Source organism: Flavonifractor sp. An91, assembly GCF_002159225.1.
Taxonomy (GTDB): Bacteria; Bacillota; Clostridia; order Oscillospirales; family Oscillospiraceae; genus Flavonifractor; species Flavonifractor avicola.
The window spans coordinates 1-42,639 of sequence record NZ_NFHA01000026.1 but is presented as its reverse complement, the minus strand read 5'-3'; the positions used below and the strand labels follow the sequence as shown (position 1 = coordinate 42,639).

Sequence of the window (42,639 nt, the reverse complement as noted above, 5' to 3'; positions counted from 1 at the left end):
CCCCTGGAGATCTACACCGACAAGGACGGCGGCGTCATCTTTAAAAAATACTCCCTCATGGGCGGGCTGGGGGACTTTGCCGGCCATATGTGCGAGACCCTGAACAAGACCACCGGCGAGATCGCCGTCATCACCGACCGGGACAGCTGCATCGCCGTGGCCGGCAGCGGACGGCGGGATCTGGCCGACAAGCAGATCTCTCCCGCCCTGGAGCAGATCATGGAGGGCCGCCAGATCTACCAGCATAAGGAGGGCTCCGCTCCCGTCCCCGTGTGCGAGGGCAACGACACCTATCTGGTGTCCTGCGCCGCCCCCATCCTCTCGGAAGGGGATGTGCTGGGCTGCGTACTCTTTGCCGGTACCGAGGGAGCTCTCCACGACAGCGAGACCCAGTACAAGCTGGTTCAGACCATCGCCGGCTTCCTGGGCCGCCACATGGAGCCCTGATCCTTGTAACAGACCGCCTCCTTTGCTATACTGTGGGCAAAGGAGGCGGTCTTTATGCGTCTGTTTCTGGGCGTGGAGCTGCCAACCGTCTGGCGCGAAGCGCTGGACCGGGGGGCCGCCGCGCTGAAGAAGGCCGGGGTGCGGGCCAACTTCACCCGGCGGGACAACTATCATCTCACACTGGTCTTTCTGGGGGAGACCGACCGGGCGGAAGCGGCTGCCGCCGCCCTGGACCAGGTGGACGCACCCCCCTTTGCCCTCCGCTCCGCCTCTCCCGGCTGTTTTTCCAAAAAGGGCGGGGATATCTGGTGGCTGGGGGTGGAGCCCCTCCCCGGCCTGATGACCGCCCAGCGGCAGCTGGAGGCCGCCCTGAGAGACGCCGATTTTTCCCCGGAACGGCGGCCCTATCGCCCCCACATCACCCTGGCCCGGAAGGTGCGCTCTCCCGCCGGGCTGGAGCCCCTCACCGTCCCCGGACTTTTCCCCACTCTGGAAACGGAGGTAAACCGGCTCACCCTCTTCTCCTCGGAGCGGGTGGACGGCGTGCTGCGCTACTTGCCTCTGTACCGGGCGGCCCTTTGATATGTAGCGGGCGGAGGCCGCCCGCGCTCAGGCACAGAACCGATGGTTGCCGATCTGGAGGATGAGAGGCCGGCTCCAGATCCAGCTGCTGGTGGCGGTGGCGGGGTTGAAATAATAGATGGCCCCGCCGCTGGGGTCCACCCCGTTAAGGGCGTCCCGGGCCGCCCGCACCGCCGACTGAGCCACCGGCTCATTAAACTGGCCGTCCACCATGCAGGTGAATGCCCCCGGCTGGTACACCACCCCGGCAATGGTGTTGGGGAAGGAGGGGTGCTCCACCCGGTTGAGGATCACCGCCCCCACCGCCACCTGGCCGCTGTAGGGCTCCCCCCGGGCTTCCGCCGAGATCACCCGGGCCAGCAGATCCACGCTGGTATCCTGGGCAGGTGTGCCCCCGCCCGACATTCCCAGGGCCTTCAGGGTGGCAGGCCCCACGATGCCGTCGGCGGTCAGGCCGTTTTTCCGCTGAAAATACTTGACCGCCTGGGTGGTCTGGCTGCCGAATACCCCGTCTACCGCCCCGTCGTAGTAGCCCCAGTTCTTCAGTTTTGTCTGGATCACCCGCACCTGCTCCCCGCTGGAGCCCTGCCGGTAGGTGGCCGCCTGGGCCTGCTGGGCAAAGGCGATGAGGGAAATGTTGACCGCGAACACCAGAGCCAGTGCCGCGACGCGCCTGCGTCTGTTCATACCTACCCCTCCAATCTCACTGGAGGTAGTGTACGGCGGCGGCGGGCCGGTTATGTACGCCAATCCCTTCCTGCCTGCATAGGGCCAGTGGTTTTTGGAAATACTGGTACAAAACAGGAAAGGATGTGGGCAGGTGGTACAGGGCGTATCCCGGCAGGTCATTGTGGTGAAATCCCCCGACCCCCGATTTTTTGAACAGGCCATTTTTATCGTGAAGGAGGACGCCTTCGGCAAGGGGGCCTCCGCCGAGGCGGTGCTCCAGGAGGCCCGCCGGGCGGCCGACGGCTACCTCAAGCGCTCCTCCGGCTGGCGGCGGGTGTGCCGGAAGATCCCCGCCCCGGTGTATGCCGCCGGCGGCGCCCTGGGGGCCACCGCGTGCTGGATCCTGGCCCTTCTGCTGTAAACACGGCAGGCGCGAAACGCGCCTGCTTTTTTTCAGGCCAAAAGTGTGGTAGAATGGGTTTACATTGCGGCGCAGTAACGCCGCTCCCGGGAGGACAGCATGAAAAAACTGCTTTTTGTATGTCACGGCAACATTTGCCGCAGCCCTATGGCTGAGTTTGTCATGAAGGATCTGGTCAAAAAGGCAGGGCTGGAGGATCAGTTCACCATTGCCTCCGCCGCCACCAGCGCCGAGGAAATCGGAAATCCGGTCTATCCCCCCGCCCGGCGGAAGCTGGCCGAACACGGCATCAGCTGCTCCGGCCACGCCGCCCGCCAGCTGACGGCGGCAGACTACGGCCGGTGGGACCTGTTCCTGGGCATGGACAGCGCCAACCTGCGGAATATGCGCCGGCTCTTTGGCGGCGACCCGGATGGCAAGGTCAAGGCCCTGCTGTCCTATATTGGGGAGGACCGGGACATCTCCGACCCCTGGTACTCCGGTGACTTTGAGGCCACCTGGCGGGACGTATACGCAGGCTGCTCCGCCCTGCTGGCCGATCTGACCCAGGAGCAGCTGCCCAAGCTGGTGGTGGTGCTGGGCACCACCGCCTGCGGCAAGAGCGGCCTGGGGGTGGAACTGGCCAAGCGCTTTGGCGGTGAGATCGTTTCCGCCGACTCCCGGCAGGTGTACACCGGCCTGGACCTGGGCACCGGCAAGGTGACCGAGGAGGAGATGGACGGCGTGCCCCACCATATGCTGGACGTGGTGGCCCCCAACCAGCCCTACTCGGTGGCCGACTTCCAGGTGGGTGCCTACGCCGCCATCGACGACATCATCGCCCGGGGCAAGGTGCCCTTCCTAGTGGGGGGCTCCGGGCTGTACGTCCGGGCTGTGACCGAGGGCTTTGCCTTCACCGACGCCACCCCCGACCCTGCTCTGCGGGCCGAGCTGGAGGGCAAGACCGCTGCGGAGCTGTACGCCATCCTGCGGGAAAAGACGGGGGTCACCCTGGCCAACGGGGAGGAGAACAACCACCAGCGGTTGGTGCGCTCGGTGGAGAAGGCTCTGGCCGACGGCTGGGAGGCCCCGCAGGCCCATCCCCGCTATTGCTGCCTGCTGTTGGGGGTAAACTTCCCCCGGGAAACAGTATGTCATCGCATCGACGACCGGCTCCAGGTCCGCATTGACGCGGGCATGATCGAGGAGGTGGCCGGTCTGCGGGAAGCTGGAGCCACCGACGAGTTCCTGGAAGGCCTGGGGCTGGAGTATCGCTACATTCTCCGCTACCTGAAGGGGGAGATCCCCTCTCTGGACGCTCTGAAGGACGAGCTGGGGCGGGCCATCAAGCGCTTTGCCAAGCGGCAGGTCCAGTGGTTTAACCGGGATAAGGACGTGCTGTGGCTGGACATGGAGGGGGATTTCCTCACCCAGGCCACCCAGGCGGTGGAGCGGTTTTTGAAGGGCCAGTAAAAAGAACCTGTCATAACGCAAATACAGTGTACAGTATTTCTGTCTAAATAGACATATAGAGCCACTAACGCCCCCATTTCATTCTCTTCTTTGAAAAATACATAAAAGCACTTTCGCACTGACACCACATGGAATGTCAGTGCGAAAGTGCTTTTGTACGCTCTTATGCGGATTATGGGGGTAGCTGTGGTCAAAATTATTTTTCTTCACTTTCTGTTATGATCCTTATTCCTCGTTGACCGGCGGTCTAAAACACTGTATAGCATTGAGTGCGATCCCCCATTATAGCAGGCAATAATAATCAGAAAGAGGTTAGTCCCATGTTTTACTAATCGTTTCTATTTTATGCACTTCCCCTTTATGTGTTACAATACTCTGATTGCGCTCACAGTTTACCGTGTCTCCTATCTTTACCTGCTCATAGTCACTTTCACTGCACGATAGAGTAAATTGTTCGCCGGTTGCTTCTTGAATCACAATATAATGGTCATCCCTGGACTCAGACTTATCTATAATTGTGACTTCTCCTGCCATTGGATAGTAACTTTTTTGCACATAGTAAACCCGATATGCAGCATAGCTTCCACCGACCACGGCCACAACTACAACCAATAGTGCGGCTACCAAAAGAATCTTTTTATGGCTTTTCATTGCAATTCCTCCTTCATTAAACTAGGACCTGGCACTTTTCTCCCTAATACATTGTTATATACAAGTATTATACCATGTGCCACTCATATTTGCAAAAGGAGCTTATTATGAAAAAGTTATTGTCATTTTTACTGTCTCTCGCTCTTTGTGTTTCCCTTGGCATCCCAGCCTTTGCAACCGATAATACGACCAATAGTAATATCATTCCAGATAGCGAAGTCCAACGCTACGCATTGCACTTTATGACCACTTCACAAAACAACGAGGCCATAACCATTGATAATTTTATACATCTATATGATTCTAGTGATCAACTCACCGGCTACTATGTAACCTTTACCGATAATGGGACTGCTGCCGGATATGTATTACTGAGTCTAATTTCCGGCGAAGATCCCATTGTGGAATTTGCTTTTGAGGGATCTGGGCCGCTGACTACCAATTCTGCTTTGAATGAACTTATTCCAATCACCAACAGCCTTACCAGTAACTCCGAGCACGACGCCAAAATCCTTTATACCGGAGCAGGTCAGCTTTATGTTCAGAACCAATGGGGTTCTCTGTACTCCGTTTATGATCAAAGCGATCTCCACGCGGCCAACAGTATTTCTTCGGGTAGTGAAGTCAATATTTATAATGGTATTATTGACTGGTCCGAAGCCAACATTAAAGATGGCTCTACATTCATGATAAAGAAATTTGGCGCAGGCGATGATTACTGGTTGATGTCTCAATTTTCCTCAGGTGGCGTTTGCACCCCTACCGCTGCAACCAATGTACTCTGGTATTGGGGTAAACAGCGTGGCTGCTCCAGTGTTATGAACAGAGTTTCTTCCGAAAGTTCGGACTCTAATAAAGCAAAAGCTATTTTTGACATTTTGTTTGAAACCATGGTAACCAGCACTGAACATGGGACTCTCGATGTCAATATAATAGACGGATACGCTTCTTTCTTCCGCGAGCCATCTGGCAAAGGAACTTGGTCATATAAGATGCTCTCCGATGGTTCTTCTTATAGTACTTACCAAATAGCTCTCAAAGATCATTGTCCAATTCATCTTGTGCTCCATACCAACGATAGTATCTTTGATAAGGGTGAAGGACATTGTGTAATGAATTTCGGTTATGCCGAAAGCAACACTGGCGCCAAATACCTGTTTGTTATGGATGGTTGGAATACGAATGGTCGTTTTGTGAAATTTGACTACTATCCCTACTTCTTTGGGTACAAAATTTGGGTTGCATAACATATTTCTTCCGCCGGAAACCCTCAAATGCGCCCTCCTGTTTCCTACCTTTATTTTACAAAATAAACGGCTGCAGCCGGAAAATTAGGTGGAATAAACTGGGGGTGAACTTCCCCCGGGAAACAGTATGTCAGCGCATCGACGACCGGCTCCAGGCCCGCATTGATGCGGGCATGATCGAGGAGGTGGCCGGTCTGCGGGAAGCCGGGGCCACCGACGAGTTCCTGGAGGGTCTGGGGCTGGAGTACCGCTATATCCTTCGCTACCTGAAGGGGGAGATCCCCTCTCTGGACGCTCTGAAGGACGAGCTGGGCCGGGCCATCAAGCGCTTTGCCAAACGGCAGGTCCAGTGGTTCAGCCGGGATAAGGACGTGCTGTGGCTGGACATGGAGGGGGACTTCCTCACCCAGGCCACCCAGGCGGTGGAACAGTTTTTGAAAGAGCCTTAAACGCAAAAGCCGCTGCGGAAACTTCCGCAGCGGCTTTTTTACGTTTGACTGTTATCCCTCGGGCAGGGGCACCCGGCGGTGCTCCACCGGCCCCCAGGCGGGCAGGGGCAGGCCCTGCATGGCCCCGAACACCCGGCTCTTCAAACCGGGGTACTGCTGGTCCAGGGTGTGGATCAGCTCCTTGACCTCCTGCCGCTTGGTGTAGCCGTCGGCGGGGCAGGGATTGAACACCACCGGCAGGTGGTTGCGCTGGGCGGCGTTGCGGATAAGCCCCTCCCCGCAGTAGAGCATGGGCCGGATCTGGCTGATGCCCATCCGGTCCAGCCAGGTCACCGGCTGGAAACAGGACAGCCGTCCCTCGTAGAACAGGGACAGGAAGAAGGTCTCCACCGCGTCGTCAAAGTGGTGGCCCAGGGCGATCTTGCTGATGCCCCGCTCCTTGATGGCGTTGTGGAGGGCGCCCCGCCGCATTTTGGCGCACATGGAGCAGGGATTTTTCTCCTTCCGCAGGTCGAAGATAATGTGGTGGATCTCGGAGGGCAGCAGAGTGAAGGGCACGCCAATCTGCTCACAGTAGGCGGCCACCGGGGCAAAGTCCATCCCCTCTCCCCCGTCCACATGACCCATATCCAGGGTGTAGGCCTCCACGGTGAAGGGCTTGGGATAGAACTCCCGCAGCCGGGCCAGAGCGGTGAGCAGCACCAGAGAATCCTTGCCGCCGGACACCCCTACGGCAATGCGGTCTCCGGCCTGAATCATGTCGTAATCCTCCACACAGCGGCGGACATAGCTCAAAATCTTGTTCATAGGCACCTCAAAAAATTGAAAATCGAAATGGAGCATTCAAGAGAAAGCAAGAGATATCACGCGATTTCAAGAGCATACACTTTTTCTATTTAAAAAAATCGGAAAACGTGTTGACACTCCGTGGCCAAGGTATTATAATACAAAACGCTCCAATCGTAAAGATTGGGGCCTGTATTCTGTTTAGACATATTTTTTAAGATATCATCAAAATTGGAGGTTTCACCATGTCCACTTTTATGGCCAACAAGGGGAACATCGTCCGCAAGTGGTATATCCTCGATGCGGCTGGTAAGCCCCTGGGCAAGACTGCCGCTACCGCGGCCAACCTGCTGCGCGGCAAGCACAAGCCCGAGTATACTCCTCACGCTGACTGCGGCGACTTCGTCGTGGTCGTCAACGCCGAGAAGGCCGTTCTGACCGGCAAGAAGCTGGAGCAGAAGTACTACCGCACCCACTCCGGTTGGGTGGGCGGCCTGAAGGAGACCCCCTACCGCCTGCTGATGCAGCAGAAGCCCGAGCTGGCCATGCGTGTGGCCATCCGCGGCATGATGCCCCGCAACATCATCACCAAGGATTCTCTGTCCCGCCTGCACATCTACCGCGGCGCCGAGCATCCCCACAACGCCCAGAAGCCCGAAGCCTGGGCGGCCAACTAAGCAGGAGGTACAAAGGAATGTATAAGAGCAAGAAGCCTTATCTGTATGGCACCGGCCGCCGGAAGTCCTCCGTGGCCCGCGTGCATCTGTTCCCCAACGGCACTGGTGCTATCACCATCAACGGCCGTGATATCGACGATTACTTCGGCCTGGAGACCCTGAAGCTGATCGTGCGTCAGCCTCTGGCCACCACCGACACCCTGGGCAAGGTGGACATCGAGACCACCGTTACCGGCGGCGGCGTGACCGGCCAGGCCGGCGCCATCCGTCACGGCATCGCCCGTGCCCTGCTGCAGGTCAACCCCGAGTACCGTGCTGCCCTGAAGGCTGCCGGCTTCCTGACCCGCGATCCTCGTATGAAGGAGCGTAAGAAGTACGGCCTCAAGGCCGCCCGTCGTGCTCCGCAGTTCAGCAAGCGCTAAACTTTATCAAAAGTGGTCAAAAACCCCGGAACTACGCGGTTTCCGGGGTTTTTCCTTTTCAAATGGTTTGACGCAATTTGACAGAACGAAGCCTCTTTTAACCCGTTTTCTATGGGTTAAATGGTGGACAACCACCCCAAAAAGAGGGCTTATGGGTTAAAAAATAGGACAACCGAGACGCGATTTTGGGATGCCAAGGGGATGTTTATTTATACATCTCCAAGAGACCTTTTTCGTGAAAACGGTTTGTCTGAATTTGACCTAATTTGAACAAAAGAGAATAAATCTAATCGCCAAGCGCTCAGTATTTTCTACTGGGCGCTTTTTGCGTTTCCGGGGAATTTCATTCCGGGATAAGAAAAGGCCGTCACTTTCAATTTTTGAAGTGGCGGCTTTTTCTATTTCCAGAAGCCATAGAACAATTCAGAAATGAGGTGAAGTCATTGAACACGCAAATCATCGCCATCGCCAACCAGAAAGGCGGCGTTGGCAAGACAACCACCTGCGCGAACCTGGGGATTGGGCTGGCGCAGGCCGGAAAGAAAGTGCTGCTGATCGACGGGGACCCGCAAGGCAGCCTGACCATCAGCCTGGGCCACCCCCAGCCGGACAAGCTGCCCTTTACCCTGTCCGACGCGATGGGCCGTATCCTGATGGACGAGCCGCTGCGCCCCGGCGAGGGTATCCTGCATCACCCGGAGGGGGTTGACCTGATGCCCGCAGACATCCAGCTCTCCGGCATGGAGGTCTCCCTGGTGAACGCCATGAGCCGAGAGACCATCCTGCGGCAGTATCTGGACACGCTCAAGGGACAGTATTCCCATATCCTGATTGACTGCCAGCCATCCCTGGGTATGCTCACGGTCAACGCCCTGGCCGCCGCCAACAGGGTCATAATCCCCGTTCAGGCGGAGTACCTGCCCGCCAAGGGCCTGGAACAGCTGCTCCAGACCGTAAACAAGGTGAAGCGGCAGATCAACCCCAAGCTCCAGATCGACGGCATATTGCTGACGATGGTGGACAACCGCACCAACTTCGCCAAGGAGATTGCCGCCCTGCTGCGGGAGACCTATGGCAGCAAAATCAAGGTGTTCGGCACCGAGATTCCCCATTCTGTCCGGGCAAAGGAGATCAGCGCCGAGGGCAAAAGCATTTTTGCCCATGACCCTAATGGCAAGGTGGCCGAGGGCTATAAGAATCTGACCAAGGAGGTGATAAAACTTGAAAAGCAGCGCGAAAAAAGTAGAGCTGGCTCCATACGATGATTTGTTTTCCACCGAGGAAAGCCGCCAGGATGCCAAGCTGGAGAAGATACAGGAAATTCCGCTGTCTGAGCTGCACCCATTTAAGGGGCATCCCTTCAAAGTCAAGGATGACGAGGCCATGATGGAGACCGCCGACAGCGTTCGGCAGTATGGTGTTCTGGTTCCGGCGATCGCCCGCCCGGACCCGGAGGGCGGCTATGAGCTGGTTGCCGGTCACAGGCGGCACCGGGCCAGTGAGCTGGCCGAGAAAGAAACCATGCCTGTCATTGTCCGAGACCTGGACGATGATGCTGCCACTATCATCATGGTGGACAGCAACTTACAACGTGAAAGCCTGCTCCCCAGCGAAAGGGCCTTTGCTTACAAGATGAAGCTGGAGGCTATGAAACACCAAGGCGCACGGGGGGACTTAACTTCGTCCCAACTTGGGACGAAGTTGCGTGCAGATGAATTGTTGGCGCAGCAGGCTGGTTCGAGTAGGAACCAGGTGCAGCGCTATATCCGCCTGACGGAGCTGATTCCCGAACTGCTGGATATGGTCGATGAAAAGAAAATCGCCCTCAATCCGGCTTATGAGCTGTCCTTTCTCAAAAAAGAAGAACAGCGGGATTTGCTGGACGCGATGGACAGCGAACAGGCTACCCCCTCTCTCTCCCAGGCTCAGCGACTCAAGAAATACAGCCAGGAGGGACATCTGACCCTCGATATGATGCGCGTCATCATGGGTGAGGAAAAGAAAAGTGATCTCGACAAAGTGACTTTCACCTCCGACACCCTGCGGAAGTATTTCCCCAAAAGCTATACGCCCCAGCGGATGCAGGAAACCATTATCAAACTGCTGGAGGCGTGGCAGAAGAAGCGCCAGAGAGACCAGGAACGATGAAAGGAGCCGCCTATGAGGGATATTTCAGCCCGTGAGCTGAAAGGACACAATATCTTGGCCGTAGAGCGTTTTCAGGACAGCACCCGCTGGATGATCGAGTTTTCCGTTCAGCGCCCTTGTTCCTACGGCTGCCCCGGCGATGATATGCGGCTGTTTCTTACGGAGGACGGGTATCAGGCCGCCCTCGTAAGCCAGAAGCGTCGGGAAATCAAAATCAAGCGGTATGCCCGTGTGATCGAGGGCCATGTGCTCGACTTCAAACCGGACAAGCGCCGCCGCCACCCGTAAACTCATTATCACTACGAAAGGAAAGGAATGAATATGTGTACTGTCCAGAGCATCAAAGATGCCATCCGGGAAAGTTGCCAGTCCCAGTATGATATGGAATCCACCGACATTGACCGGGTTTTGCAGACCCTCCCGTTTTCGGAGCATGAGCCGATGTTCAGTCATCCGCCGAAGTACAAGCGTCCTTACCGGCCCTGGCAGAACAACAAAAACAGCTGAAAGCCACAGTCTTTTTCACGAAGGATTGTGGCTTTTTTCATGCCCTAAAATTAGAAAGGAGTGAAGTCAATGGCCGTTTTTCGCATTGAACGGACCAAAGATTATACCGTGATGAGCAATCATCACCTGCGGAACCACGAACTATCCCTCAAGGCAAAGGGGCTTCTTTCCATGATGTTATCCCTGCCTGATGACTGGAACTATACTACCCGTGGACTTGCGAAAATCTGCAAGGAGGGCGTTGATGCCATCGGCAGTGCGCTGCGGGAGTTGGAAACCGCCGGTTACATCGTGCGGAACCAGCTGCGGGACCAACAAGGCCGGATCAGCGACACCGAGTATGTGATTTATGAGAAACCCCAGCCCAGGCAGCCAGAAACGCCAAGGCCGGATACGGCTGTACCAGATACGGCTTCACCAGATACGGAAAACCCGTATCTGGATAAACCGGATACGGAAAAGCCCGCAGAATTAAATATAGAGAAACCAAATACTCAAAAACAAAATACTCATGGAGCAAGTACCGATTCCATTCCCTTCCGGGAAACAGCGGCAGCACAGCTGCCGGAACGGAAAGGAAGGGATGCGATGTCTGTCTCAGAGATAGAAAATTATCGGGAATTGATTCTGGAGAACATCGAGTATGACTATCTGTGCAGAGAGTTTTCGACCTACCGTGAGGACCTGGACGAGATTGTGGAGCTGATGGTGGAGACCGTTTGTGCCAAACGTAAAACCACTCGGATCGCTGGCAGCGACTTTCCCCATGAAGTCGTGCGCTCCCGGTTCTTGAAGCTGGATAGCGAGCATATCCGATTTGTCATGGACGGTATGCAGAAAAACACCACGGAGGTCCGCAATATGAAACAGTATTTGCTTGCAGTGCTGTTCAACGCGCCCACCACGATCAGCAATCACTACACCGTACAAGTCAATCACGATATGAACACAGGCGGCTGGTAAACAGCCGCTTTTCTGTTGCCCGGCAATACCGGGAGAAAGGATTTTGCCATGAAACGACCTCTTGCCTACATTACGGCTCCCTGGAGCAACAACCAGTATGAGAACGCCGAGAACGCTGCCACCTACTGCCGCCAGGTGTACGACGCCGGGTATTCGCCCATCTGCCCGGTTCTGTTCTTGTCCACCTTCCTCAAGGACGAGATTCCCCAGGAACACAAGGACGGGCTGGATATGGTGCGAGACTATCTGCGCCGGTCCCATGTGCTGGTGGTCTGCGGCCACGGCATCGACGAGACCGTGAAGAATGACATCGCCACCGCTGAGCGCCTGCGGATCACCGCTACCACCCTGGACGGTATCCTGACTGTGAAAGGCCAGGGACGCGGGAAAGGAGGTGCGCGCCATGCCTGAGCGTAAGACCGTGGGCCAGCTGATGGAGGAAATGCGGCTCAAGGCCGGGGCGCAGAACTACCACGGCCATGAGTACATGGATTTGGAGCGGTTTGCCGAGGACACCCGGCACATGATTATCTTCGATGTGCTGACCCACGATTCGCCGGTGGGCTGGAAAGGCGAACGGACCCGCCTGTTTCTGACGGAGGCCGGATACCAGAAAAGCCTGGAGAACCAGGAAAAGGGCCACATCAAGATTCTCAGCCATGCCAAGGTGCGCCAGGGACATCTGTACTATGACCGCTCCGATCAGCTGCGTTGAAAGGAGCCTGCCATGATGAAATACCTGCTGCGGCGGCTGGTGGTCCCGCCTTAGTATCAAGCGCCACCCCTGCAAAATCCGTGGAAAGGAGGCGATGACCTATGCAGGAGGAAGTGGAAAACAGGACTTTGACGCTGGTAGTCAGCGGAACAAAGTTTACCGGGCGGCTGTTTAAGGCCGCCATCACCAAGTACCTTGCCCACCGCAAGGAAAAGAAGCTGCAAAAGCAGAAAAGCCGGGATACCCCCGTGATTCCCCACGGCAAACAGACGGTGAAGCAGCTGATCGGCCAGAATCAGGGCGTTTCCAACATCGAGATCACCGACCCCTCCATCAAGGAGTTTGAAAAGATCGCCCGGAAATACGGCGTTGACTATGCGGTGAAGAAGGACCGCAGCAGCTCCCCGCCCAAGTACCTGATCTTTTTCAAAGGCCGCGATGCGGATGCCCTGACCGCTGCCTTTACCGAGTACACCGGCAAGAAGGTCAGAAAGGCGCAGAAAACAGAGCGTCCGTCCGTGCTGGCAAAGCTGAGCCAGTTCAAAGAGCTGGTGAAACACGCCGTTGTGGACCGGAACAAGCGGAAGGAGCTGGAACGATGAAGATGAAAAAGCAACTTGACATCAAAAAGCTCCTTTTGCTGAATATGCCCTATATCCTGATGGGGCTGTTCGCAACCAACTTCGGTGAAGGATGGCGGATGGCCGTGGGTGCGGACGCTTCGGCAAAAATGCTTTCGTTCTTCTCCACGCTGCCGGTGGCGCTGGCCAGCTGGTGGCCCAGCCTGCACCCTTTGGACCTGCTGGTGGGGCTGTGCTGCGGCGCTGGCCTGCGATTGGCCGTGTATCTCAAAAGCAAGAACGCCAAGAAGTACCGGCACGGTATGGAGTATGGCAGCGCCCGCTGGGGCACCCATGAGGACATCGCACCCTACATCGACCCGGTGTTCCAGAACAATGTGATTCTGACTAAAACCGAGAGCCTGACCATGAACAGCCGCCCCAAGGACCCCAAGACCGCCAGAAACAAAAATGTGCTGGTGATCGGTGGCTCCGGTTCCGGCAAGACCCGCTTCTGGCTGAAACCGAACCTGATGCAGATGCACAGCTCCTATGTGGTGACAGACCCAAAAGGCACCATCCTGGTGGAGTGCGGCAAAATGCTTCAGCGCGGCACACCCAAGCTGGGCAAGGACGGCAAGCCCATGAAGGATAAGCACGGCAAGGACATCTATGAGCCTTATCGGATCAAAGTCCTCAATACCATCAACTTCAAGAAGTCCATGCACTATAATCCCTTTGCCTACATCCACTCCGAAAAGGACATCTTGAAACTGGTCACGACGCTGATCGCCAACACCAAGGGCGAGGGCAAGGCCGGGGACGATTTTTGGGTTAAGGCCGAGACGCTTTTGTACTGCGCCCTCATTGGGTATATCCACTACGAGGCCCCGGTGGAGGAACAGAATTTCTCCACCCTCATCGAGTTCATCAACGCGATGGAGGTCCGGGAGGATGACGAGGAGTTCAAGAACCCCGTGGACCTGATGTTTGACGCGCTGGAGGCAGAGAAGCCCAACCACTTCGCCGTCCGTCAGTACAAAAAGTACAAGCTGGCTGCGGGCAAAACCGCAAAATCCATCCTGATTTCCTGCGGTGCGCGCCTTGCCGTGTTCGACATCGCGGAGCTGCGGGAGGTCACGGCCTACGACGAGCTGGAGCTGGATACCCTGGGAGACCGGAAAACCGCCTTGTTCTTGATTATGAGCGACACGGACGATAGCTTTAACTTCCTGATCTCCATGTGCTACACCCAGCTGTTCAATCTGCTCTGCGAAAAAGCGGACGATGTGTACGGCGGGCGGCTGCCGGTCCATGTGCGGTGCCTCATTGACGAGGCCGCCAATATTGGACAGATCCCTCGGCTGGAAAAGCTGGTTGCCACCATCCGAAGCCGTGAGATTTCCGCCTGCCTGGTGCTGCAAGCACAGTCCCAGCTCAAAGCTATCTACAAGGACAACGCCGATACCATCATCGGCAACATGGATACCTCCATCTTCCTGGGCGGCAAAGAGCCGACAACCCTCAAGGAGCTGGCCGCCGTGCTGGGCAAGGAGACCATCGACACCTACAACACCGGCGAGAGCCGGGGCCGCGAGACATCCCATTCTCTTAACTACCAAAAGCTCGGCAAAGATATGCCATACTTGTTGGTGAAGAGTTCAGCTGCCTTGAATTTGACATGAACAGGGACACGATCAGCTGAATTCGGAGAAAAATCGAATACAGGAGGTCGCTTATGGAACACTTACCGAAGAAAACCTGTCAAAACGGCATTAGCTATACACTGGTCGGTGATTACTACATTCCAGACTTACAGCTGCCGGAAGAAAACCGCCCCATTGGGATTTGGGGTCGTATGCACAAAGCCTATCTGGAGCAGTTCCATCCAATCCGGTATAATGACCTGATCTTGACCGGCAAACTCTGGACATATCTGAGCGATTTGAACGAGCAGGCACAGAACCAGCTGGATTGTATCATTACCCAGATGAAAGAAACGGAAGAAATCACTGAGGAATTGAAAGTCCAGGATCAGATGACATGGGTCAGGGCAATGAACAGCATCCGCAACCGGGCGGAGGAAATCATCCTCCGGGAGCTGATCTACGAGGAGGATGCTGTATGAGAATCTTGGAAGAATTCTGGTATGGAAATATTGAGCCAACCGAGTACGATACAACAGCCTGTAAAGAATACAATGAAATTCTCCGCTTGATTACCCGGAATGAAGAAAAACTTCTGGCTACCATGACGGATGAGCAGAAGGAATTGTTCTCACGGTACACAGATTGCGTCCGTGAACATCGAACCATAGCAGAGTGCCTGCTGTTCCAGAGCAGCTTTAAGCTAGGGGCCAAGATGATGGCTGAAGTAATGGAAGAATAATTGAACATAAACGGCAGCGTCCATCGGTCGTCAGAAATGATCGATGGGCGCTATTTCGTGTTGATTACTTCAGATCTGTTTCAAGATATTGGCTATAGGTATAGATATTATCAGTTCCAACCAGTTTAGTAAGAAAAGCTCTGAACACTGCATCTATTGGAACCGACACAAAGAAAAACAATCTTTTTTTGGGTCTTGAGCAACAAACATAAAATAGGTTTCTATTTCTTTCATAAGAAGCTTGCTTTCCTTCGGGAACATTAGAGTGTCCTGTTATCATCGGTGCATAGGTTTCAAATTGATATAGATTCCAACCTTTGCTGATAACAAAGACAATATTGTCATATTCTTCGCCTTTAACGCCATGTTCAGTGGAAAACATAGCATCAGGAAACAAAAAATCGATTGCTGCGGTAAATTGCAGGTAGTCCAATTCTAAAAATGACTGAATTGAAGCATTAGAAACATACACTGTGTCTGGCGCTTTCTGATATAGATGATACCATCCATCCAATTTTGGGGGAATAGGAATCAATTTGGTCCGCTTGATTAACTCAAATACATCAATTGCTCTTTTGGTGCGAGCATCTTCCAACTGCTGCTGTAGCTCTTTCCACTTGACTTTTTCGGATTTTTTCTTAATGGGAAAGCGCTTAATTCCGAGTGTATCAAAAAGCAACTGCATATTTGAATCTTTAAGTGCTTTATAGATTGGCTCAACAGTATCCATAAAAAACAGAAGGAACGGATCTTCTTTATCTCTCAGCCCGTCAGCTAAAATTTCTAAAAGTTGTTCGTACCCTTGCTGCGTAGCGAGGACCTTATGCGTTATCATTAGAACTTTTAGATCATCCTCTTCGGATGATTCACGCTTGATCTTCTCTGTGACATTACTTAGACGATTCTTTAATTCTTCCGCAGGTAATTCGCCTTTTAGATTGCGTTCTGTCCGGCGAGGGCCAGTATAATCGTCACAGGTGATTACAATCACTTCTCCGTCAAAATCATCTATTGCAGATGTTTGGGGTAAGTCAGGCCGCAAATCATTTAAAAGCCGAACAATCCGTGGTGCAGATCTGAAATTTGAGCCTTTCTTGATAATTGCGAGGTTCTCATTTTCAATTAGACCACAAGCCTTGTTGGATTGATAAATGGTTTGCCAGGCATCACCAAAAAAACCGAACTGAGGGCCTTTTTTCTCTGCAATAAAGAAGTTAATAAAGCGATCAATGATCGGTTTATAGGAATCTTGATACTCATCAATTAAAATCAAAGGATACTTGTCTGCGAATACACGCCGGAATTTTGCATTATCTAAAAGCCGACAAAAGAGCTTTAGAACGTCATCGTGGTATAAATATTGAATTCCATTTTCCTTGTAACGATGCCCCAAGGTATATGTAACTTCTTTGACCTTGAAAAAATCTCCTTCATCTGGCAAGAAGTCAGGATCGCTTGTGACAATATCAATGAGAAAGCTTTGATACTGTTTGATAGCGTTCCATGCAAAGGAGTGGATTGTCGATGGAAGAATAAATGAATTTTTTGATAGTCGTTCAGCAATCACATCCACCGCAGCATTTGTATATGTAATGCAAACTACAGTTTGTTTCTTTCGGCGATACTCCGTCCACTTATTTGCCTGAATCCATTCAATGGCTTTGTTCAGCGAATATGTCTTACCTGAGCCTGCACCAGCCTCCACACGAAAGCTAATCCCATTCTGAAGTGCTGAAATGATTTGTTCATCTACTTTATCGGCTTCAGCTTTTGCAAGGTCGTAGTTTGTCCTTTTGTATTCTTCACTCACGAACTTACACCTCCTTACTCAAGCACCCGTTGGTCATTGAGCCACACCAGCCCATCTTTGATATAGGCTGGAATAGCATAATCCTCACATTCACAAATGAGATTAAGAGCAAAATCTGTTTTACTCTTCCCTGAAAACTCAAGATCGTCTTCAGTAGGAGTATCCCCCAATTCATAATGTGCACGGTTGACATTCCGAATTGCTTCTTCCAAAGAATGTCCGCACAACCCGTTCTCTGTTGTTTGGAATTCAATGTGACATTTGCATCGAGTTTTATCAGCAGGAGACATCGATGTAATATCAGTTAGAGCGATTTGAGTATTATCATCCGCTGAAAGCCCTTTGTTCTTCCGGACCCACCATTTTAGAGTTTCATTAGATGTTGTTTCACCGCATGAAACCGGAACAGACTTATAATATATTCTCCCGTTCGCACCTTTTTGACCAGACACAGAGTCCAAATCAGTAAGAATAAGGCATGGGATACCCAAAAACTCAGCGAACGGAATAAATTTATAGGCATACGCACCGCCGATTTCAACCAAGGCATAATACTGAGCAGGTAGTTTATATTCCCGAGAATCAAAGTCCCCCGCTTTAGCGCATTTATCGATTATGTCGGGCAACAACAAACGTTCTGACGCCCCTTCAACAAAGATTGCTTTATCTGCAAAAAATAAATCACACTTGGTTAGAGTAAGATACTTTCGGATGAAATCAGTGTTAGAAGGATTCTCCTGAGCAAACGTATTTAGGTTCTTATAAATAACACCGGCCTTTGTTTTTTGCGCATATCGAATTTTAGAGAAAACCATTGTGTTCGCAATGTGAGCAGAATGCGAAGTTATCAAAGTTTGAATCCCTACAGAAGTAATTTTCGCAAGAAACGCTTCTAAGTACTCTGCAAAGGCGTGTTGCATCTGCGGATGCATATGAGACTCTGGTTCTTCGATAAAAAGCAACGGTATACAGGCGTCCCCACATTTTTCTACCTTTTTGGCGAATGCTGCAAGAAGAAATTCCATTTTGATTAAGTTTTTATATCCCAAACCATTATAGGTACTGGGGAGTCGCTCTTTGCTTGTTCCAGCAGTATAAGAAAGTTGTGTTTGATTCTTTATCTGGTCATCAATGCTTAGTTGGGTTGTAACTCCTAACTGTAGTTCTTCTCCATTGGGATAACCAAACCCAACTGCTTTACTAACCAGAGCACTTAGGATGCTATCGCTTTGTTGTTGCACATTTTTGTTGGCGTTTTCAACAATAGCTCGAAGTTCCTTAACTTTTTCAGAAACACTTGGATCTAATTCGTCTTCACTCATATCAAAGAAATCGGAGATAAGAGAAGACAAAGAATTGTCTTGGGTTCCGTCTTCACCAAGGCGGCGCTCTGCCTGAATAATGTGAAATGGAAACAATTGGGCCAACTCTGTCAGCTTTTTACTCTGCTTTTCTTCTGGTTTTTTTGGATTTATCGCATAAATCGTCATTTCAAAAAGCTTGTGGAAATTGCTTATAATAGCATTATGGACATCATCAGCAGGAGAAAAGCTCCCATTTTCATAATAGTTTGGCTCTAGAATTTTCCAAATACCTTTCTCGTCCGCTTTCAATTTGTATTCGGCACGAATCAACGCTGTAGTGGTATCCACATCTACATCAATGATAAACGGAGACAATGCGCCTAAGTTATCCTCCGGGTCATCCAGGGAATAGTCCACAAGGAACTCTATAGATATTGGTTCCAGCCGTTCACATAGATCTTCAAAAGCAATTTCCTTTGCCATGAACGAAGCAATATTAGCATATAGATTTTCTCTTTTTGACAACGGGTAATCATTGAAAGAAAACGGAGTTCCATCCAATACTTTACCGATGCACTCAAAGCACGAGGTTTTGGCAGTATTATTGCGTCCCACAATTAAGGTTGTTTTCGAATCAACTTCCAGTTCAGCATCAATAAGCAATCTGTAGTTTTTTATTTTTATCTTTGATAATCGCATGCCAATTTCCTTTCTGATAGCACAGGTATATGATGTAAGTGCTATCGGGATTGCCCTTTGTACACAAAAAGATTTTTACAAGCAAAAACGTCCAGGATAGTATATTTCCAAAGACTGCAATAGGTCATGACCATTCATAATTGTCACATTCGTAATACGAGCTTCATCACGTCCTTCAGGAGTAAAATCGGAAGTTGTAATTACCCAGGCCCTACTTGCATTTCGTGTGCGCATATAGCTATGGACACGCTGGATAGGTGTGGAGCCAATATTATTGCCCTGACGATACCTTTTACATTGGATTAATTCATATTCTCCGTGAATATTGGTAGCAAGGACATCAACACCTCTATCTCCAGAACGCCCAATGACTTCTGCATGCACAAAACCTCTCCGAACAAAATAGTCCGCAATCAATCTTTCAAAGTCATAAGGGTCCATTGTGCACAAATGCTCTCGACCATTAGTGTCATAATCGGTATTGACTGTATTACGAGCAAAAAATTTCCCCTGCTCGGGATCTTCTACAGCATAAACATTCAGCAGTTCTGGAATTAGTCTATTGGCGGTGTGCAATTGATTGATGATTTCTCGACTACCATTTTCCATGAAGGAAGAAAGGTGAATCACATACTCTTCAAAAGTAAAACCTTGTCCATTAGCTGTTAATTCTTCAATTACAACTGGAGCAAACTCACGAAGTCTAATTTCAGCATTCATCTCACGGTTCATCAGAGTATATGGAGATAGGCCAGTCAATCGATACTGTGCACCATTTCTTGTTGTAAACCGATCTAAGGTTCTTCTAATTTTGGTTTCATACATCGGATGAGCTAATCGCATCAATTCACATCTACGCAATTGAGACAAGAACTCCTGATTAAACTGAGTAATCACAAATGGATTGCCTTGATCTGTTGCAGCACTTGTAGCGGCTAAGAAAACGAGTTCGTCAATATCAGTTTCGCCCTCGTACCATCGGCGCTCGCTTTCTTGTAGCTTCAGGAAAATAAAGCATACATCATTTTTGAATGTCCAAGCAGCAGAAGCCAATGCCCGCATTGAAGGATCTGAAATTCCCGCAGAAATAGTTAGAAGTGGCTCAAAACCATGACGTCGCCCAAAATCCTTCAGCTTGTTAAGATCGCTGACCCAATCTCGTTGTTGCGGCCTGAAATATAACACCATAAATCCATGGTCATCAACAATCCGATTCGCTTCAATAAATAATCGTTCAATATCGATAAGAAATTGATTTTTACTATGCTTATCAACTCTGGAGGGAGCATTGCTAATCACGACTTCGTTGTGAAGTCTGTCATCATCGTCTTTTAACGAGTACCCCATAAGCGGATGGATTCTTTGGGCGTGCTCAAAGTATTGAGCGTTATCACCATATGGAGGATCTGTCAGAAGAAGATTGACTGTGTTGGGCAGAATAGTATGCAGAAAGCGTCTATAGTCCATAGAACTTACTTCTAACAAATTTGAGTCAAAGTCTTGCGCAGCGATATAATTTCTGCGTTCTTCCAGTTTCTCCAAAAATCTATGATATAAATTGGTCTCCTTTAGGCGATTTTCAGGGCAATGATTATCTTGACTCTTGCTACGATAGTCAGTGTATTTTCCGCAGTGTGCAATCGAAATAAAAGTATCTTCAAAGAAGGCACGTGTAGCATCCGGAAGTTCAGCAATGGCATCCTTAAGTGTCATCAATGCAATTTGCTGACGCTTGGAGAATAGATTTTGATATGCCGTATACTGTGGGGCTGTAAAATTCAATCGAGAATTCTCGATCAACTCTACATGGGGAAAGTTACAAGGCATAGCCTCCACTTGGAGGCGCACGGCTTCATCAAAATCATCATAATGTTTTTCTGTGCAGCCACAATGACATCTATATCGTCTATTTCTAAAAATTACATTTTCGCCATTTGCTCCAAGGCGTTCGTGTTGTGTTGGATGGTAGTACTCAAGCGGTTCACGGTCAAAGAATAAACCATCAAAAGACAACTCAGCTCCACAGTTTGGACATCTTGTTTTATAGATGGCGTTCATAGTAGGTTCTACCCGCTGCGCAATAAAACGCAAAGCTGCACAATATTCCTCGGAAGACGGAACACCACGAAACGGAGCAGTAGACATTTTATAGGCGTACGGCTCCCACTCATTAAATCGCACATGACGACCAGCATCAAGTGCAGCGTATGCAAATGTACCAGACCCGCCAAAAGGATCTACGACGAGCCCATTCTCATCCGTGAGATTCTTAATCAATGTTCTTGCAATAGTGCGGCTCTTTCTACCAATGAAAGGAAAAATCTGCTCCGATTGATCTCGAGGCTGCCTATTGAGAATTGTGCTTTGCAAGTGAATCATTCGCTGGCGCAGGTTTTCCTGTTCTGCGTAATCTAATAACCAATACATTACTTGCACCTCCATAACCCATCCTGGAACACGAAGAAATCATTGATGACATCGACAAAAGATTTATATTTTGTCGACAGAATTTGCAGGTATCCGCGTTCAAAAGATTCTTTGAGCATACCACAATCGTACAGATCTTGAGATGTTACCTCTTTACGTTCTGCAATGATTCTCTTTGCGCATTCAACCGCAAGCTTTTTTGCCTCGTCTATAGTTCCATTAAATTGTGGCGCTTCACTGATTGCTCTTTTCTGGAATACAACGATATAGTTACCATCAAGCGTGCCTTTAGGAGTCATAATTGTTTTAAAGGACTTTCTTGGTGTAGCACTTGGAATCTGACCACAATATGCCAAACCGTGTTCCTGCATCGTCTTGAGAATATCGCTCCACGATTTCAAATCAAACGAGTGATAAAACATTATGAAATATCCGTTTGTTTTCAGGGCAGGAGAAATGCGACTAAGAATTGCCTCGAAAATACGATTGAAATCGTCACCATCCTTATTTCGGCTTGGGGCATCAGAAACGACCAGTTCGTCTTCTAATGACTCGTCCGTAAATCCTTGCCATCCCATCACTTTGTACCAAAGCTGGTTATACTCGAGATACGGAACCTGATCTGTATAGGGAGGATCGGTCAAAATTAAATCAACAGATTCGTGTGGAAGTAGATCTATTGAAATGTTCTGTGCAGGCATATTCTTGAGAACTATATTTTTCTCATCAACAAAGCTTTTACATTTTTCGCTAAGATATGTTAAACCTTCCTTAAAAGCAGTCGCTTTTTGTTCTATTATCATGACAGCATTTCTTGAAGTAACATCCTTTTGGGGAAGCCAATATGGCATCTGACTGGATGCCTTTTTATCCGATAACTTAATCAAATTAATTGCCGACGAAACAAGCAATTCTAAAATATCGTAGCAATAACTGTTTTGATGCGAATGAAGAATACCGATTATTCGGTCAATTGCAACCAGATTTCTATTGCAGAAATAACTATACACTGTCGCATTAGGTTTAATAGCAATTCGGGAGTTAGGGATCAATGCCTGATCTTCAATATTTTGTTTATCGTTGTGTTTAAACATCTTATACTGCATGATAAATTCACTTGATGCAACTGCTTTTTTTCTGCCAGTTAACTTCCCTTTTTTTTGTAATTTATACCAATACATTGTCGGAACAAGTTCTGCACCATATCTATCAAAATGGCATCTCTCTAATATGCGATTTTCATTCTCTTCAACAAACATATATAGAGGATTGCACGCAGAACGAACTTCCTCGCAGAAAGAATCAATCTCAATTTCAACTTGGTTCAGGTCCCATCTCGACAGAGATGTTTTACACAGCTTATATGCGAGAAGATTGATATCTGTACCGATAGCTTTCCGTCCGAGCTTGCTTGCCTCAATGATGGTAGTACCAGAACCAAACATAGGATCATAAACACATCCGTTATCAGGACAAAACCGTTTGATTATTTCAGAGACAACATTATAAGGTTTACGTGCCATATAGTTGTGCATAAAGCCAGCGGGGTTATCAACGATTGGTTTGAGTTCTTTGATCACTAACAATTTCTCATTCACGTCATGGACGAACTCCTTAGGACGACAAATGAAAATGTATTCATCAACCTTGGATATCGAACTGCGACCTTGTTTTGAATGGCTAAGTTCTACTTTTTCAATTAGAACATCATATTGTTTTTCAGCCAATGTTTGCAGATCGGTAATGTCTACGATGGAATTATCGGAGTAACTAATCATTAACCAAGCCCCAGCTGTGGCACATTTTGTGATAAGCGTCTCAAATGCTCCTAAAGCTTTAGCTTTTTTACCAAAGTCTGATACCCGTCTGTCTTCTCTATATCTACCAATCGAAAGTTCATGCGTCTGGGGATTAATAGCCATTGCTGGATAATCGTATAAGCACAGTGTATTTAGCACGTGGTAGTATCTGGAATAATGCTCTTTGAAATAAGGGGGATCAGCGTATACCAGAGTGCTTTTGTTTAAAACAACAGAATCTAAGCATTCAGAAAAATCAAGGTTATGACAATCAAATGTTGTGTATTCTTTTTTGGAGCATAATCCGGATTTCCGGTACTCTTTCATTAATTCCTTACACTCTTCAATAATGTTGATTTTTCGTTTAGTAAGCAAATTATTGCATGTTGATTTGCTTTTCACTTTTAAGAACTGGGCAAAATGTGTTGTTGTAGAAGCTGCTGCGCTCATGACAGACATTAGGACGGTTAACAGAACATTTTTGGTATGTTCATCCATTACCTGTTCAATGGCGCTACGCAACGCATCAATTTGACAACATTGTGCAATGCCAAAGTAAGCATTAGCAAAGTAAGTTAAAAATAAGCAGGGAAAGTCGAGAGCAGGCTCATTCCCTGGAATTACATGTGAAACCAACTCTGTAAGTTCTTTCATTCGGGGATCGTCGCTATGAGGTTCAAATACAGATGGTGTTTTTTCGCAAAAGGTCTGATATAGCTTATAGTCTACGTTATCAACAAAAAAGGTTTTTTCTGCGAATAGAGCAGTTGATACTTTTTCTTGCAGAAGCATATATTTTTGTTCTACAACTGCCCAAAATGAAGCTTCTTCTAACTCGGAAAAATTACATCCGTTCAATATAGCCTGGTTAATGATATATGCGTAGTACTCAATGTCGTTGCTAATGACATTTTTATATGACTTAAGAGCATAGCCAACAGAACCTGTTCCTGCAAATAGATCAACAACGGTTTGAATTGACTTATTCTTAATTATTGGATCACATATATGAGAAATGATACGTGCTTTACTTCCCATATATTGAAGTGTAGAAATTTCGTTATATTGATTCATTCTATTCGCCTCAATGATTTTTTAAATTGTGGAGAGAAATTGGTAAATGTGAGTTATCTTAGCCGTTTCGCCGTTTCTCCATTGCCAATCCAATCAGCCGATCAGTCTGATCCGCCATAAACAACGGGATGTTCAGTACATCATCATCCAGTTTCAGATTATCCAGTGAGAACCGGACACGAAGTTTAACTTGATCCGGGAATAACTCTTTGAATTTCTTAAGGCTCCTGCTGGTGGTATTGGCTTCGGACTTGACCTCCACAGGGAAAATATCGTTTTCACGCTGAATCAGGAAATCTACTTCATAAGGAGGATTTGTCTGCGACCAGTACCGAGGAGTCACTTCAAACTGTGTAATTAAAGTCTGAAGTACAAAATTTTCGGTTAATGCACCTTTGAATTCGGTAAATAACCGATTACCCTCGCCAAAGGCAGTCGGTGCCAGCTGCGCCAGTCTGCGGAGCAGTCCCACATCTACCAGATAAATCTTAAAGGCAGAGAGGTCATCATAGGCAGCTACAGGCAGGCCGGGAGCAGTACTGCGGTAGATTTTATGCACCAGTCGGGCATCCACCAACCACTGCAAGGCATCCTCGTATTCACGGGCCCGTGCCCCTTCTTTGACTACCTTATAGATAAACTTTTTGTTTTCTCTTGCCAACTGGGACGGTATGGACTTCCATATCATCGAAATCTTGGGGAATTCGCTGATATTAGGGTGTTTGGCAAAGTCACGCTCATAAGCACCAATAATCCCAGACAGGGCTTCCTGCATGGCATCCACATCTCTTGCCTCCGTCCACATCTTGACGGATTCTGGCATACCACCGGTCACATAGTACATCTTCAGCTTTTCATACAGAGGATTAAAAAAGGCATCGGGAATCGGCTCAATGGTGTTTACTGTCTCCAGATAGTTTGCCAGGTTCTCATCCCCGTTGGCCAATAGAAATTCTGTAAAGGTCATAGGATCAATCTGCATGAAGTTAACTTTACCTACCGGAAAAGAAGAAGGTTTTGCTAAGGCAATTCCCAGAAGAGAACCGGCGCAGGCAATGTGATACTGCGGAGCATTCTCACAGAAATACTTCATGGAATTGATGACCTTGGGGCAGTCCTGTACCTCGTCAAAAATAATTAGGGTTTTTTCTGGTGTAATCTTCTGGCCACTTGCCAGCATCAAATTCTGCAAAATTCGGTCTACATCTTTCGTGGTTTCAAAGAATTGCTTGTACTCTTCGTTTTCATCAAAGTTGAAATAAGCAGTGTTGTCGTAGTAACGTTTGCCGAATTCTTTCAGAATCCAGGTCTTGCCGACTTGGCGCACACCTTTCAAAATTAAAGGTTTGCGATAGGGAGAATTCTTCCAGTTCAGCAGTTTCTTCAAAATCAATCGTTCCATATATACACCCCATCACACTTTTATGATAGATTCAGTGTTTTTTAATCACACTTTTATTATATGTCAAAACGGCAAAAAATACAAGCCAAATCACAAAATTATATGTGTTTCAAGGCAGCCTAATCACATTATTATTTGAAGCCTCGGTTTGATTACTTTGGAAATCAAAAGGCCTGGATTTTACATCAAAAGTAGAATCCAGGCCTTTGGGGAGTAACTATAGATTTGTAAAGGAGACGATTAATCTGATTACCGTCCCAAACAGATATGTTTTGGCTACACATTTTCTGCCATATTTGACTTACGACGTTTTCTAAAACATAGCAAGTCAAATGCTCAAATCGGCATCACTTCATTTAGTTTTATCTCCTCTTTCTTTTCTTAGCACTGTGATAGACTTGCGGCCGAGCCTTTCCCCTCATATTGTTGGGATTCTTCAGCAACCTGGACAGGCTCAGTATTCGCATAAACGCCGAGAAATCCTCGGAAGCAATCTTGTCGAAGGGAATCTGCATCTGGTCGCAAAACTCGTGGATTATCCGTTCCTCGTTACTGCCCAGCTGCATGGCACGGTCAAATTTTTCCTTGACCTCTGTGAAGGTCGGCTGTGGATCGGCGGTGGTGCGGTCGGTGACATGGGCCTGACGAATATCCTGAACGATACTGTCCAGATCGTCGTGGATTGTGTGGCTGAAAAAATCACTTTCCTGTACCTGTCCCAGCTCCAGCGTGCGGACATAAAGGTCATTCTCTCCCGGCGCATGGCTGCGGATCACTTCCTGCCGGGTGGCCTCCAGCACCAGATTCATCTGAGCAATCCGCATATCGGCGATTCGGTCAACGAAAATCTCAATATCCGTCATCAACCGCTGGAAGTTCTCATGTGTGGCAATCTCACACAGCAGCCGGTTGTTGATTTTTCCGCTGCTCAATAATGTAACCATATCATCACTCAAATGCAGGGCCTGAAGCTCTGTGTTTGGGTGATTTTTATTTTCCGACAACCCCATCAGGTAATCGGTGGACACCCCATAAAATTCCGCCAGCGTAGCGATAGCAAAGGGGCTGATGTCCTTATAATCGTCACTCTCATATTTGCTGAGAGCAGATTTGGAAAGCCCGGTCTGTTCAGCCAGCTGCTCCAGCGTTAAGTGCTTATCCACCACCCGCAAGTCTTTTAGCCGTTCCGGAATAGACAGTTTTGTGTGCATCTAAAATCCCCCTCTTATCAGGAAAATCCTTCCGTTTATGACCATTATACCATGATTCCATAAGCGTGGAAATATGCTGATTTCAAGCCATTTTCCATCGTTTTGGACATACGGGAGAGGGCCTGTTTTTCCGGTAAAATGAGTTTTGTCAGGAGACATAGAACCTTGAAAACTGAATGACCGGCTGCAAGGGGTATGACCTTTGGGGAAGTGACGCCAAGACAGGAGCGCACCAAGAAGGACAATACGCCGGGGAAAATCCGGGCAGGAGCAATTGCAGGCAAACCGGCGATTAACACATGGAAAATAAACTTTTAGGAGGTTGATTTTTATGAGGTTGAGTATCCGAGAAAAGAAAGTACTGTACGACTTTGCCTGTCCCAACCACCACAACACGGTGACAAGGCTCAAATGGCTCACCGCCCTGACCGTTGACCCGCAGGCCAAGCACCGGATGCTGGAGCTGGCCCGGAAGATGGAAACGGAGATGGCAGAACGCTGGTACACCGACTTTTATCATCAGCTCCGTGCTGAGATGGACGAGTATTACCGTGCCAAGCGCCGCCTGCGTTTGGTAAAGGAAAACACCGAGTATGAGGAGGATCTGTATGACGAAGCTGTCTAAGTATGAGAAAGAAACCATTATCAACTGGAACGAGGCGGAGGACACCGCCAGTATCTACACCTTCAACGCCGATCTGAAGCGCAGGCTGGCCGAGTTCAGCCGCAAGTATCCCCAGCTGTGCCAGTTGGAGCGCAGCACTACTGAGGGCAGCGTGACCTATGTGATGGACAAGTCCCGCCTGTCCATCCGTCTGGTGCCGCCGTACAGTGAGGAGCGACTGGCCGCTACCAGAGAATACGCCAAACAGCACGGATTTCAGGTCTTGCGGACGGACAAGGAGAGCGCCTGAAATCGGGTCAATTCACAGGAAAATGACGGGTCTACACCCGGTATTTTTGCGGTGAATTGGTATCGTGATACCCCAGTATCCCCCATGCCGGGAAATGCGACAAAAGGATCATTCAGAGCCAGAGGAGCTGACAGAAACCGCACAAGCGGTGGAAGTCGGCTTCTCCGGGCAGGAGTACAGAGGGCGGCAAGCCCTTTGTGCTGGGTACAGGGGTGCAGCGCCCTGTTTGGGCCAAGGGGCAAGGCCCATTGGCGGGTTGAGGGCAGCCGCCCCATCGGGTCAAGGGTGAAACGCCTTGCCCAGGGAGAGTTGATGCCTTGCGTCAATTCGTACTGGGTATTACCTGACGCAGAAATCCGCAGGTTTGGCGGCTTCGCCGCTGCTCCCCCTTCGGGAAAAATCAGCAGAGATTGGAGGGATGGAATTTGAAACTGACACGGCACAACGGACGATCCGGCAAGCATGGCACCTATAATCCCCGGCACAATGACCGCCGGTTTGATGTGGAAAACAGCGAACACATTGATGCCCAGCGAGCCAAGAAAAATGTGTACTGGGACTGCTACCGTGGTTTCACTACCCCAGAACTTCGGGAGAACCCGGAACAGCCGGATTTCAGCTTTGAAGAAATTGAGCGGATGTATTACTACGAGCATTATTCCGACCATGTGGATGCCCAAAATGCCCGGAACGAGAAAACACGACATACCGAGCGCAACCGCACGGTGGAAGATCTTTTGAAAAACAACAAGACCTGCCCTGAGGAAAGTATTTACCAGATTGGCACCATGGAAGAATCCGTTCCACCTGGTACGCTGGCACTCATTGTCAGCGAATTTTACGAGGAGTTTGAACGGCGCTTTGGTTCCCATATCCACATTCTGGACTGGGCGCTGCATCTGGATGAGGGTACACCCCACATCCATGAGCGCCATGTGTTTGACTGCAAAAACCGGTATGGAGAGCTGTGTCCCCAACAGGAAAAGGCGCTGGAGGAACTGGGGTTTGAATTGCCTGATCCGAGTAAGCCCAAGGGCAAACACAACAATCGAAAACAGACTTTTGATGCAGTATGCCGGACGCTGCTCTTTGACATCAGCCGCAAACATGGGGTGCATTTGGAGCAGGAGCCGTCCTATGGTGGGCGGGCGTATCTGGAGAAACAGGACTATATCCTGATGAAGCAAAAGGAGCAGTTGGCGGCGCAGGAACAAAAGCTGGAGGAGCTGACCCTAAAAATTGAAGATGTGGAAACACTGGTGGAGGAGGTTTCGGATATTGCCTATGACAAGGCGGTGGAGGTTGTCACCGATACTGTCCGGCTGGAAACCCATAAGGAGGACATCCGGTTGGTGGAAGAAACGAAAACCTGGGTACTCTCGCCGGAACGGAAAGCACCGCAAAAAGAGCGTGAGTATGCCGCTGCCCGGCTGGATGGAGTAATCTCCAAAATCAAAAATGCCATGCAGTCTGCGCTGACAAAAATCCAGAAGAAGCTGATGCAGCCGGAGGTCAAACAGGCTGGTAAACAGCAGATTCAGGAAAAAGCAAAAGAATCCATCTTGGATTTTCTGCACAAAGCAAAGCAGGACAACTCGCAGCGGGAGGAAAACCGGAAAAAGCAACAGCGAAAACAGAATATGGAGCGGTAAGGCATCTGATTTTGCAAACAAATTAGGCGCCTTTCCCTTGAGGAGGTGAGAAACATTGAACAGCGAATCGCAGAGTTTAGTGCCTGCTCCCCGGCAGGCTGAAAGTGATAAATTGACCGTTGATGAAGTGCGGGAAAGTCTTTCCACGACAGAAAAAGGACAACCGGCCAACACCATTGGAAATTGCCGTACGGTGTTTTGCGAAGATCCTCTTTTGCGGGGCGCAATCCGGCTAAATCTGCTGACCGACCGTGTGGATATTGTGCGGGATCTGGGCTGGCGCAGAAGCACCAGCGCCTTGACCGATACCGATGTCAAATATCTGCTCCTTTATTTTGAGCAGAACTATGGTTTGACCAGTGAAAAGAAGCTGATGGCGGCGCTCTCCATCGTGGCAAACGAAAACTGCTATCACCCTATCCAGGATGTGCTGAATAGCCTGGTTTGGGACGACATACCCCGGATACGCTCCTGCCTGCATCATTTTCTGGGGGCAGACGAGAGCAACTATGTGGAAGAAATGCTCAAACACTTCCTGCTGGGAGCCATCCGCCGGGTGTTCCATCCAGGTTCCAAGTATGAGGAACTGCTCTGTCTGGTGGGCGGCCAGGGAGCCGGAAAGTCCACCTTCTTTCGCTTCCTGGCTATACAGGACGAGTGGTTCTCTGATGACCTGAAAAAGCTGGATGACGACAAGGTGTTTGCCAAGCTGCAAGGCCACTGGATCATCGAGATGTCGGAGATGCTGGCCACCAGTAACGCCAAGAGCATCGAGGAGATCCGCTCCTTTATCAGCCGCCAAAAGGAAACCTACCGCACCCCCTACGAGACCCAGCCCAAAGACCGTCTGCGGCAGTGTGTGTTTGGTGGTTCCTCCAACACACTGGATTTCCTACCCCTTGACCGGGCTGGAAATCGCCGGTTCCTGCCGGTGATGATTTACCCGGAGAAAGCGGAGGTTCACATTTTGGAGGACGAAGCCGCTTCCAGAGAATATCTGTTGCAGGTGTGGGCGGAGGCTATGACCATTTACCGCTGCGGAGAGTATTCCATGAAGTTTTCAAAGGAGATTCAGAAGCAGCTGGTGGAGGTTCAAAAGGACTTCATGCCGGAGGATACCGAAGCCGGGCAGATTCAGGGGTTTCTGGAACACTACACCGGCAATGTGGTCTGCTCCAAGCAGCTGTTCAAGGAAGCGTTGGGACACGCCTTTGAGGAGCCAAAGCGCTGGCAGCTGCACAACATCAACGAGATCATGAACACGGTGGTGACGGGCTGGAAGCCTTTCTCCAATCCCAGGATGTTTGCTGGATATGGGCGGCAGCGTGGCTGGGAACGAGAGAGTTTCGGCAACGAACTGCCCGGCAACGAAGGTGGGTTTGTGGAGCTGAGCGAGGAAGAAGTCCGTCAGTTGGAGCTGCCAAAGGAGTGGATTACCTGATTTACGGGGCTTGTTGCCCGGTTGGTTGTCGGCTGGTTGCTGACTTTGTTGCCGTAAAAATGGGGGTATAGACACGGTGAATGCCTGTTAAAGCAAGGCTTTTTGGTGGGTAACTGTTCTCTGACAACGAAAGCAACGAGATTTCACAAGAAAATTTGAAAAGTAAGAAACGATGGCCAGACGATAGGTTACAGGTTTTTCGGAGTCCGTTGCCGGACTTCGTTGCCGATGCCCTTTGTCTGGCTTTTCTGATCTATGGAGGTAGCCTATGGAGAAAGCCCAAAAGCAAGAAAACAAGCAGAGCAAAAAAGTAAAATTTATCGTGATACGGGAGTTTTCAGGTGATAAAACCATGCAGGAAGCCTTTGAACAGCTCATTGAACGGCAAACCTGCGAACACTTTGAAGAATGGCTGGAACGCAAGGCAAGCTGAGGGATTTGGTTGAAGAAAAAACAGGGGCATGGTATAATATGTATATCGTGTCCCTGTTCATAGAAGGAGAACACTATGAGCAGGAAAAAACAAGTCAATCAGAAAATCACAGCCCTCTATTGCCGTATTTCTCTGGACGATGGCGGCGATAACGAGAGTATGAGTATCAGCAATCAAAAAATCATGCTTCGGGACTTTGCCGAAAAAAACGGGATGTTCCAGTATGAGTATTATGTGGACGACGGTTACACAGGCCGTAATTTTAATCGCCCAGCTTTTCAGCGTATGATTGCCGATATTGAGGCCGGTAAAATCGGTTGTGTCATTACCAAAGACCTGTCCAGACTGGGAAGAAATTATATCGAAGCCGGCAGCTATATTGAAATCTTCTTCCCCAAACACAATGTCCGTTATATCGCCATTACTGATGGTGTGGACAGTTTGACCCGTCAGGAAATGGACATCACGCCCTTCAAGAATATCCTGAATGATATGTATAGCCGGGATATTTCCAAGAAAGTGCTGGCGGGGCGTATCACCCGTTCCCGGCAGGGAAAGTTCTGTGGCGGACAGCCTCCCCTGGGGCTGATGCGTGACCCGGAGGATCGGGGGCATTTGATCCTTGACCCGGAGACTGCGCCGGTGATTCGCAAAATCTATGACCTGGCACTGGATGGCTGGGGCTGTATGCGGATTGCCAAGCAGCTGATGGAGGACAAGGTTCCTATCACCAGAGTAAAAGGAAATACCGCCTGTGATGTCAACTACTATGCGTGGGGCGGCGCAAGAATCAGCCATATCCTGCGTAACCCTTTTTATAAGGGCGCTCATCTGGTTTGCCGGACACACCAGAAAGGGATTCGCTCCAACACCTATGACATCATTCCCCGTGAGGACTGGGAAATCATTGAGGGCTGCCATGAAGCGATTGTGACACCGGAGGAATGGGAACAGGTGCAGGCAATCGTAGATCGCAGGCCACCTATTATGAAAGGAAATGCCTGCCCCTTCTACAACTTGTTCCATGGCATTATCTACTGCGCCACCTGTGGGAAATCTATGCAGGTGCGGTATGAGAAGGTTGGCAGAACTGGCAAAAACCGCTTTACCGGCGAGATGCGGGAACCGATTGACAAGGCGTATTATATCTGCCAGACCTACAACCGGTTGGGCAAAAATGCCTGCACCAGTCACAAAATCGAAGCCAGGGATTTATATAATCTCGTCCTGAAAGATATTCAGGAACTGGCAGCGATGGCACTCAAAGATGCAGATGCCTTTTATCAGCGGTTGAGCAGACGGATGGAGCGCCGGTATATGGCGGATGCTTCCGAGATGCAGAAAGAGCGTGAACGCCTGGAAGCCAGAAACCGAGAAATTGACGATATGTTCCTGAGCCTTTATACCGACAAGGCCAAAGGCGTGATCTCTGAGCAGCGGTTTATGAAGCTGACCGCCGCTATGGAGCAGGAGCAGGAAGAAAATCAGCGCCGTTTGCAGGAGCTGTTGCGAATGATTCAGCAGTCCGATGCTCAAGAAAGTGAAGTCTGCACCTTTATCCGGGAGATTCGACAGTATGCCACCATTCAGGAGTTGGATGAAACGGTGTTGAATCGCCTGATCAGCCGGATTCTGGTGGGTGAAGTCAAAAAGATAGACGGCCAGAAGATTCAGGAAGTCAGGATCGTTTATAATTTTGTCGGACAAATCGATATATAATTGTTTTGATTAAGACTAGACTCAGTAACATTAATTATTACAGCAGATGTAATAGAGTTGCTATATTGTTGTGCATTGGAAAATAGGACATTTGAATTAGCGCTAAATAAGGAATATTAATATGATAAAGTTATATAGATATTTTATGCCAAGAAAAGACATTTTTGCAGGTGTCTCAGATTTAAATATTAATTCTTCATATGATATCGAAAAATTTCGGGACATACTTCCAAAAAACTATGATAGCCAATATATAAGACGTCGAATTGAAACAGAGAAAAAGATGTACGATCTATTCAAGGCCAAAGGAGGCTGTCCCGAAAAAAGACATCCGTATTATTTAACTCTAGGTTGTTGCAATGAATGGTTTTTTAAGAAGAAACATTTTTTTGGTAGTGTTGTATTCGATCTTAAGGAATTTGATGAGAAAACCTTGTCTTTTACATATGGTGATTCCATACCAACATTTATGGACAGATTTTATGATGGTAAAGAATATCGTCGCAATATCTACACGTTGAAAGAAATACAGGGTATAATACAAAAATATGGCTATCCCCAACAATGGAACCCCCTTGCAGAGCATGGACCGGAAAATTATATTGAAGTTCAAGTGTGGAGTGAGCACCCTCTTATAGCATATCGACCGTGCTTCTATGCTAAAAACAGCGGGCTTGAAGAGCTTGTTCCGCTACTATCGATGCGTATGATGAAAGCTAAGAATATCCCTGAAACTGGACAACGAGATTACTGTGAATGTATTAAAATAGCAAAATCTAGTCCATGGTGGGATTGGTTCTGTGCGAATATAAGACAGGCAAACCCCAAGGTGTTTCAGGCTAATGTGATTCATGGTATTTCACACAGCTATAAATGCGCACTTATGGCGTTTGTCTTGGCTTCGTTTCAAAGGCTAGATGAAATTGATACCAAGACGCTTGTGTTAGCTGCACTTTATCATGACATCGGGCGAAGCTATTACGATAATGGCCGTTCACACGGTCAGATTGGTGCCGATATAGTTGTTCAATACATTAATTCTAATGAACGCATTCACTGGGGAAAATTAATTCATGCCATTCGTTTTCATGATGCACCAGAGATATTTTCTCAAGATAAAACATTACGTAACTTAAAAGATGTTGATACTTTAGACTATCTTCGCTTGGGCTTTGGTGAATATAATCCTGAATTTTTGCGAGAAGAAGAATCGAAAAAGTTGATTTTATTTTCTCTTGAGTTAAACATTTACACATTCATTGATGCAAATATGATCTTGAAATTAGTGAGCGAGGAGTAAAATAATGGAATTAAATATGCGCAACTATGTTGCTGGTGCAGATTATGGAGAAGTATATAGGCTTTTCACACACATGTCTGTTAATCCTATGATCATCAATAAACCGGATCACAATAGCATGACAGTATTTTCCAAGTGGTTTGATCGACACTTAGAAACAGACTATCATGACTTTATGATATTCACTACGTCTGAAGAGCAATTCGTTGGTTTTGCGTATTCTTACGAGTTTCAAGAGCTCAATGGCCATTGTCAATTTACAGTGGCTGTAAAGCCAGAATTTCAAATGACAGGCGTAGGGGGAATTATTTCAATCAAGTTTTTAAATTATCTTTTTGCACACTATAATTTGCGAAAGGTTTATATCCACATTTATGAACATAATGTTCATTCTCGCCAATGCGTAGAATCTTTTGGGTTTTGTCTAGAAGGAACATTGCAAGAGTATAGATTTTATAACGGCGAGTTTGAGAATGTATTGATTTATGCAGTCACAAGGGAGCGGTTTCACGCCATTATTAAGCAAATGAACTTTTTTAATAATGGCGTATAAACCATAATCTATATTGGAAGGAGGTAATTTGAATGAAAAAGTTCGATGTCTTTAAGGCACCCGCTCTTTGCCCTGCCGGTGAAGCCCCTATCAGCCGTGCGCCTATGTTCTTTGCATCCTGGAAGGATGAAGGCTACGGGAGATGGAGCAATTCTACTGCAAGTTGGAAAGATAGCGGAGGCTGGAGCAACTCTACCGCTAGCTGGAAAGATGGCGGCTACGGACAATGGAGCAACTCTACCTCAAGCTGGCGAGATAGCGGAGGTTGGAGCAACTCTACTGCGAGTTGGCGAGACAGCGGAGGCTGGAGCAATTCTGGCGGAAAGTGATACAATTTAATTGACGGAGCGACCCGTCGGATGGGGACTCCATTCGACGGGTCGCTCACTATTTATTATTAGGAGGAGATTAGCAGTGGGGGCAAATAATGCTTATCTTGCTTTGGGGTATGCCTGTAATGAAAAATGTAGGTGTTGCCCCCTAATACATAAAAATGATCGTGAAAAATTTATTCCTTTGGATCGCCTTCTGAAGGAAGCTGATCAGATAGTATCATACGGCGTACGCGATGTAACGTTGTCTGGAGGAGAGCCGACAATTCATCAAGACCTGTTTCAATTAATTACATACTTTCACACGAAAGGAATCAATGTGCATATCCTTTCTAACGGAGAGCGTTTTTCAGATAAATCATATGCAAATGAATTCTTAGAATTGCAAAAAAATGGTGTATTAACAGTTACTACTACATTTCACAGTTGGAATGCAGCAGAACACGAGTATCAAAATGGTTCACAGGGAAGTTTTTTGCGAAGTCTGCAGGGCCTCCAGTATTTAGATAGAAATGGTGTTCAGATTTCGGTAAAACATTGCATTACAGCAAATAATTATCGCCAACTTCCCCAATATATTCAGTTTGTAATAGGGGCTTTTTCTTCCCAGGCAGAAATCCAGCTCTGGGGAATTGATTTAAATGGCTTAGAGAGAAAATTTGCGCAGGCAAATTTTGTTGATTTTCAATTGGTGAAACCTTACATTGAAGAGGCCATCGATGTGTTTGAGTCATCGGGAAGAGCAAAAGATCAAATTCTTTCAATCAACAATCTTCCTCTATGTATGTGTGATTGCTATTATTGGAAATATTTTACTTCACCCAAAGCAGATTCTTATGTTGATCACAAAAAAGGCGGTGAAATCATGGAGGCGAATTCAGGACCGCTTTCTATACACTGCCAAAAGTGTCCCTTTTATAATAGTTGTATGGGCGCCTATTTTAGCGATTTTGAGATATTTGGTAATAATATTGTGTCCGTTCCAAAAGAGGAAGCTGAAATAAATCATTTTCAGAGAAGTTTCAAGTTTTATACAGAACAAGCTATAGAAAAGATGGTGTTTTCTCCGTATTTAAACCATGAACTACGTCGAAACGGCTACACGATAACAAATTATCTATCAGGAGAAACTATCCAAATTCGACTAAAGACAAAGGAAATTCTCCATTTGCAGAAAATGCTGTTTTATGGTGTTTCTCTCGATGAATTAATTTTGTGCTTAAATGAATTTGGCTTAAACGGAGTGACAGTAGTGGACGAATGGATGAGAAAGGGAGTGATTGAATAATGGATTACCAATATCTTTTGCCTTTTGAATGGAACGAATTTTCATTTTGTGGTGCTCATTGTTTTTTTACAGACAAATGGTCTTTTTTGTTGTCCCAAAATGGTTCATCAATAATATTACAGAATAGTCTCGTGCAGTCCATTGAAAACAAAAAATTGTCGGAAGATCTGGCGTTTAAACTTTATCAACGTGGATTTGGATTAGTATACGGACAGGAACGTTTTTCAAATTTCTGCCATGATATACGACCCACATTATTCATGATCGATTTTACAACCAAATGCAACTGTAATTGCATCTACTGCCTACGCCATTTTGAGGGAGTTGGAAATGATATTTCCGATGATATGTTGAAACAGATTACTCAGTATATAATTACATACTGTAAGCAAAACAATATTTATCATATTTCTTTTCAGCCATGGGGTGGGGAACCACTAATTATGCTGGATCAAATATTAAAGTGTAAGCAAATGTTTGAAAAAGCTCAAATCCGAGCTGATTTTAATATTCAAACGAACGGTTTGCTACTTAATCTAACAAATTATGAGAAATTGCGAAAGTCTCATATTGCCATTGGTGTGAGTCTAGATGGAATTGAAGCTGTGCATGATGCTCACCGGTTAGACACTTCTGGAAATACTACGCATAGCAGAGTTGTCAAAAATATAAGGGAAATACTTGCAAAATATCCTGATGCAAATATTGGGACATTGAGCGTTAACTCTGTCTATTCTTTTGATCATGTTGAAGAAAATATAGACTATTTAGTTAATGAAATTGGATTACACAGTATTAAGTTTAATTTGGTCCATCCTAGTGGTACAAAATCATTCGATTATTCAATGTTAATTTCGGAAAAATCATTAGAAAAATACGTGGATAAGCTATTCAACGCAGTGGTTCAACAAACTCGATGTGGCCGAAATTTCCGAGAAGCAAATATTACTGATAAACTGAGAAACCTTCTTGATCGTTCGAATAACAACATTTGCAATTCAATGGGGTGCCGCGGAGGCATTTCCTTTATTTCCTTTGATCAGAAAGGAAATATTTACCCTTGTGAGATGATTGGGCGACCTGAATTTTGCCTTGGAAATATCGAGAATCAGGGGGATAATCTTCTGGATCTGATTCATAGCGCCCAGGAGCATAATCATTATTATGCTCCGAAAAAAACAGAAACGTGTTCTGATTGTCCGTACCTGTATTTTTGTCGGGGAGGATGTAAAGCGAATTGCTTAGCATATGGCAAAGAACCTTTCCAGATCGATCACATCGAGTGCGCGTTGAACCGGAGTTTGTATCCCCGTCTGATTGAATTGATTCTCACAGAGCCTGAGTTAGTTGAAAGAATGTCAGGCCTTCACATACAAAGGAGGTAATTGGATGTGTTAGATCAATCCTTTTTTTATAAACGATTTTCCATTGGGTTGACCTTGGACACTAGTTTAAAAGAATTTAATGCATTCTTGGACAAATATTCGGATTATATTAATAATTTTTATTTTTCGCTGCCAATGGGTGATAAATTCCATGCAAGGACACAGGTTATAAAACAAATGCATGACCCTAAACTTGTAGATCGATTCTGGCAGCTTCTGGGTTGTATTCGTTCCCATAACATCAAGATGGAACTGGTACTAAATAATGGAAGGGTAAGCCGTGATGACGTCAAAAGATCTGCTCGGATGTTATATGATCACGGAGTCAATGTTGATTTGGTTGGAATAACGGATGATATTTATAATGATGTAAAATCCTTTTTCCCAACACAAAGGATTGTCTATAGTTTTAAAAATCATATCCATACGGAAAAAGAGTTTGCAGCCTTGACTCACCGGTATGATGAGATCGTATTAGGGCGTCAGAATATCCGAAATACATCCCTTTTTTCATTTATCAAGCAGCATTTGCACGCTGATGTAGTCCTTCTGCTTAATAACGGATGTTCACACGTTTGTGGTGGATGCACAACTTTGAAGAATTGCCATCGTGCTTATTATCAAGAAAAATTTCAGCATAGTCCGGAATATCTGTATGCGCTGCAAAGTCTCATGCCTTTTGAAATTCATACCGGGCTGCTGGATGTGTCTAATGTGCACTTATTCAAAATCAGTTCCCGCAATGCGTCTCTGAAATATATAAAAGATTGCCTGGATAGCTATCTGTTTTGTGAGGAGGATTCGTACATCAAGCAAAACATCGAAAATTATATGCTATGGTCCAGACTAGCTTGGCATACAGAGTATTTCAACGGTTTTTCATTGGAGCGTATCAGAGCAACAAAGGAAAAGATTTACCAAGGAATAAAATCGAGTGAATTCCCCTCCTATGTTCGAGTGATATTGGATTTACGCAATCAGTATCTGTTCCAGGGAGACCAGGTGCCGGATCTACCTGTATTGGAAGAAAAACTGAAAACATTTTTTGGCAGAATTCCCATGAAGGTAGAAGGGTACCTCATTGGCGTATCAAACTGTGCCAATCTATTAAGCCACATTTATATAAATCATATGAAGTCTCTTCTTAATACACTGAGCAGTACTGGGCGTAAAGTGTATTTTTCCGTTCCGCCTCTAACACAAAGCCAGCACTTCGCATTTGTAAATCTTTGGAATTGTTTGAAGGAATGTATCAAAGCAAAGTATCTTGATTGTTTAGTGGTTAATGATATTGACACAGAGTCTTTTTTCAAGAATTATTTTCAAGTTTCGATAGCTTTCGGAGAGAGGCTAACGAAAAGACATATCCAGACTGTAAAAAATGACTATCTGACAGGAAATGAACCAGGCTTTGGAAAAGACCTAATAGATGCATTTCTTCGGGAAGAATATGTCAAAAATGATATTTGTTTTATATTGTGCAATATGCCGGGTGGAGGTATGTGTATTAGCCCTTATGAATCTGTCCAGATTCATACTTTAGTTGGACTTGTAGAAAACTATGATGGAGCCTGTCCGCAGTCTCATGAAAAAACGTGCGATGGGAAATGCATGACCGCAATGAACACGATTCTGAAATCTGAATATGGAGATAAGTTGGTGATTTGCGCCAATTCGGTATGCGATGTTGTGAAAATCTCAGATAGTGTTCTGAAAACTGTTTTAGAAAATAGGGCTTGCGTTGTTATTCCATCAATTTGGAGGGAGTTGCTGTAGATGGAAAATTATCCGGATTACCCTGTACGCAAAGTTTTGAATCTGCTTGCATTGCTGCAAACTAGCGTTGAACTTTATGGCACGCAGGCTGCTTTTTGTAGAACACAAGAAAAGATTACATATCATCAGTTTGAGAGAGCAGTGCTGTGTGTTGCAGGTTCTCTGATACACGATCAGGGCCGTTTTATTCTAATTCATGCAGAAGATCCTTTTTTATTTGCAGCGGCTTATTTTGCAACTGTAATTACAGGGAATATTGCAGTACTGATAGATATGGAACATTGCCCATCTGGCGCAGTACTTCCTCCCATTGAATATACTCTGACCGATACGGACATTCTCAAACATCTGGATATCCCTCCCATTTCCTACAATAGCGTACCCCCTCAAAACTCAGAAACGGTTTGTACTATTATTTACAGTTCTGGTACCACTAGTGCATCAAAAGGAATCATGTTATCGCAAAAAAATCTTTGTTGCAATGTTATGAGTGGTTTGGAAAAATATCGTTTTTCCTGTGAGGATCGGTTGCTCCAATTAATTCCTTATTATCATGCTTTCGGTCTAGTGTGTGATTTGCTGGCTCCGTTGTTGTCTGGAAGTGCAATCTGCATACCGGACAGCAAAGCGCAGGCGCTATCCCAAATGGCATCTTTCAGACCGACGATGATGAATGTGCCTCCCGCTGTAGCAGAAGCGTTTTTGACTCTAGCTAGACGAACGAAAAATCTAGATATATTTACTGGCGGACAACTCCGCAAACTATTATGTGGAGGAGCAGGCCTTCGGGCAGAAACAACAAAAGCTTTACTGCAATGGAATATTAAAGCGTTAGGCTGCTATGGTGTAAGCGAATGTTCACCTTGTATTAGCGTTAACAGGGATAACTATTATAAAGCAGGTAGTGCTGGAATTCCGTTAAATTGCAATAAAGTCCGCATCGCTGAGGATGGTGAAATTATAATCCGCGGAGATAATGTAATGCTTGGGTACTATGGTGATCCAGAGTTAACTGCGCAAGTAATTGTAGACGGAGAATACCATACTGGCGATCTTGGATATTGGGATGAAGATGGATTCCTCTATGTCAGTGGAAGAAAAAATAATATAATTGTATTCGAAGATGGAACCAAATGTTTGCCCGAAAAATTAGAAGAAGTTATTTTAAAGCACCCTGGAGTGCAAGAGGTCATAGTTTTTGCAAGGAAGACAAGCAGCGGATTACGACTATGCTCCTTAGTTTATGTTCCAGAGATAGCGAGACAGGAAGAGATAAAAAAATATATTCTGAGCATCCCAACCTATCAGCCTTTTTTTAGCATTGAATTTACACAAAAGCCGTTACCAAAAACTAATACTGGAAAGGTGAAGAGAAATGTATGGAACTGAAGGACTTAATTAAAGTAATTGAACGATTCATACCCGATTATAGGAATAGCGTAACAGATGAAACACTCCTAACGGATTTGGGCCTTTCTTCCTTGGACATGATGATTTTAATTTGTGAAATAGAGAAAATTTATAAAATTGATATCGATTTAACTATGTTGAAAAATATAAAAACTGTTAAGGACTTTTATGCTGCAGTTATACAATGAAAGGAAGGGCTTAAATGCAAAGTTTTCTGTTCACAGAATTGCTGTTTCCTGCTATTTCTACAGTAATCGGGGCGTTGGTTGGCGGATTATTTGCCTATAAAATCGCAAAAGAGAGATTTGCGTCTGATTATATAAACGAAGGGAAACTAGGGATTTCGATAGTGAGCGATTCCGCTAGGAACATCAAAGATACGGCCAATGAGTTGTACATTATTTTAATAAATAGGACAGGCCGTTCGACGACAGAATTTCTTTCATTACTTATAGATAAAAATAATGTTTTAGAAAATTATTTGAATATCTTTACATCGGACTGGAAAAATTATCGAGAAAAAATCCTTTCTTGTACTTTTCCTTACATTTGTAAAGATTCGGATAAGCGCAAAAATTTCTGTGAGATATCTGAAACAATCAAAGAGACATATATAATTATCGGAGAATATCAAGATCTAATAAAAGATTGCTACAAGGAAATCAAGCGTGAGGACACACGCGAATTTACGGCGAAAACTATATCATTCATGGGCACACTCGATGCTCAAACAAAGCTGTCATCTGCAAAAGATCGATTGCAACAATTGGTTAAAAAATGCGAATTAATATGTAACCAACAAAGGTTAACGGATGAAAATGAAACTCGTCGGGCATGATAGTGGCGAATAAATTATTGCATTGCCATATGAGTTGTTGGAAGTTAATAAACGCAAAAATTTATGAGTTCACTGTGGTTAAATTCAACTATATATGGTTTTTGTTTCAACTTTGACACTATTTCTATGTACGCGGTACGCGCAATAATGATTCTACATATGTATTTATCAATTCAGTCGTAACAACTCCTTCTCGGCTAAGAGAAGGGGTTGTTTTTTATGTATTTTGAATTCATCACTTGACATTATGGCAAAGAGCTTATGAGCCAGGATGAACTGGCCGTCATGGACGGCGGCAAGTGTATCCTCCAGCTGCGCGGTGTGCGGCCTTTCCTCTCGGACAAGTACGACATCACCAAGCACCCCAATTACCCGTACACCGCCGACGCGGACCCCAAGAACGCCTTTGACATCGAGGCGTTCCTGTCCACCCGGCTCAAGCTCAAGCCCAACGAGGTCTACGATGTGTATGAAGTAGACGCAGAGGGCGTGTAAATCTGTTCCGCTGTGAAAGACCTGCTAATAAAAGTCAAGTAGAAATTTCAGATTTTTAGGGAGGCGAAAAAATGCAATACAAAATCAAGCCGCTGAGCATCTCAAAATTAAAACGGCGGCCAGCCAGATGGTATGACACGAAAATTAGTTGTGCTCCAGAGAATCCAAATAGGTTTTCACAGAGGCGTAGTAGATGCGCAGGAACTTGTTGGCGGATGCCATCATGTAGACACGGTATGGCTTGCCCTCAGAGCGTTTCTTGTTCATGAACTGGTAGACCGGCTCATCCATTG

41 protein-coding genes and 4 pseudogenes are annotated in these 42,639 nt (G+C 47.0%); 35 read left to right on the top strand and 10 right to left on the bottom strand.

Going from position 1 to position 42,639, the window contains the following annotated elements; all coding sequences use genetic code 11:
* Positions 1–447: stage V sporulation T C-terminal domain-containing protein (locus B5G42_RS13475; RefSeq protein WP_087271319.1), on the top strand; the 447-nt coding region annotated here is incomplete at its 5' end.
* Positions 448–501: 54 nt separating this feature from the next.
* On the top strand, positions 502–1,029 hold the full coding sequence (gene thpR, locus B5G42_RS13470; RefSeq protein ID WP_087271316.1) for an RNA 2',3'-cyclic phosphodiesterase: 528 nt from the start codon (positions 502–504) through the stop codon (positions 1,027–1,029).
* Between the two features lie 27 nt (positions 1,030–1,056).
* Here the strand turns inward: thpR and sleB are convergent, their stop codons facing one another.
* A complete protein-coding gene (gene sleB / locus B5G42_RS13465) occupies positions 1,057–1,716 on the bottom strand; it encodes a spore cortex-lytic enzyme (protein ID WP_087271314.1) in 660 nt (219 codons plus the stop codon).
* A gap of 133 nt (positions 1,717–1,849) precedes the next feature.
* Here sleB and B5G42_RS13460 point away from each other — a divergent pair, with 133 nt between their 5' ends.
* The 3 genes and pseudogenes from B5G42_RS13460 (at position 1,850) to miaA (ending at position 3,571) form a co-directional block, all read left to right on the top strand.
* Positions 1,850–2,119, top strand: a complete 270-nt coding sequence (locus B5G42_RS13460; protein ID WP_204247496.1) for a translation initiation factor 2 — start codon at positions 1,850–1,852, stop codon at positions 2,117–2,119.
* Positions 2,120–2,218: 99 nt separating this feature from the next.
* Positions 2,219–2,662: pseudogene (locus B5G42_RS18740) on the top strand (low molecular weight protein-tyrosine-phosphatase); the annotation flags it as partial.
* A gap of 24 nt (positions 2,663–2,686) precedes the next feature.
* Positions 2,687–3,571, top strand: a complete 885-nt coding sequence (miaA, locus tag B5G42_RS13455; RefSeq protein ID WP_242961230.1) for a tRNA (adenosine(37)-N6)-dimethylallyltransferase MiaA — start codon at positions 2,687–2,689, stop codon at positions 3,569–3,571.
* Between the two features lie 312 nt (positions 3,572–3,883).
* On the opposite strand, the gene B5G42_RS13450 is transcribed toward miaA, so the two are convergent.
* Complete coding sequence (locus B5G42_RS13450) at positions 3,884–4,222, bottom strand: hypothetical protein (protein ID WP_087271308.1); 339 nt, start codon at positions 4,220–4,222, stop codon at positions 3,884–3,886.
* Between the two features lie 107 nt (positions 4,223–4,329).
* On the opposite strand from B5G42_RS13450, the gene B5G42_RS13445 reads away from it, so the two are divergent.
* On the top strand, positions 4,330–5,469 hold the full coding sequence (locus B5G42_RS13445) for a hypothetical protein (protein ID WP_087271305.1): 1,140 nt from the start codon (positions 4,330–4,332) through the stop codon (positions 5,467–5,469).
* Positions 5,457–5,918 (top strand): tRNA dimethylallyltransferase, encoded by a 462-nt coding sequence (locus B5G42_RS13440; protein ID WP_087271301.1) that lies wholly within the window; start codon positions 5,457–5,459, stop codon positions 5,916–5,918. The genes B5G42_RS13445 and B5G42_RS13440 overlap by 13 nt, the downstream gene beginning before the upstream one ends.
* 51 nt (positions 5,919–5,969) lie before the next feature.
* Here B5G42_RS13440 and B5G42_RS13435 read toward each other — a convergent pair whose 3' ends face one another.
* Positions 5,970–6,725, bottom strand: a complete 756-nt coding sequence (locus tag B5G42_RS13435; protein WP_087271298.1) for a tRNA lysidine(34) synthetase — start codon at positions 6,723–6,725, stop codon at positions 5,970–5,972.
* 224 nt (positions 6,726–6,949) lie between these two features.
* Here B5G42_RS13435 and rplM point away from each other — a divergent pair, with 224 nt between their 5' ends.
* The 13 genes and pseudogenes from rplM (at position 6,950) to B5G42_RS13370 (ending at position 15,084) form a co-directional block, all read left to right on the top strand.
* Positions 6,950–7,381, top strand: coding sequence for a 50S ribosomal protein L13 (gene rplM, locus B5G42_RS13430; protein ID WP_087188632.1), 432 nt, complete (start codon positions 6,950–6,952; stop codon positions 7,379–7,381).
* Positions 7,382–7,398: 17 nt separating this feature from the next.
* Positions 7,399–7,803: a 30S ribosomal protein S9 gene (gene rpsI / locus B5G42_RS13425; protein WP_087188633.1), complete on the top strand. Its 405-nt coding sequence runs from the start codon at positions 7,399–7,401 to the stop codon at positions 7,801–7,803.
* A gap of 443 nt (positions 7,804–8,246) precedes the next feature.
* On the top strand, positions 8,247–9,068 hold the full coding sequence (locus B5G42_RS13420) for a ParA family protein (RefSeq protein WP_002576359.1): 822 nt from the start codon (positions 8,247–8,249) through the stop codon (positions 9,066–9,068).
* Entirely contained in the window at positions 9,025–9,951 is a 927-nt protein-coding gene (locus tag B5G42_RS13415) for a ParB/RepB/Spo0J family partition protein (protein WP_002576358.1), read from the top strand. Before B5G42_RS13420 ends, B5G42_RS13415 begins: the two co-directional genes overlap by 44 nt.
* 12 nt (positions 9,952–9,963) lie before the next feature.
* Positions 9,964–10,239: a DUF5720 family protein gene (locus B5G42_RS13410; protein ID WP_002576357.1), complete on the top strand. Its 276-nt coding sequence runs from the start codon at positions 9,964–9,966 to the stop codon at positions 10,237–10,239.
* A gap of 27 nt (positions 10,240–10,266) precedes the next feature.
* A complete protein-coding gene (locus tag B5G42_RS13405) occupies positions 10,267–10,458 on the top strand; it encodes a hypothetical protein (RefSeq protein ID WP_002576356.1) in 192 nt (63 codons plus the stop codon).
* A gap of 69 nt (positions 10,459–10,527) precedes the next feature.
* A complete protein-coding gene (locus B5G42_RS13400) occupies positions 10,528–11,421 on the top strand; it encodes a DUF6017 domain-containing protein (protein ID WP_002576355.1) in 894 nt (297 codons plus the stop codon).
* A gap of 48 nt (positions 11,422–11,469) precedes the next feature.
* Complete coding sequence (locus tag B5G42_RS13395) at positions 11,470–11,832, top strand: hypothetical protein (protein WP_002578791.1); 363 nt, start codon at positions 11,470–11,472, stop codon at positions 11,830–11,832.
* Positions 11,825–12,136 (top strand): DUF5720 family protein, encoded by a 312-nt coding sequence (locus B5G42_RS13390; protein ID WP_002576353.1) that lies wholly within the window; start codon positions 11,825–11,827, stop codon positions 12,134–12,136. Before B5G42_RS13395 ends, B5G42_RS13390 begins: the two co-directional genes overlap by 8 nt.
* A 101-nt stretch (positions 12,137–12,237) precedes the next feature.
* Positions 12,238–12,738 (top strand): PcfB family protein, encoded by a 501-nt coding sequence (locus B5G42_RS13385; protein ID WP_002576352.1) that lies wholly within the window; start codon positions 12,238–12,240, stop codon positions 12,736–12,738.
* Between the two features lie 2 nt (positions 12,739–12,740).
* Positions 12,741–14,336, top strand: a pseudogene (locus B5G42_RS13380) (type IV secretory system conjugative DNA transfer family protein); the annotation flags it as partial.
* Positions 14,337–14,434: 98 nt separating this feature from the next.
* Positions 14,435–14,824, top strand: coding sequence for a TnpV protein (locus B5G42_RS13375; protein ID WP_087271295.1), 390 nt, complete (start codon positions 14,435–14,437; stop codon positions 14,822–14,824).
* Positions 14,821–15,084: a DUF6809 family protein gene (locus B5G42_RS13370; protein ID WP_087171078.1), complete on the top strand. Its 264-nt coding sequence runs from the start codon at positions 14,821–14,823 to the stop codon at positions 15,082–15,084. The genes B5G42_RS13375 and B5G42_RS13370 overlap by 4 nt, the downstream gene beginning before the upstream one ends.
* A 64-nt stretch (positions 15,085–15,148) precedes the next feature.
* On the opposite strand, the gene B5G42_RS13365 is transcribed toward B5G42_RS13370, so the two are convergent.
* The 6 genes from B5G42_RS13365 to B5G42_RS13340 all read right to left on the bottom strand — a co-directional run bounded on the left by B5G42_RS13365 (position 15,149) and on the right by B5G42_RS13340 (position 26,810).
* A complete protein-coding gene (locus B5G42_RS13365; protein WP_087171079.1) occupies positions 15,149–16,894 on the bottom strand; it encodes a UvrD-helicase domain-containing protein in 1,746 nt (581 codons plus the stop codon).
* Between the two features lie 14 nt (positions 16,895–16,908).
* Positions 16,909–18,897 carry an ATP-dependent nuclease gene (locus tag B5G42_RS13360; RefSeq protein ID WP_087171080.1) on the bottom strand — a complete coding sequence of 663 codons (1,989 nt, stop codon included), beginning with the start codon at positions 18,895–18,897 and terminating at the stop codon, positions 16,909–16,911.
* Positions 18,898–18,972: 75 nt separating this feature from the next.
* Positions 18,973–21,324 carry a restriction endonuclease gene (locus B5G42_RS13355; protein ID WP_087171081.1) on the bottom strand — a complete coding sequence of 784 codons (2,352 nt, stop codon included), beginning with the start codon at positions 21,322–21,324 and terminating at the stop codon, positions 18,973–18,975.
* The gene (locus B5G42_RS13350) at positions 21,324–24,161 is read right to left on the bottom strand and encodes a DNA adenine methylase (RefSeq protein WP_242961229.1); all 2,838 of its coding nucleotides are present in this window, start codon (positions 24,159–24,161) and stop codon (positions 21,324–21,326) included. Before B5G42_RS13350 ends, B5G42_RS13355 begins: the two co-directional genes overlap by 1 nt.
* 94 nt (positions 24,162–24,255) lie before the next feature.
* Positions 24,256–25,599 carry an ATP-binding protein gene (locus B5G42_RS13345; protein WP_087171083.1) on the bottom strand — a complete coding sequence of 448 codons (1,344 nt, stop codon included), beginning with the start codon at positions 25,597–25,599 and terminating at the stop codon, positions 24,256–24,258.
* A 362-nt stretch (positions 25,600–25,961) separates the two neighbouring features.
* Positions 25,962–26,810 (bottom strand): helix-turn-helix domain-containing protein, encoded by an 849-nt coding sequence (locus B5G42_RS13340; protein WP_087171084.1) that lies wholly within the window; start codon positions 26,808–26,810, stop codon positions 25,962–25,964.
* Between the two features lie 331 nt (positions 26,811–27,141).
* Between B5G42_RS13340 and B5G42_RS13335 the strand changes: the two genes are divergently transcribed.
* The 15 genes and pseudogenes from B5G42_RS13335 to B5G42_RS13265 all read left to right on the top strand — a co-directional run.
* Complete coding sequence (locus B5G42_RS13335) at positions 27,142–27,435, top strand: hypothetical protein (protein ID WP_087171085.1); 294 nt, start codon at positions 27,142–27,144, stop codon at positions 27,433–27,435.
* Complete coding sequence (locus B5G42_RS13330; RefSeq protein WP_087271289.1) at positions 27,419–27,724, top strand: molecular chaperone; 306 nt, start codon at positions 27,419–27,421, stop codon at positions 27,722–27,724. Before B5G42_RS13335 ends, B5G42_RS13330 begins: the two co-directional genes overlap by 17 nt.
* Before the next feature lie 425 nt (positions 27,725–28,149).
* Positions 28,150–29,376: a serine/arginine repetitive matrix protein 2 gene (locus B5G42_RS13325; protein WP_087171087.1), complete on the top strand. Its 1,227-nt coding sequence runs from the start codon at positions 28,150–28,152 to the stop codon at positions 29,374–29,376.
* A 79-nt stretch (positions 29,377–29,455) separates the two neighbouring features.
* A complete protein-coding gene (locus B5G42_RS13320) occupies positions 29,456–30,817 on the top strand; it encodes a virulence-associated E family protein (protein WP_242957507.1) in 1,362 nt (453 codons plus the stop codon).
* 268 nt (positions 30,818–31,085) lie between these two features.
* Entirely contained in the window at positions 31,086–31,250 is a 165-nt protein-coding gene (locus B5G42_RS18380; protein ID WP_164475027.1) for a hypothetical protein, read from the top strand.
* Positions 31,251–31,325: 75 nt separating this feature from the next.
* On the top strand, positions 31,326–32,969 hold the full coding sequence (locus tag B5G42_RS13315) for a recombinase family protein (protein ID WP_087171089.1): 1,644 nt from the start codon (positions 31,326–31,328) through the stop codon (positions 32,967–32,969).
* Between the two features lie 121 nt (positions 32,970–33,090).
* Positions 33,091–34,269, top strand: coding sequence for an HD domain-containing protein (locus B5G42_RS13310; RefSeq protein WP_087171090.1), 1,179 nt, complete (start codon positions 33,091–33,093; stop codon positions 34,267–34,269).
* Positions 34,270–34,273: 4 nt separating this feature from the next.
* The gene (locus B5G42_RS13305) at positions 34,274–34,822 is read left to right on the top strand and encodes a GNAT family N-acetyltransferase (protein ID WP_087171091.1); all 549 of its coding nucleotides are present in this window, start codon (positions 34,274–34,276) and stop codon (positions 34,820–34,822) included.
* Between the two features lie 414 nt (positions 34,823–35,236).
* On the top strand, positions 35,237–36,442 hold the full coding sequence (locus tag B5G42_RS13295; protein ID WP_162609081.1) for a radical SAM protein: 1,206 nt from the start codon (positions 35,237–35,239) through the stop codon (positions 36,440–36,442).
* The gene (locus tag B5G42_RS13290; protein ID WP_087171094.1) at positions 36,442–37,827 is read left to right on the top strand and encodes a radical SAM/SPASM domain-containing protein; all 1,386 of its coding nucleotides are present in this window, start codon (positions 36,442–36,444) and stop codon (positions 37,825–37,827) included. Before B5G42_RS13295 ends, B5G42_RS13290 begins: the two co-directional genes overlap by 1 nt.
* Before the next feature lie 6 nt (positions 37,828–37,833).
* Complete coding sequence (locus tag B5G42_RS13285) at positions 37,834–39,603, top strand: hypothetical protein (RefSeq protein WP_087171095.1); 1,770 nt, start codon at positions 37,834–37,836, stop codon at positions 39,601–39,603.
* Positions 39,604–40,992, top strand: coding sequence for a class I adenylate-forming enzyme family protein (locus tag B5G42_RS13280; protein WP_087171096.1), 1,389 nt, complete (start codon positions 39,604–39,606; stop codon positions 40,990–40,992).
* Positions 40,983–41,201: an acyl carrier protein gene (locus tag B5G42_RS13275; RefSeq protein ID WP_087171097.1), complete on the top strand. Its 219-nt coding sequence runs from the start codon at positions 40,983–40,985 to the stop codon at positions 41,199–41,201. Before B5G42_RS13280 ends, B5G42_RS13275 begins: the two co-directional genes overlap by 10 nt.
* A 14-nt stretch (positions 41,202–41,215) precedes the next feature.
* The gene (locus B5G42_RS13270) at positions 41,216–41,851 is read left to right on the top strand and encodes a hypothetical protein (protein ID WP_087271283.1); all 636 of its coding nucleotides are present in this window, start codon (positions 41,216–41,218) and stop codon (positions 41,849–41,851) included.
* Between the two features lie 249 nt (positions 41,852–42,100).
* Positions 42,101–42,346, top strand: a pseudogene (locus B5G42_RS13265) (conjugal transfer protein TraG); the annotation flags it as partial.
* A 144-nt stretch (positions 42,347–42,490) separates the two neighbouring features.
* On the opposite strand, the pseudogene B5G42_RS17945 reads toward B5G42_RS13265, so the two are convergent.
* Positions 42,491–42,639: pseudogene (locus B5G42_RS17945) on the bottom strand (IS110 family transposase); the annotation flags it as partial.

Excerpts from the sequence above, each read along its gene's own strand:
- thpR (WP_087271316.1), top strand. The coding sequence starts at position 502 with ATGCGTCTGTTTCTGGGCGTGGAGCTGCCAACCGTCTGGCGCGAAGCG.
- sleB (WP_087271314.1), bottom strand. The coding sequence starts at position 1,716 with ATGAACAGACGCAGGCGCGTCGCGGCACTGGCTCTGGTGTTCGCGGTC.
- B5G42_RS13450 (WP_087271308.1), bottom strand. The coding sequence starts at position 4,222 with ATGAAAAGCCATAAAAAGATTCTTTTGGTAGCCGCACTATTGGTTGTA.
- B5G42_RS13445 (WP_087271305.1), top strand. The coding sequence starts at position 4,330 with ATGAAAAAGTTATTGTCATTTTTACTGTCTCTCGCTCTTTGTGTTTCC.
- B5G42_RS13435 (WP_087271298.1), bottom strand. The coding sequence starts at position 6,725 with ATGAACAAGATTTTGAGCTATGTCCGCCGCTGTGTGGAGGATTACGAC.
- rplM (WP_087188632.1), top strand. The coding sequence starts at position 6,950 with ATGTCCACTTTTATGGCCAACAAGGGGAACATCGTCCGCAAGTGGTAT.
- rpsI (WP_087188633.1), top strand. The coding sequence starts at position 7,399 with ATGTATAAGAGCAAGAAGCCTTATCTGTATGGCACCGGCCGCCGGAAG.
- B5G42_RS13410 (WP_002576357.1), top strand. The coding sequence starts at position 9,964 with ATGAGGGATATTTCAGCCCGTGAGCTGAAAGGACACAATATCTTGGCC.
- B5G42_RS13405 (WP_002576356.1), top strand. The coding sequence starts at position 10,267 with ATGAATATGTGTACTGTCCAGAGCATCAAAGATGCCATCCGGGAAAGT.
- B5G42_RS13400 (WP_002576355.1), top strand. The coding sequence starts at position 10,528 with ATGGCCGTTTTTCGCATTGAACGGACCAAAGATTATACCGTGATGAGC.
- B5G42_RS13395 (WP_002578791.1), top strand. The coding sequence starts at position 11,470 with ATGAAACGACCTCTTGCCTACATTACGGCTCCCTGGAGCAACAACCAG.
- B5G42_RS13390 (WP_002576353.1), top strand. The coding sequence starts at position 11,825 with ATGCCTGAGCGTAAGACCGTGGGCCAGCTGATGGAGGAAATGCGGCTC.
- B5G42_RS13385 (WP_002576352.1), top strand. The coding sequence starts at position 12,238 with ATGCAGGAGGAAGTGGAAAACAGGACTTTGACGCTGGTAGTCAGCGGA.
- B5G42_RS13375 (WP_087271295.1), top strand. The coding sequence starts at position 14,435 with ATGGAACACTTACCGAAGAAAACCTGTCAAAACGGCATTAGCTATACA.
- B5G42_RS13370 (WP_087171078.1), top strand. The coding sequence starts at position 14,821 with ATGAGAATCTTGGAAGAATTCTGGTATGGAAATATTGAGCCAACCGAG.
- B5G42_RS13360 (WP_087171080.1), bottom strand. The coding sequence starts at position 18,897 with ATGCGATTATCAAAGATAAAAATAAAAAACTACAGATTGCTTATTGAT.
- B5G42_RS13355 (WP_087171081.1), bottom strand. The coding sequence starts at position 21,324 with ATGTATTGGTTATTAGATTACGCAGAACAGGAAAACCTGCGCCAGCGA.
- B5G42_RS13350 (WP_242961229.1), bottom strand. The coding sequence starts at position 24,161 with ATGGGAAGTAAAGCACGTATCATTTCTCATATATGTGATCCAATAATT.
- B5G42_RS13345 (WP_087171083.1), bottom strand. The coding sequence starts at position 25,599 with ATGGAACGATTGATTTTGAAGAAACTGCTGAACTGGAAGAATTCTCCC.
- B5G42_RS13340 (WP_087171084.1), bottom strand. The coding sequence starts at position 26,810 with ATGCACACAAAACTGTCTATTCCGGAACGGCTAAAAGACTTGCGGGTG.
- B5G42_RS13335 (WP_087171085.1), top strand. The coding sequence starts at position 27,142 with ATGAGGTTGAGTATCCGAGAAAAGAAAGTACTGTACGACTTTGCCTGT.
- B5G42_RS13330 (WP_087271289.1), top strand. The coding sequence starts at position 27,419 with ATGACGAAGCTGTCTAAGTATGAGAAAGAAACCATTATCAACTGGAAC.
- B5G42_RS18380 (WP_164475027.1), top strand. The coding sequence starts at position 31,086 with ATGGAGAAAGCCCAAAAGCAAGAAAACAAGCAGAGCAAAAAAGTAAAA.
- B5G42_RS13315 (WP_087171089.1), top strand. The coding sequence starts at position 31,326 with ATGAGCAGGAAAAAACAAGTCAATCAGAAAATCACAGCCCTCTATTGC.
- B5G42_RS13310 (WP_087171090.1), top strand. The coding sequence starts at position 33,091 with ATGATAAAGTTATATAGATATTTTATGCCAAGAAAAGACATTTTTGCA.
- B5G42_RS13305 (WP_087171091.1), top strand. The coding sequence starts at position 34,274 with ATGGAATTAAATATGCGCAACTATGTTGCTGGTGCAGATTATGGAGAA.
- B5G42_RS13290 (WP_087171094.1), top strand. The coding sequence starts at position 36,442 with ATGGATTACCAATATCTTTTGCCTTTTGAATGGAACGAATTTTCATTT.
- B5G42_RS13280 (WP_087171096.1), top strand. The coding sequence starts at position 39,604 with ATGGAAAATTATCCGGATTACCCTGTACGCAAAGTTTTGAATCTGCTT.
- B5G42_RS13275 (WP_087171097.1), top strand. The coding sequence starts at position 40,983 with ATGGAACTGAAGGACTTAATTAAAGTAATTGAACGATTCATACCCGAT.
- B5G42_RS13270 (WP_087271283.1), top strand. The coding sequence starts at position 41,216 with ATGCAAAGTTTTCTGTTCACAGAATTGCTGTTTCCTGCTATTTCTACA.